This window comes from Prevotella sp. CAG:255 (genome assembly GCF_000431195.1).
GTDB lineage: Bacteria > Bacteroidota > Bacteroidia > Bacteroidales > Bacteroidaceae > Prevotella > Prevotella rara.
Genome location: NZ_HF986797.1, coordinates 1 through 51,675 on the forward strand (window position 1 = coordinate 1; position 51,675 = coordinate 51,675).

Below are 51,675 nucleotides of genomic sequence, written 5' to 3' on the forward strand. Positions count from 1 at the left end.
GATTATGATTCCCGATGTACCCAAGAAGTCAGACAGCCGTTATCAGAAACGGAAAAAACATAAACTATTCTGCAAGCGTGCAGGTATAGAACCGACAATAGGTCACTTAAAGTCAGATTACCGATTAGGCCGCAACTTTTATAAGGGTGTGACGGGAGATACTGTGAACGTTCTTCTGGCGGCTGCGGTCTATAACTTCAAAAGAGCCATGAAAGCTCTTTGTTGCATGTTTCAAAAAATTTGCGAGATACTGTGTCAAAACAACATCTCGCAAAAATGGGCTTTTTAAGGGACGCCTATTTAATCTAATATCATTTATAAAAATTGCCAACATTATGAAATGTCTAATACAACTTAAAACATCTAATATTTAGAGAATCGGTATTTCTGCGTCTTACGCACGCAGACAATCAGCATAGCAAGCATCTCTAACGATTGAAAATATCATCACAAAGACGTCTTGCACTACATTGTAAAAAAGCCACAACAGATATCCGTGGCAATTTACACAATTTACCAATACGTAATCACCCTCAGGCATTACGCCACAGTAACAGCTGGCGTTGCAGAGATTAAAATACAGGAGTCTGCCCTATCCGGGACGGCTTTCACATTAATAATAAGGGTGCTAAAATATGGCGTTTGTCAACGGCACACATTCTATTAACTAACAGCATCCGGTGAAACATCATGATGTGCTGAACGCCATTATACAAAATATTGATAAAGATTATTAATTAAAAACTCCAATAAAACGGCGGAGGATGTGCTCTACACTCATCTCCCGCCGTTATTGTGTTCCATACGGGCCGACACATCAAACGCAGCATTCCACATTAGTTGCAGCCAGACAGGACCTTGCTATAGCAATGAAACATTGGCATAAATAATAATGTTACAGAATGCAGGTAGCATATACACGGCAAGTTGTATTCACTGCAAAAGGTGCCAAAACGCCATGCGAAAGGGCATGTTTTACAACATGAAATGCGGCAAATTGGAATGTAAAAGGTATGCTTTTACAACAAAGAACATAAACAGGAAAGTAAAGCGAAAAAGTTTTTTGTATAAACTCATCACTCGTCACAAAGCCTCATAACTCACTGCATGCCAGCATATTAGACTGTGATGAGTTGCCGTACCGACTCATCACACGACAAAGTGGAAAGCCTGGCGTGATGAGTTGAGAAAGAAACTCATCACACCATAACGCATTACAGTTCAACACTTTACGCATGAATGTGATGAGTGATGAGTTTATACAAAAAACTTTTTCTGTTTATTTCCGTCAGTTATCCGGCATGCTGTCGTCATGGCAACAAGGCATTAAAATAACACTATCACGCCTGCCGTGAGACATGAGCCGCAAGCCTGAAACATAAAAGGACTACTTACAGAAGCCTGCCGGCTTCATAGCTTACAACTCCTCCGGCCGGATTGCAGTCTGGCAAAAAGCGGGAAACAGTACCGGACACAGCATAACCGGCACAGCCAATAATCAAAGGACTTATCTGCCAAGATACGTCAATACTCTATCTTATCGTCTTTCTGCGCCCACATCTCAAAAGCCTTGATGGCCTCGTTGCGCATCATCTCCTCTGACGACAGCTTGCGGCCTTCACGCGGCAGAGCCAGCTCGTCGTAGATAAACGAGTCGTCAAATCCGATGTTCTTGGCATCGGTCTTGTTGTTGGCAAAATAAACCTTCTTCAGTCTTGCCCAATATATTGCGCCAAGGCACATGGGGCACGGCTCACACGACGTAAAAATCTCGCAGTCGCTGAGGTCAAACGTACCCAAGGCGGCAGCTGCCGCCCTTATGGCGCTCACCTCTGCATGGGCTGTAGGGTCGTTGTTGGCCGTCACGCGGTTGACTCCCGTTGCAACAATCTCGCCGTCGCGGGCTATCACTGCTCCAAAAGGTCCTCCGCCATTGTTGACATTATCTATCGAAAGCTCTATGGCCTTACGCATAAGTTCGTCTTTTGTCATAATGATTTCTTTTATTAACGTTTGAAACAATCATACACCCGGCAGCTGCCGCAGCACGGCCTTGATGCAAGGGCGCACCTGAAGTATGGCATCTGCCGGCATACCGCAACAAATATACTAATTTATAAATTATAAAAAGAAAATAGACAAATTAAATAATAATTATTTCAACTATTTATAAAAAAATGTGGACAATGCTTCCGGCTGTCATCTGCCGGTTTTCCACAACCGCTCACTATACTTATGCCGGCTCTTTGTCTCACATTAAGCATAACGGCAAATAACAAACAAGCGCTCAGCCAAAATCAGGCGTCAAGCTCTGCCTACGGGCTTGTCAGGCGTAGTAATCCGGACAGGAAAACAACAAAAAAAGCGTGTCAGAATGCATACAAAAGCACATTCTGACACGCCTTCTTGATTAGTATATGAGAATATTAGCTTTAGAATTCAGCATTTTTCGGAGTACGCGGGAACGGTATCACGTCGCGTATGTTCTGCATACCTGTAACGAACAGGATAAGGCGCTCGAATCCGAGACCGAATCCTCCGTGAGGGCATGATCCGTATTTACGTGTGTCGAGATACCACCACATATCCTTCATCGGGATGTTGCGCTCGTTGATTTCACCTATCAGCTTGTCGTAGTTCTCCTCACGCACGCTTCCGCCGATAATCTCGCCAATCTGCGGGAACAGAACGTCGGTGCCCTGAACAGTCTTGCCGTCCTCATTAATCTTCATGTAGAACGCCTTTATGGCCTTAGGATATCCGGTCATGATGACAGGCTTCTTGAAGTGCTCTTCAACGAGATAACGCTCGTGCTCGCTGGCAAGGTCCATGCCCCAGCTTACGGGGAACTCGAACTTATGACCGTTCTTAACGGCCTCTTCAAGAATATTGATACCCTCTGTGTACTCAAGACGGACAAAAGAACCGCTGACAACCGAATTGAGTCGCTCTATCAGCGTCTTGTCTATCATCTTGTTGAGGAACTCAAGGTCGTCCTTGCAGTTGTCCAAAGCCCACTGAACGCAGTATTTGATGAAGTCTTCCTCGAGGTCCATCAGGTCGTTGAGATCGATGAATGCAACCTCAGGCTCTATCATCCAGAACTCGGCCAGGTGGCGCGGAGTGTTTGAGTTTTCGGCACGGAAAGTTGGTCCGAAAGTATAGATGGCACCCAGAGCCGTTGCTCCGAGCTCGCCCTCGAGCTGTCCGCTCACGGTGAGTGATGTCTGCTTGCCGAAGAAGTCGTCGTCGTAGGTTATCTTGCCTTCGTCGTTCTTCTTAAGGTCGTAGAGGTTCTTCGTTGTAACCTGGAACATCTGTCCTGCACCCTCACAGTCGCTGGCAGTGATGAGCGGTGTGTGGAAATAGAAGAATCCGTGATCGTGGAAATACTTGTGGATGGCTATGGCCATATTGTGGCGTATGCGCATCACAGCTCCGAAGGTGTTGGTACGAAGGCGCAGATGTGCATACTGGCGCATGTACTCGAAGCTCTGTCCCTTTTTCTGCATCGGATAGTCGCTGGCGCAGAGACCGTAAATCTCAATCTCACGGCACTGCAGCTCTACCGTCTGTCCTGCTCCCTGGCTCTCAACCAGCTCGCCGTTGACATTGATGCATGAGCCTGTGGTTATCTGCTTGAGCATGCTCTCGTCGAACTTTGACGGATCGACAACTACCTGTACGTTCTTTATTGTTGAACCGTCGTTAAGCGCGATAAAGTCTACTGACTTGCTGCTACGGTGGGTACGCACCCATCCTTTTACGTTGACGACAGCGCCGAAATCTGTGCGCTGAAGCACGTCTACGACTTTTGTTCTCTTGATTTTTTCCATTTTGTTATATGTTTTGACAGTAATCCGGCGCATGCCTCAGCCATGCTGTCGGCCATGTGGCACAAACAGAGCCGCAGGCCTGCACCAAAATACGTTTCGTCTAAAAAGCTTCAGCCTTTAATTCTGATTGTTGTACTATTATTCAAAAGCTCCCATGCGCAGCATGTCAACTTCCTTCTCTGTGAGGAAGCGCCAGTCGCCGCGGCGGAGATTCTTCTTAGTCAGACCTGCAAAGAGCACACGGTCGAGCTTGACAACTCTGTATCCGAGGCTTTCGAAGATACGGCGGACGATACGGTTCTTGCCGCTGTGTATCTCGATGCCCACCTGGCTCTTGTCTGTTGCGCTGGCATACTCGATGGCGTCGGCATGCACCTCGCCGTCTTCAAGAGTTATGCCTGTGGCTATCTGCTGCATGTCGTGAGCAGTAACCTTCTTGTCGAGGAAGACGTGATAAATCTTCTTCTTCAGGAATTTAGGATGAGTGAGCTTGCTGGCCAGATCGCCGTCGTTGGTGAGCAGGAGCACTCCTGTGGTGTTTCGGTCAAGGCGTCCTACGGGATAGATACGCTCCGGACATGCGTTCTTTACGAGATCCATCACAGTCTTGCGCTGCTGCGGGTCGTCGCTTGTTGTAACACAGTCCTTTGGCTTGTTGAGAAGCACGTATACCTTCTTCTCCATTGACACCTTCTGATCGTGGAATCTGATGTCGTCAGTGCGCAGAACCTTTGTTCCGAGCTCTGTAACAACCTGACCGTTAACGCTGACCACGCCTGCCTGTATGAACTCGTCGGCCTCACGGCGGCTGCAGATACCTGCATTGGCCAGATACTTGTTAAGTCTTACGGGCACTGTCGGGTCGATGTTGGCCTCTTTATATTCTATACGCTTCTTCTGGCTGTACTTTGCGTTAGGATCATAATCAGGGGTACGCTGACGGTAACCGCCGCGCTGCTGATATTCCGGCTTGGTAACCGCCGCGCTGCTGATATGCCGGCTGACGCTGCGGACCATATCCGCCACGCTGATAGCCACCGCGCTGATAAGAGTTCTGACGTGGCTGATAGCCGCCCTCGCCTCCTCCGTTGTTGTAACGCGGACGATAGCCTGCCGACTGGCGGGGCTGATAGCCGCCGTCCATGCCCTGATTGTAGTTCTGGCGGTAGGGCGAGCCCTGACGCTGGCCATACTGGTTCTGGCGGGGCTGATAGTTGCCGTCGGCATCGCTGTTATAACGCGGACGATATCCGCCGCGCTGCTGCGGCTGATAGCCCTGACGCTGCTGATAGCCGCCCTGCTGTCCGCTGTTGTAGCGCGGACGGTAAGAACGCTGCTGACCTCCGTCTGACTGGAGCGCTGCGCCGAATCCCTCAGGACGGAAGCCTGCTGAATCGTTATTATAGTTTCTGCTAGATGAATATGCACGCTGTACCTTGATGCGCGGACGCATAGGTCTTTCTCCGTTACGGTAGTTTGTGTTTTCAGCCGGTTTGTAGCCCTCACGGCTTACCTCGTTTTGTCCGGCATACATACCTTCTTTCTTGTTTTCTAAATCTTCTGTCATATTATTTCAGATTAATGCCTCACGGCGGTTTGTAATTATGTTATTTTTATATTTTGTTCTGCTACATTTACTAAGACATTCAAACAAACAGGCATCCACACGGCCGGTAGTCAATACTGAAGCCGCGGGCGATGCCTTGCTTATTATATTCCGGTGTAATTGTGAGGCGTTATGGCCATAAGCTCAGCCTTAACCTCATCGCTTACATTCAGTTCTTTGATAAATTGATGTATTGTTTCTTCTGTCATTTTATGGTTAGTACGTGTAAGTGCCTTGAGAGCCTCATACGGATGTGGATAGGCCTCACGGCGCAATATGGTCTGAATGGCCTCAGCCACAACGGCCCATGTATTGTCGAGGTCGGCACTTATCTTCTCTTCGTTGAGTATGAGCTTGCGCAGTCCTTTCAGTGTGCTCTGTATTGCGATGACAGTGTGTCCGAGAGGCACACCGATGTTGCGAAGCACTGTAGAGTCGGTAAGGTCGCGCTGCAGACGGCTTACGGGCAGCTTCTGTGCCAAGAACTGCAGCACAGCGTTTGCTACGCCGAGGTTGCCTTCACTGTTCTCGAAGTCAATAGGATTGACCTTATGAGGCATTGCGCTCGAGCCAACCTCACCGGCCTTGATCTTCTGCTTGAAGTATTCCATTGAGATATACATCCAGAAGTCGCGGTCAAGGTCTATTATTATCGTGTTTATGCGGCGCACGGCATCAAGCACTGCACCCAGACAGTCATAGTTGCTTATCTGCGTGGTCCACTGCTCGCGCACGAGTCCGAGTTTCTCGCTGACAAACTTATTGCCGAAAGCCTTCCAGTCGTACTCGGGATATGCCACATGATGGGCATTGTAGTTACCCGTAGCACCGCCGAACTTGGCAGTAAGCTCACACTGACGTAAAGAGTCGAGTTGCTTCTGCAGACGGTATGCGAACACCATAACCTCCTTACCGAGACGTGTGGGCGATGCAGGCTGTCCGTGAGTCTTGGCCAGCATGGGCACCTCTTTCCACTCTTCGGCATAGTCGGTGAGCTGCTTTATGAGCTCTTCCACCTGCGGAACCACAACATCGCAAAGCGCATCCTTAAGCGAGAGCGGCACTGAGGTGTTGTTGATGTCCTGCGACGTCAGTCCGAAATGAATAAACTCCTTGAACGGCTCGAGACCGCCGATGGCGTCGAACTGTTCTTTTATATAATACTCCACGGCCTTAACGTCGTGGTTTGTGATGCCTTCAATTTCCTTGACACGTGCCGCACCGGCTTCGTCAAACGTAAGATAGATGTCACGCAGACGTCCAAACAGCGAATGGTCGAAATCCTTGAGCTGAGGGAGCGGAAGCTCGCACAGCGCAATAAAATATTCGATCTCCACACGTATACGGTAACGTATGAGAGCATACTCAGAAAAATAGTCTGCAAGCCGTTCGGTCTTGCCTCTGTATCGGCCGTCTATCGGAGAGATGGCAGTAAGTAAGTCAAGATTCATAACTAATACGTATTAACGGTTGCAAAATTAATAATTTAAATCGATTTAATGGCACTTACAGACAATAAAAGTTTGTTATAAATTGCATTTTTATAAATACCGGACAGGCAACACACGCAAGCGGCAAAATCATGACAAGAGTGTGCATAAAGAAAAACCGACAGCACCTTGGTGTTGTCGGTTTTGTGTGGGCGTTGACGGATTCGAACCGCCGACCCTCTGCTTGTAAGGCAGATGCTCTAAACCAGCTGAGCTAAACGCCCTTGTTCTTGTAAGCGAGTGCAAAGATACGGCGTTTTTTTCTTTCCGCCAAATTTTTCGCAAACTTTTTTTCATTTTTTTCTTAAATTTCGTTCCTAAACAGGCATTTTTTACCCAGAATGCACCAATAATCCAGTTCTATGCAAGACTCACCGCACATAACGCTCAGCGCTCCTCACAGAAAGCAGCAATGGACGCTGACATACAGAACAGACATTAATATTCCGGACAAAGACATAAAATCAGCAAAACGAACAAGGACTCATGCGCAAAGAAAAAGCAACAGCCGCCACACGACAAAAACAACCTAACACCACGACAAATAAAAGGATACCGGCTGCATACCTTGCATAAGGTAAAGGACACAAAAACGGCCTGCAAAATGCCGACGCCAACAGGCATTCGCACTCACAACACAACCTTCTGACAATCAACGCATTACAAAAGGGCACATTTTAGGCGGCAAAAGGTGTCCTTTTAGCCTGCAATTTGTATCCTTTCGCAACATAAAAGGACGCAAATCAGAAATAAGACAGCGCACAAAGAGCCAACCGAGTGCAGCGAGCGCCAACCGGGCATACAATAATACATGCATCAAGCCGAGACATTGTGCATCTCAACCGTATACAGCCATTCTTTCTGCATCAACCGCAAGAACTCCTCACCTACACTACCCGACAATGTATTTCTACAAAAAGATTAAACCAGCAAAGACAAAAGGATACATACAAAACCGCCGACAACAAAGCTGATCCGAAATTCAAACACACATCTATAGAGCCGCCACTGCATTAACCTCCAACCAGTCATTATACCGCACATAGCGTGGCTCACCCGATAAATAGTGGGGAAAGAAAGAAAAAAATCTTATCCCAAAAAGGAGCTCAATATAAAGCAATAATACAGACCGAATCATAATAACAGATTGGGGTTAAAGCAAGACACAAAAACTATCAGGAAAACATGCCATACAGGCCACGACTGCAGCGAAACGAAGAAAAGACAGACAAGCGGCAACAATGACAATAAACGAAAAATGCCGGACAAATTGTCCGGCATTCTGTTTTGATGTGGGCGTTGACGGATTCGAACCGCCGACCCTCTGCTTGTAAGGCAGATGCTCTAAACCAGCTGAGCTAAACGCCCTTGTTCTTGTAAGCGAGTGCAAAGATACGGTGTTTTTTTCTTTTCACCAAATTTTTCGCAAACTTTTTTCAAAAAAAGATGCCCCGACATGTCGGGGCACCATTTAAACTTTAACTGATATGGAATTTTACTTTGCAATCTCAACAGTAGCGCGACGGTTGTATGAAGGAGGAACGAGTGTGTCTACACCGCCCTTAGCCTCAATCTGGATGTTTTCTCTCTTAACACCCATCTTAACCAATTCGTCAGCAACTCTCTCAGCACGTTTCTGTGACAGAGCACGGTTGTATGCAGCAGGACCTGTTGCATTGTCAGCATATCCAGTAACAATCAACTTAGCGTTGTTGTCCTTAGAATAGTCTGCAAGATTCTTAACGTTAACAAGGTCTTTTCTTGAAGCGATTGTAGACTTGTTGATGTTGAAGAATACAGAAACAGGATTTGTTATATACTCTTTCTCAACCTTTGTTGTTGCATTAGCTGTTCTGTTTGCAAGCTCGTTCTTCAGACGGCTGTTCTCTGCCTTCTCGTCTGCCAGCTGAGCATTGAGAGCGTCGAGCTGTGACTGTGAAAGAGCCTTGATGGCGTCTACATCAGGAACTTTGTTCCATGTGCCCTTACCTACGTTGTAAGTGATACCAACCTCTGCATAAACGTTGTTAGGATGGCTCATCAGGAAGCCTTCGCCCATATCGGCCGGCATGCCGCAGATGTCGCTCTCCATGCGGTTCCAACCAAGTTCGAAGTTGATGGCAACCTTTCTGCTTACCCAGAACTCGTTCAAGATACCTACTGACCAGCCCATTGCATATCTGTTATATGTGCAAGAACGGCCGACACCGGCACCAGCGAAAGGTATGAAGTTCCATACACGGTCAGGATTGTAGCCACAGAACATATTGCTGAGGTTGAACATTACCTGCTCATTCAAGATCCAATACTTGTTGCCGTTGCCTTTGTTCTGATCGCTGTAAACAGCCTTACCCCAGATTCCCTGCAGCTTTGTACGGAGACCTATTCCAGGTGTGAACCATTTACCGATGGCGATAGAAGCTCCAGGGTTAGAACGGAATTTCTTGAAGGGGCTCTTTGACCAGCCTCTGCCATCTTCATAATTACCATACCAAGCGTTCCATTCAGCACCGGCCTGAATAAACCAGTTGCTCCAGAACGAATTTGTAGCAACGCTGTACTTTTCAGTAGCGTCGTTCTCCTGCGCCATTGAGGCAACAGAAGCACCTGCTAAAAGTAATACAATTAATAACTTTTTCATAACTCTTAATATTAAACAATCAATAAAAATATGTCAAATGCCTTTATATACAAAGCGTATCTTCAAGTGCAAAGATAGCAATATTTTTCAATTAAACACGTTTTTTGTAATTTTATTTTCACATTTTCAGCAAAGAATGTAAACCATTATTAAAACGCATCAGCAAAACAAGTTATCAATGTCATGTTGCTTAAGCATGCCTATCACAGGCTTGCCGTCAGGAGTGTAGTTTACGTTTGAGCACGTAAACAGTTCGTTAACAATACTTTCCATCTCCGCATTGTCGAGCACTTGTCCGTAAGGGATGGCTGCACTTTTTGCCAATTGCAGTGCCAGTGCGCTGTTTATACCTTCCGTCGGCCCTATTCCGGTTTCAATAAAATCATCCACTATATTCTTCAACAGCTTTACATAGTCAACGTCTTCAAGTCCGGCGGGAATTCCGTTTATCGAGTAGCTGCCGCCTCCAAGAGAAGCGAGGTCGAACCCTATATTGGCTATTTCGTTGCTTATCTTATCTATAATCACGGTTTCGGAAGGAGAAAACTGTATCATCTCCGGGAACAATATCTGCTGCGAGCTGCATCCCTTTCCGTTAATCTGCGAGAGATAGCGTTCATAAAGTATGCGCACATGGGCACGATACTGGTCGATAACCATCAAACCAGACTTAACGGCAGTCATGATATACTTTCCCTTATATTGATAATGTGCAGGTGACTTCTCGTCTATAACGCTGCCTCCGCCCGAGATTATCGTTCCTTCCGGTTCAGGCTGGGCCACATCAGGCATAAAGAGGCTTTGCTCTTCGCCGCCGCTCACTCCTTCATAGAGCGTCTCCCATGAGTCTGGAACCGTTCTACGGTTTGATGGCACACTGCCTGCTGACGTCTCCTTGAAAGGATTATACTCCGGATTAAAGTCAAGTTTGGGAGCTGAAGTGCCGCCCACAGAGGGGTCGAACACCGGTATATCCGGCCTTCCTTCGGTGTCGAAGTCTATCGAAGGAACATCATTAAAACGGCCGAGAGAGTCTTTAACGGCAGCCATAAGTATCTGCCATATAGTCTGCTCATTCTCAAACTTTATCTCGGTTTTTGTAGGATGGATGTTCACATCGATGTCTTCGGGATTGACATCGAAGTAAATGAAATAAGGCACCTGCTCGCCCATTGGTATAAGGCGGTCGAAAGCCGTAAGCACGGCCTTATGAAAATACGGATGCTTCATATATCTCCCGTTGACAAAGAAATACTGATGAGAGCATTTCTTACGGGCGGCTTCGGGCTTGCCGACAAATCCCGAGATATTGCATACCGTTGTCTCAACGTTAACGGGCAGTATGTCGTGATTGAGTTTCTTGCCGAACACATCTACTATACGCTGTCTCAGGCTGCCTTTACGCAGGTTGAACATCTCCACGCCGTTGCTATGGAACGTAAAGTTTATCTGCGGATAAACAAGCACTATACGCTCAAAAGCAGCAAGGATGTTATTAAGTTCCGTAGAGTTAGACTTCAAGAACTTACGTCTTGCAGGGACGTTGAAGAATATATTGTTTACAGAAAAGTTGCTTCCTATAGGACATGAAACAGGCTCCTGGGCCATAACCTTAGAGCCGGAAATAGTGATATGCGTTCCGAGTTCGTCATCTGCAGTGCGTGTTTTCAGTTCAACCTGGGCCACGGCAGCGATAGATGCAAGCGCCTCACCACGGAATCCCATTGTATGAAGAGCAAACAGGTCGCTTGCCTGGCGTATCTTTGATGTTGCATGACGTTCAAACGAAAGGCGCGCATCGGTTTCCGACATGCCCTTGCCGTTGTCTATCACCTGTATCGAAGTGCGCCCTGCATCGGTAACCAGTACCTTAATTGTATCTGCTCCAGCATCAACAGAATTTTCAACAAGTTCCTTGATTACAGATGCCGGACGCTGTATAACCTCACCCGCAGCAATCTGATTTGCCACAGAATCAGGCAGAAGCTGTATAATGTCACTCATGATTTTTCAACTAATTAAAATAAAGCAAAAACTTCCAAACTACAACAAGCAGGACAATCAGCAGCAGGATGACACCCGTACTAAGGATGAATCCGCCGGACAAACGCCGTTCGCTGCGGCGCCTTGCATATTTCGTAGCGTTAAGGAAAGCGCCTCTTATGCGGTCTTCATGGCTTGACTTGCCTTTGTCGTCTGTCACACCAAGCTCCCGTTTCGCACGTTCCTCCACATCCTTCAATACATCCTTACGTTCATCAGCATACAGGTATTGATGCTGAAACCCACGCGGTCTGCGCTGCTTGAACAGTCCCATAAGCTTATTTGTTGTCTTTTAGCTCAACATCGGTCTTGGCCTCTGTTTTTGTTTCTCCACCCGGCGCAGTCTGAACGTCAGAATCCTTTACGCTGTCGGATGCAGGAACTGGAGCAGATTCCGGCTTACTTTCAGGTGAACCTGCAGTTTTCTGTTTTTCTGACACGCCATCTGCAGACGATGTTTGCTTTGCGTCCGCTCCATCAGCCGGCTTAGACTGTTCTGCGCCTGCAACAGGCTTAACTTCACTTTCAACAGAAACAACAGAGCCGGAACTTATATGCTGCAACGGTGCCGAACGGCGCGGAATGTTCTTTAGCTCTGTGCCGCTCTTCTTGCCGCGCCATACGAATATGTCATTCTTGTCAAGCGGCCTGACATAGTCAAACCATGCAAACGACGGCAACTTAGACTTTGCCACGGGCGTCTGTGTGATAGGATACATAACATTCTGACTCTTGCATGTCCAAAGAGTTTCCAGCTGTCGGTTTCTCATGAACATACGCATCGTGTCAGTCTCAATATATGCCATGTTGGTGAGCGAGCTGTCCTTGTCTTCTTCAAGGTAATACACGGCAAGCACGTTGCCTATCGCCTCGGTCTTGCGTATTTCTCCATTTTCAAAATATCCGAACATCTCTCTCGAAGATATCTGATTAAAATGGATGCTGTCGGGCAACTGCTCTATCGAAAGAGCCTGATTTATAACATGTGCGCGGTCAATGGTCGAGTCTTTCATGAACACCTCGATTACCTCACCTAACAACTGGCGGTTAGCATTCCATGTTATCGGGTCTTTATACATTATGAGACACGAGTCTTTCGTGTTGTAAATCAGAGAATCGCAAACGGCCTGAACATCCGGTCTGAACGCTCTTACCTTATTATAACAATGGGCCACACGATAAACAGAGTCGGTGTTTATGTTAAAGGTGTAAACCTTCATCGTGTCAGAATGCAGATAAAGCGTGTCACGCTGAGAGAAATCCATCATCACGGCGCTGTCTGTTGCGAAGGCAAAACCTGTCTTTTCATTATACCAGAAGTAGTTGCTGTTCAACTGATTCTTGTTAAGCGAATCCTTGTACACAACATTATGAAAGCCCTGACTTATACCTGTCTTTTCGTTATAGAACAGACTGTCGCCCGTAAGTTCCTTACCGTTGTTGGTAAGACGCGACCGTCCGTAAAGGCGGGCTTTCTCCTTATTGGTGTCATAATATCCCTGAGATGTGTATATCGTGCTCTTTCCCGAAGTGATTTTCGACGGTCCAACGATATGCGCCATTGAAGTACGTGTGTCATAATGGAGCGTATCTGTGGTAAGAACAAACTTAGGATTCTTCAGATTTACATTATAATTGAACACGGCGTTGCGTGTTTCCGTGTCATATTCGCCCCAGTCAGAAACCAATACGTTCTTCTTGTCGACCATCTTTCCGCCTTCAAAGAAATATCCGATGCCGTAAAGACGGTCGTAGTTAAGACTGTCGGTATAAAGCGTGGTACCCCTATGCTTCAGCACAACGTTGTAGCGTGCCTCGGCCATCTGGTCGTTGCCGTCATAATAGGCATAGTCGCTGAACAGCGAGAGGGTGTCTCCCTGATACATCTTCACATGTCCGAAAGCCTTAAACGAGTTTGACTCCTGATAAAGATACGCACTGTCACAGAACAAGCGCGCACCATTATGCCTGAATGCCACACGCCCCTTAAGCACCTGGGCCGTAGGGTTGTCGCCGAACATGTCATAATTGGTAACATCGGCATGAACAAGATAGACGCGCTCGTTTGTACTCTTGCGCGGTTTCTTCTTATTCGGCTGGCGTGATTGGACCACACTAAGTCCAAACAGGCACAGGAGTACCACAATCAGTATCCTATGCCCGCTGAATAAGACTTTTATTCTATTGTTTGTTGTCATTTAACCCAACCTTGATATTCAAAGTTACAATTCTTATAACGATCGTTTATTCGTATATACGTATTCTTTATCTTATCCTTTATCCAGTCTTTTATGAACTCTTCCTTGCGCTTGGCAAGCACGATGTTCTTCATCGTCTGAAAATCTTCGGTTATCGTAGCCCTGTGCATCTCCACGCGGCTCTTCAGCTTTGCGACGACACAAACTAGCTTACCGTTTTTCTCATTAATCATCTGGAAAGGAGCCGACACCTCACCAACCTTCAGCGTGTCTACCACACGTGCTATCTCTGAAGGCAGATTGCGGAGCTGGAACTTACTTGTACGTCCTGACTCGGTGGTGTTGGCCATCAGACCGTTGTTGTTGCGGGTATCCTTATCGTCAGACAGGAAAGACGCAGCCTGCTCGAAGGTGAATTTGCCCGCACGTATCTCGTCTGCTATAGAGTCAAGCTGCATTGAAGCTGTCTCGATAGCCTCATTAGAAACGTTAGGTTTAAGAAGGATGTGTCTTACCTTAATCTTGTCGCCTCGCTTGTCTATAAGCTGGATGATATGATATCCGAAGTCGGTCTCTACGATTTTAGATATCTTCTTCGGGTCTGTAAGGTTGAAAGCCACGTTAGCGAAAGCCGGATCGAGCATGCCACGGCCTACATAATCAGGAAATTCGCCACCCATACGGGCTGTACCCGGATCTTCCGAATAAAGCTTTGCCAATGCCGTGAAAGAAGTCTGGCCGCTGGTGACCATCTCGGTGTAATTGCGAAGTTCGTTCTTTATACGGTCTATTTCGGCCTGCTCCACTTTCGGAGTACGTGTTATAATCTGTACTTCAACCTCTGTCGGAACCATAGGGATACTGTCTTCGGGCAATTCGCTGAAATATCGACGCACATCAGCAGGCGAAACTGTGATGTCCTCAACGAGCTTCTCGCGTTCTCTTTCAATGAGAAGACGGTCTTTGAAGTCATCGTGAAGTGATATTCGCAGCTCAGCAAGACTCTTTCTCTTATACTCCTCCAGACGTTCCTTGTTGCCGTCGACCATCTGAAGCCATGCGCTTATCTGATGCTCAACACTCTGAGCCACCTCAGACTCGCTGACCTCGATACTGTCTATCGCAGCCTGATGCAAGAACAGCTTCTGCACAGCCAACTGCTCAGGAATGGTGCAGTCGGGATCACCTTCCCACTTGACGCCTTCCATCTCGGCCTGCATACGGGCCATTTCGACGTCAGACAAGAGTATTGGCTCGTCACCGACAACCCATATAACCTCGTCGACCACGCTTGCCGGATCGGCAGAATCAACGGTGTCAACCTTTGCAACCGAGTCGTTTTTTGCAACGTCTTTATCGTCGCCACCCTGTAAAGGCCGCGCGCTTACAGTGGCAAAGAACACCATCGATACTACGGCCCATAAGGCTGTTTTGCTTCTAGATCTCATTATTTAGAATGATTATTTACTGTTTTCAACACATCATAATATACTTCCACGGGATATTTCTTTCTGAGGTCGGCCACCCACTGCTTCTCCAGCTGGTCCTGATAGTCGGCCGTAACCAGTCCGCGAACATCCTCGTAGCTTTCGGGCTTACGCTTAAGTATCTTTCCGTAAACAGCATCGATAGGGAAGTTCTTGACCGGAGTAACCACAGTGTCTTTCTTAAACACCATCTTGTCGATAAATGCGTTGTCGCCGGCCTTGAATATACCTTTCTCGACGCGTATCCTCAACACAGAGTCGTTGTTGAACGTAACGCGCAGTTTCTCAGCCCATTCGTCAAACGGAACATCCTTCACGCAGTTCTTAACAGCCTCTACGTCTTCATTCTGCTTGACGTGGTATACCATACCCTTGTATCTGGGTTCGTCCCAATAATATCTTTTCTTGTTCTTCTTGAAATATGCGGCAAGTCCGGCATCGTCTTTTGCGGCCTTGTCCCACACCATGCGGTTGCTTATCTCATAAAGCAAGAGTCCGTCGTGATATTCCTTGATAAGATTCTTCAGGTCAGAGTCCTTGCTTGCCATCTCTTCGGCCCTTGCCTCAAGGATGTTCTCTTTGGTAAGTTTTCCGTCAGACTCTTTTACAAGTTCTTCAAGCTTTTTGTCAACAATTCTCTCACGTGCGCCGCGTGCCTCGATAAAGCGTATGATGTCTGTCTTCAGCGTGTCGAACGGCTCAAATGCCTTGCGGTCCTTCATGAGAATGATGTGATAGCCCACAGGTGAAAGCACCGGTTTGCTCATTTCGCCGGTTTTCAGAGCATAAGCTGCATCTTCAAACTCCTTGAGCGTCTGTCCGGGCTGAAGCCAGGGCAGTTCTCCTCCGTTCTTAGCCGAACCCGGATCCTGCGAATATTTCTTGGCAAGCTCGGCAAAGTCGGCTCCGCCTTTCAGCACGTTGTAAAGCGAGTCGGCGCGCAGGCGTGCCTTCTCAAGCTTCTCTGCAGGGGCTTTCTGCTCAACATATATAAGTATGTGTGCAGGCTTTATCAGTCCGCGCTCGCCGATACGCTCCTTTGTCTTGTCGTAAACCAGGCGTGCCTCGGCCACGATGTCAGAGTCGTTGACAAACGACGGACGTACCTGCTGGTCGCGATACATGGCAAACTCTTTCTTAAACGAGCTGAGCGTGTCGAGCTTGGCGTCATAGGCTGCTGCGACCTTAAGTTTGTAATTGACAAACAAGTCGACGTATTCGTCAACAGTCTTCTTGTCGATTACGTCGTCAGAATTGTTCTTATTATATGAATACTCAAACTCAGAGCGTGTCACTGGCACCCCGTTGATTTTCATTACAACGGGATCGTCGTGCTGAGCAAGAGCCATGCTCCCACAGAGGAGCATGGCTACAAAAAGCTTAAAAGATTTCATTTCTTAATATTGCGGTATTTAAATAATACTCATCTCGGCTCACATGCGAGCCTCTATACATGCCGGTTATTCAGGGCGTGAGTAGTTGGGAGCCTCACTTGTGATAGAGATGTCGTGAGGATGGCTCTCGAGCACGCCTGCATTTGTTATGCGCACGAATTTGGCATTATGAAGTGCCTGTATGTCGTTGGCTCCACAGTAGCCCATACCTGAGCGCAGACCGCCCACGAGCTGATAGATAACCTCCTGCAGAGTGCCTTTATAAGGAACGCGGCCGGCAATGCCTTCGGGCACAAGTTTCTTAACATCCTTAGTCTCCGACTGGAAGTAGCGGTCCTTAGATCCGTTCTCCATGGCCTCGAGACTGCCCATTCCGCGATAGCTCTTGAACTTACGTCCGTTGAAGATTATTGTGTCGCCGGGGCTCTCTTCTGTTCCGGCTACCAGCGAACCGATCATGACGCAATATCCGCCGGCTGCAAGAGCCTTGACAACATCGCCTGAATAGCGCAGACCACCGTCGGCAATGAGAGGAACGCCTGTACCCTCGAGGGCGCAAGCCACGTCATAAACAGCGCTGAGCTGAGGAACGCCCACACCGGCAACGACACGTGTAGTACAGATACTGCCCGGACCGATACCTACCTTTACGGCGTCGGCACCGTTATCAACGAGCATCTTGGCAGCAGCGCCTGTAGCCACGTTACCCACAACGATGTCTACACCGGGGAATGAATGCTTAGCCTCAACAAGCTTCTCGATTACATATTTAGAATGTCCGTGAGCTGTGTCTATCACGATAGCATCGGCATTGGCGTCAACAAGAGCCTGCATACGGTCGAGCGTATCAGCTGTAACGCCTACTCCGGCAGCAACGCGCAGACGTCCCTTGGCGTCCTTGCATGCCATAGGCTTGTCCTTAGCCTTGGTGATGTCCTTATATGTGATAAGTCCTACCAGTTTGTTGTCGTTGTCAACAACGGGCAGCTTCTCTATCTTGTTTTCCTGCAGAATGGCAGCCGCAGCTGTAAGGTCTGTCTGGATGTTAGTCGTTACAAGATTCTCACTTGTCATTACCTCGTCGATCTTACGGTCGAGAGTGCGCTCGAATCTCAGGTCGCGGTTAGTAACGATACCTACCAGATGGTTTTCGTCATCAACGACAGGAATACCACCGATATGATATTCTGCCATCATGGCCAGAGCCTCTCTTACGGTAGAACCGCGGCGGATTGTAACAGGGTCGTAAATCATACCGTTCTCCGCACGCTTAACAATGGCAACCTGGCGTGCCTGCTCCTCTATCGACATGTTTTTGTGTATAACGCCGATACCGCCTTCGCGGGCTATGGCTATAGCCATGGCCGACTCTGTCACGGTGTCCATTGCGGCCGTAACAAAAGGAACGTTCAGGCTGATGTTGCGCGAGAACTTGGTTTTCAACTCTACCGTCTTTGGCAGTACTTCCGAATAAGCTGGGATTAAGAGGACGTCGTCAAAAGTCAGACCGTCCATCACAATTTTATCTGCAACAAATGATGACATATATTTATTTAGAAATTTATTGCGTGCAAATTTAGCAAAAAAAATCCATATCAGACGCCACAAACGTCATTTTCTTTTCTAATTAATGCTATTTAACGCAGCCCGCGGCAACGGCCGGCGACATGCCGAAAACATTAAAAAGCAGCCTTTTGAGCATACTGTTTGGCGGTTTTTATGTTTTAGTCGACAAAATCGGCCAACAGACCGCATATAGTTTAAACATACAAGCACATTACCTCCTTCATCCGTCTTTGTTTTTTCTGCTACAATCTTGCCGTCATCCTTCTATTGACACTGCACGCTGTTCAGCGAAAAAACTTACGACACTGCGCTCAATACGCCACGAAAATACAGCCATACACCAACAACCGGCCTGGACAAAAACAGCGACCGACGGCTAGCCACGGAACGTCCTGATATACAGCACATTGCAATACATGGTCTTTTGTCTGCCAATATGCCGCATATTACACGATAAAAGGTGGCCTTTCGCAATGCAAAAAGCCACCTTTTATCAACTATGTTATTATCTGTACCTAAGCCGCAGAATGTCAGCCGCCATTGTTCCGGCTTGTCCCGGCCTAGGATTAGTTGCCCATGTCTGATATAAACTTTATTCTAACCAGACGAATCTCGTCTTCACTATAATCATCGCCAAGCTCTTCCATGGCAGTCTCAAGGTCGTCGGTCTCGCTTTCCTTGAAGTAGTCGTAGATGTCGTCCACATGGTCATCGTCCATCACTTCCTCGAGGAAGTAGTCAATGTTTATTTTTGTTCCGCTGTAGACGATGGCCTCAACCTCATCGAGCAAGTCTTCAAAGTCGATGCCCTGTGCATCGGCAATGTCGTCGAGGGCTATCTGCCGGTCGATGCTCTGTATGATTTTCACCTTCAGCACCGACTTCTTTGCCACTGTACGCACACGCAGGTCTTCGGGGCGCTCTATGTCGTTCTCCTCACAGTGTTTCTTTATCAGTTCGACAAACTCCTTGCCGTAGCGGCGTGCCTTGCCTGCTCCCACTCCCTGAATGTTCTGAAGTTCTTCGAGAGTTATAGGATAAACGGTGGCCATCTGCTCCAACGACACATCCTGGAAGATGACATAAGGCGGCAGCTGATGCTTGCTGCTGACCTTCTTGCGCAAGTCTTTCAGCATGGAATACAGCATCGGATCGAGTGCTGCACCTGCTCCGTCGCTTACTTCCTCTTCGTCCTCTTCGTTGAAGTCGTTGTCCTTCACGATCATGAACGACTCAGGATTCTTAATGAATCTCTTGCCGGCAGCAGTAAGTTTAAGTATGCCGTAGTTCTCCACATCCTTCTTGATGTATCCTGCAATGAGTGCCTGACGTATCACCGGATTCCAGAGTTTTTCGTCCATATCCTCACCCGAGCCGAACTCGTCAAGCTTGTCATGCTTGTGAGCCACTATGTCGTTGTTGTCCTTTCCTTCAACAAAGTCTATGACATAGTCAGTCCTGAAGTCTTCCTTTATTGCCGCGATAGCCTGCAACACAACGAGCAGCGCATCCTTGGCCTCAATCTTCGTCTTCGGATGCAGGCAGTTGTCACAGTTGCCGCAGTTGTCCTTGTCGTACACCTCGCCGAAATAATGCAGAAGCATCTTTCTGCGGCACACGGAAGACTCGGCGTATGCGGCTGTCTCCTGCAGCAGCTGGCGACCGATGTCCTGTTCAGCAACAGGCTTTCCCTCCATAAACTTCTCAAGTTTTCTGAGGTCTTTATATGAGTAGAATGCGATACACTTGCCTTCCCCACCGTCTCTACCGGCACGGCCGGTCTCCTGATAGTAGCCTTCAAGACTTTTGGGTATGTCGTAATGAATCACAAAGCGCACGTCGGGCTTGTCTATTCCCATACCGAAAGCAATAGTGGCAACGATTACATCGAGGCGTTCCATCAGGAAGTCGTCCTGTGTTGCCGAGCGTGTAGACGAGTCGAGACCGGCATGATATGCCGCAGCCTTGATATCGTTGGCACGCAGCACCGCGGCCAGTTCTTCGACCTTCTTGCGCGACAGACAATAAATGATGCCGCTCTTGCCGGGGTTCTGCCTTATGAACTTAACTATCTGCTTGTCTATATCCTTCGTCTTATGCCTTACCTCATAATAAAGGTTCGGACGGTTGAACGAACTCTTGAACTCTGTTGCGTCGAGTATTCCGAGGCTCTTCTTTATATCCGTTCTCACCTTGTCGGTGGCCGTAGCCGTAAGCGCTATCACCGGGGCATTGCCGATCTCGTTGATAATCGGGCGTATACGGCGGTATTCAGGACGGAAGTCGTGTCCCCATTCAGATATACAGTGTGCCTCGTCTATGGCATAGAAAGAAATCTTAACAGTCTTGAGGAAGTCGACATTATCCTCCTTTGTGAGCGACTCAGGCGCAACATACAGCAGCTTGGTCTTGCCGGCCATGATGTCGCTCTTAACATGGTCGATGGCCGACTTGTTAAGAGAGGAGTTAAGATAATGAGCCACCCCGTCGCTCTCGCTCATGCCGTTGATCACGTCAACCTGATTCTTCATCAGTGCAATGAGCGGCGATATCACTATTGCCGTGCCGTCCATGATGAGCGACGGCAACTGATAACACAACGACTTTCCGCCTCCGGTAGGCATAAGCACAAACGTGTTCTTGCCATCGAGCAGATTGCGTATAATGGCTTCCTGGTCACCTTTAAACTTATCAAAGCCGAAATATTGCTTCAGTTTTTCTGTAAGATTAACTTCCTTGTTCATATAGTTAGTAAGCAGAGTTTCCCGGTTTTATGTTACTTTATATTTAAGAGCCTTGCCGGCTTAAGCACTCTCCAGCTTTTCGAAGTGAGCCTTCTCGAGCTGCTGGCGTGCATAGTCGAGAGTTACTTCAAATGTCTTGACGCGCTTTGACGGAACTTCAAACATTGCATCCATCATAACGCTCTCCACGATAGAGCGCAGTCCGCGTGCTCCGAGCTTGTATTCCATGGCCTTGTCGACAATGAAGTCGAGCGAGTCCTCTGTGAACGACAGCTCAATGCCGTCCATCTCGAACAGTTTGATATACTGCTTTATTATGGAGTTCTTTGGTTCTACGAGTATCGACCTTAGAGCCTGACGGTCTAACGGATTAAGATATGTCAACACCGGCAGACGGCCGATAATCTCAGGTATCAGTCCGAACGACTTGAGGTCTTGCGGCAGGATGTATTTCATGAGATCGTTCTTGTCGATGTTGCGCACGTTCTGCACCGAGTTATAGCCCACCACATGAGTGTTGAGCCTCTGTGCTATCTTGCGCTCGATGCCGTCGAAGGCTCCGCCGCAGATAAACAGGATGTTCTTGGTGTCTACATGAATATACTCCTGGTCGGGGTGCTTGCGCCCGCCCTGTGGCGGGACATTCACCATCGAGCCTTCAAGCAGCTTGAGCAGTCCCTGCTGAACCTTCAAGCGGCTTGAGCAGTCCCTGCTGACCGCCCTCGCCGCTCACGTCGCGTGTTATGGAAGGATTGTCGCTCTTGCGCGCAATCTTGTCTATCTCGTCGATGAACACGATGCCGCGCTGCGCAGCCTCAACATCATAGTCGGCCACCTGAAGCAGTCGGCTCAGTATGCTCTCAACATCCTCGCCCACATATCCGGCCTCGGTGAACACCGTGGCATCTACAATGGTGAAGGGGACATCGAGCAGCTTGGCTATGGTGCGCGCCATGAGGGTCTTGCCCGTACCGGTGCTTCCCACCATAATTATATTGCTTTTCTCTATCTCTACGCCGTTGTCATCTTCCGGTTGCTGAAGTCTCTTGTAGTGGTTATACACCGACACGGCCAGACAGCGCTTTGCGTCGTCCTGACCGATGACATACTGGTCGAGATATTTCTTTATCTCGCGCGGCTTCGGCACCTTCTTAAGTTTAAACTTAGTATTTTGCTTTTGCTTGTCTTCGTCGAGCAGTCCTGTCGACTTAACTATCTCGTAAGCCTGCACGGCACAGCTCTCGCATATATATCCGTCAACGCCCGTTATGAGCAGCTTGACGTCTTTTTCGCTACGTCCGCAAAAGCTACAAACTTTATTCATCCGATTGTCGTATATTTATATTTGTATTGATTAAGCTCCGTGTGCTTGGAGCTTCACTCTTCATGCATTATTTTTCCTGTCCCTCGTTCTGTACAGGAGCTGCGGCCTTTCCGCCTTTTCTGATAAGCACATTGTCTATCATGCCATACTCCTTAGCCTCTTCGGCCGTCATCCAGTAGTTGCGGTCTGAGTCTTTCCACACCTTGTCGTAAGGAGTGTGAGAGTGGTCAGATATTATGGTGTAGAGCTCTTTCTTGAATTTCATTATCTCCTTGGCCTCAATCTCGATGTCTGAAGCCTGTCCCTGCACTCCGCCGAGCGGCTGGTGTATCATCACGCGGCTATGAGTAAGAGCCGAGCGCTTGCCTTCTGTTCCGGCAACGAGCAGCACGGCAGCCATAGACGCAGCCATGCCCGTGCATATAGTGGCCACGTCGCTCGATATGAACTGCATGGTGTCATATATGCCAAGTCCGGCCGTAACGCTTCCGCCGGGGCTGTTTATATATATAGATATGTCTTTGCCGGGATCGGTCGAGTCGAGATACAGCAGCTGAGCCTGCAGCGTGTTGGCTGTATAGTCGTCAATCTGTGTGCCCAGAAATATGATGCGGTCCATCATAAGACGTGAGAACACATCCATCTGGGTTACGTTGAGCTGGCGCTCCTCCAGGATGTAGGGGTTCAGATACTGAGCCTGAGCTTTCATTACGTCATCGAAGACCATACCGCTCATGCCAAGATGTCCGGTAGCGTATTTTCTAAAATCGTTCATAATTATTATAGTTCATTTTTCGTAGAAAGAAAGGAGGTTACCGACCCTTTCTATCTGTTCTTAGGAACAAAGATAATAAAAAAAGTCGATAACCTCCTAACATGCGGAAGTTTTTTATAAAAAAATATTTTTTATTCTGCCTGCATCATTTTGTTGAATTCCTCGAGTGTTGCAGTCTTGTTCTCGAGCTTAACAACGTTCTTGAGGATTTCTGTCAGCTTGCGGTCAATGCTGCGGTCAACGAAAGAGTCGATATACTCTCTCTTTTTCAGCATATCCTTGGCATAGTTCTCGATATATTCCTCAGGAATGTTGTTCATGCCATACTGAGCAAACTGTGCCTTGGCAGCCTCTTTGGCTGTCTCCTCGATGTCAGCGTCCTCAATCTTAATGCCGTTTGCCTTAACGAGCTGCTCCTTGATGAGGTGCCATGTAAGCTCCTTGATGCTCTGCTCGTAGTTCTTCTCAACAAACTCCTCGCCCTTGTCCTTGTTGTTGTTCAGCATGATGCGCTTCAGCAGGGCATCGGGATATGTAAGAGCGCCTACCTTGTCAACAAGATACTTGCGTACATCCTGGATGAACTTGAAGTCAGAGTCAACGGCAAACTGAGCCTTGAGTCCCTCTGCAATCTTCTCGCGGAAGTCTTTCTCGTCCTTGATTACGTCCTTGCCGTAAACCTGGTCGAAGAGTTCCTGATTTACCTCAGCCTTAACATAGCGAGATATCTCAGTGATCTGATAGCTGAAGTCGGCAGTCAGGTCGGCAACTTCTTCCTTCTTCATCTTGAGCAGTGAAGAAACCTCGATGTCGCTTTCAGGATAAGCCTTCTTCGGGTTGAATGTGATGATGTCGCCCAGCTTGGCTCCGTCGAAGAGTTTCTTCTGGTCTTCCACCTTAATATATTCAGGCATGAGCACTGCACCCTCAACTGTGATGCCGCCCTCCTTAGTGTTGCCGTTCTCGTCGAGCTCGCGGATGTCGCCCTTCAGCATGTCGTTTGCCTGATAGTCCTCTACCTTGTCGTAGTGGCCAGCACGAGATGCGAACACGTCTATCTGCTGGTCGATGATCTTGTCGTCAACAGTTATTGTGTAATAGTCTATTGTGTCGTCGCCTGTCAGTTCAGCCTTGAACTCAGGAGCAACAGCTATATCGAACATAAATGTGTAGGGAGCTTCCTTCTCCATGTCTACCGGCTCCTGCTTGTCTGAAGGCAGCGGCTCGCCCAGCATCTGGATGTTGTTGTCTTTTACATATTTGTAAATCTGCTCGCCCAGCAGCTTATTGATTTCGTCAACCTTGGCAGTTGTTCCAAACTGTCTCTTTATCATGCCCATGGGCACCATGCCGGGACGGAATCCGGGCACGTTAGCCTTCTTGCGGTAGTTCTTCAGTGTCTTCTCGACATTCTCTTTGTAGTCAGCCTCTTCGACTGTCAAAGTCAGCAGTCCGTTGACTTTGTCGGGATTTTCAAATGAAATTTTCATCGTTTAATGTTTATATTGTTTTTAAATTATTAATCAAATTGAGGTGCAAAATTAGTCAATATTGACGTAATTACCTAATATAATAGGAAAAAACCTGCAAAATTTATCATTTTAAACATCTCGGCTGAATATTTCAGCATATTTTTTTGACAATTTTATACCAACGGTATCATGCTCTTACAGTAGTGCACAGCACCGCTCAAAGATATGTCTGCCATGCAGCCTATCCATGCAAATATAATGTTTTTAGAGCATAAAGGTGCGTTTTCATATAAAAATCAGCCCTAAAAAACTGCGTTTTCCTATAAAACAAGGCCCCAAAAAGGTGCGTTTTCCTATAATTTCAACAGCAAAAAAGGTGCGTTTTCCGAAAAACCTTTGCCTGAACAAGGCATACACAAAAAGGTTTGATAAAAACTCGTCACTCGTCACAACGGGGTATAAAACACTGGGACACAACTCGTTACAGTGTGACGAGTTGTATTTTCAACTCATCACGCCAAAGTCTCCAAGCCAAGGATGTGACGAGTTTACCCAGCAACTCATCACATCATAACAGACTGACTGACAAGATGTTACACTACATTGTGACGAGTGACGAGTTTTTATCAAAACTTTTTATGCTTTCTGCCGTTGACTTTTTCTGATTTTGGTTGACTCCATGCGGCTCTGGTCCTGAAACAAGTTGACTTTAACACTAATCTGTCATCAGGCCGCACATAACATTGTCTATTTTGTGCATTCAGCTTTCAGCCCGTCTTTTTGTCGGATTATTCTTGACATAGCCCGCTATGGCTCTCCAAAAGGCATCCTTTTACAGTATAAAAGAGCACATTTTATACTGCAAAAGCATACCTTTTAGAAGGTCATTTGCCGTGTTTTGCAAGACATACGACGGGCGCATAATTCAGATGATTAGCCGGCAAAAAGTTTAAACAGATTTTTATCACGCCTAATCGGCACACTCATAAACGTTTATGAAATAAGACACCCATGCCGGTACGGCAAATATTATAAAAACAAGCCAGACAACCACAGAAATGACATACACAGCTTTTATTCTGCACACAATACATATGTACGTCAGCACCGCAGCAAGCAGCCAGCCCAACGACTGCATCAGCGAAATGAGTGAGTCGTAGAAAGTAACGGCATAAAACGGTATCATAAAAGCAAGAATACCTGCCAACATCGCCATAAAATGCCTGTTTGTGTTTTCTCTCTTTCGCTGTATGGCAGACAAACGCCAACATACAACAGCCGACAAAAACAGCCCTCCTGCAAATGAGGATATGAAGAGAGACTCGAAACAATTAAATATACATGCCGCCATTGTTGACAGCAGCATCACGAAGAACGAACATAAATAATCCTTGCAATTCATAGGCAAACATCAATATAAGGCATTGCCGGAGGCATGACTAATTAATCGTTTTCATATTTTATCACCATTTCTTCGCCTGACGCGGCTATCGAATACCCCATCTGCCGGCTCCACCTGAACAGCCGTTCTGCCCTCTGCATCCACCCTGCCATAAACGCATTTACTTCGGTTTCCTGTTCAGGAGTAATCTGTTTACCTGTAAACAAACCTTGATGGCTGTCTATAAAGTCATAAAGCTTCATCACATGGCTCTTTTCCTTTTCCGACAACTTATCGTCAGCTGCGATGTCCGTCAGCTTATCTTTCCAGAACTGCACGCGCTGTTCGGGAGTAAACCTTGTGTATGCAGCACGCCTAATCCCGTCTGTCGGAAGTTTGAGCCATTCGCTGCGCGTCATCTTCTCTATTCTGTCTTTGTTGGCTTCAGCCCAAGCCTCCGACACGGAGTCGCCGCAGCATACGCTGTCCGTCTGCGCATAAACCATATACGGTGCCAGCAACAGGAAAAACATTAATACACACTTCTGCATGATAAATCAGATTTAAGTTAAACATTAATCACCAAGCGACGGACTTACATTCTGAATGTCTGCCTCACACAGCTTGTTTTTATCTGCAATAACAACAGAGGTCATCACCTGCTGATTATTTCATCGCTTTAAAGTTTGTCAAATATACAAACATTGAAAAACTTTAGGTGAACAATCAGCTTAACAAAACTTCACCATATTGTTCCGTCCATGCAATAAAACTTTGGAAATCAACATATTATAAAACATCTAAAAATCACGGATAAAGGTATCAAAGTCTCTCGATGAACCTTTCTTGCCGAGCATTTTACCATACAGGCGAACCTTAGCCATGCCGATGGAACTGTACGAATAAGACGATATGTTGCATATCTCTTTCGAGGTCAGACCGGCCTTTACCATGCAGCATATCCACATCTCATTGCTACGTATGTCGGGATAAAACTCCTTTAGGCGCAAGGTGAAATCACCGTATGCCTTGTTCAGAGCCTCAACAAGCATGTGATAATCGGCAGATGTAGGTTTTGCAATCGGATCGTGATAAAGTTTATACACATCCGTATCGGCCAGATCTGCCACAAGCAGCTCGCCGTGCTTCTGCTCAAAGGCTGTCAAGGCGTCTTTATATTTCAGCATCTCGGCCTCATTGCGGATAAGTTCCTGCCGCAGTTCCGACAGCGTCTGGTTTGATGCCGTCAGTTCATTTTCAAGTAAGGCTATGCGCTCCTTGTTCTGCTGCGCGCGCTGTTTTTCCTTCATACTGCGCTCGAGGCGATAACGTCTCACTCGCTCCAGCTGCTCCCGTTGCTTTCTCTTGCGCTTGAGATACATCCCAAGCAAAGCCACCGAAGCAATAACCACCACAACAACCAGTATAGACATTACTGCCGCAAGGCGTAACTGCGAGGAGGCCAAAGCCGCATTTTTACGCTCCACATCTATACTCTTTTCCACCTGCGACAACATGTCCGATGTTTCCTTCAGCTCACTTGCTTCCACAGAGTCAGAATATACAGAATATTTCTCATAATATTCCATTGCCTCGTCACGCTTGCCCTGCTTATTTAAGATTCTTATTAAATCCTGACACGCATCTTTTTTTTCTGTATTATTACTGTAAATCATCCCTCTCTTATTATAAGCCACGGCAGAATCAAGTTGTCCCGTATGCTCAAAATAATATGCCCAAACATAATAATGAGATGATATGTCTTTGTCTGTCATTGCAAGAAAGGGCGTATTCAATGCCGCATAGGCTTCATCAAGCCGACCTTCTTCAATATATATACCGGCCAGTTCCTCCATAACCATATTATAAAGGTTCGCGTCATCAATAGCCTTTGCCTTTTTTGCAGCTTGCCGATAATAAGGTATAGCCGTGTTGTTCTGCTTGAGATAGCTGTACGACCGCCCAATGTCTCTCAACGAATAAATATCTGTAACCTGTGCGCCGGCCTTCTTGGCATATCCGTATGCCAACTTATTATATCGCAACGCATCTTTATGCAAGCCCTTCACCTCATAAACATATCCTGCCCATGTGGCGGCACGGGCTTTGTAGCGGTTGATGACAGAATCGTTCTCCGCGTCAACGGCAATGGCCTTGTTGAACGATGTAAGGGCGTGACCGTAGAGATGCATGTCGCAATAAACACGGCCGAGAAGATAATCAGCACGTACGCGCTGAAGGGCACTGCCGTAAGAATCATAACACCCTGCGGCTATACGTATGGCCGAGTCTGACACATGCAGGATATAGCATTTGTCGTCGGCTTCGGTGCGCGACAGAGCATACCACAGGCGAAAGTCTTTACCCGAACGGCATATTTCGAGTGAGTCGCGCTTCAATATCGCCAACGCGCTGTCGGGATATTCCTCCATAAGGCTGTCGGCTGTGCGCAATATGCCCTCCGCCCTGCCTCCGTCACGACAAGAAAAGAATGTTGCGCAGAGCAGCAAGAAGGGGAGTATTCTTGTAGTTAAAGAAGTTATAGTAGTTAAAGGAGTTAAAGTCATATGCCCTGTAGTATTTTATCTTGAGTGAAGTCATCCGAATTGTGTCTTACCGTGAGCATTGCCCGCAAAGTCTGTTTTAAACGTTTGACATCAGTTCTTTATAGTGTTTTTGCATTTTAGGCAGTGAACAGACAAGTTCTGCGCAGTGCAAATATAATAAATTCATTTTAATTGGCTTACTACTTACATTTAAATTCTTCACTCCCGGCTTTCACAACTCCGCATTTAGATTGTTCACTTTTAACTTTCGCAAGACGGGAGTTAAAGGAGTTAAAGTAGTTATCGCCAACAAGTTGGCTAGAAGTTAAAGTCAAATGCATTGTTGCTATAAAGTAGTTCTGCAATTGGATTTTTCACTTTTCTCTTTTCGTTTTTCACTTAAACCTGGCGAAGCAGCCCGGAGGGCTACACTTTCGTAACCGGGTGTGGCGAAGCTCCGCGGAGCCACGCCCGGATATTCTATAATGAGGAACGTGCACCCGAAGTGGTGCTACTTTTGAGCCTCTCTTAATCTTTGGATCCCGCATTGAGTGCGGGATGACCTCAATAGCCTTGTTGCTTCTTATCACCACTCTATATTTTAATTTTTCATTGCGCTTTGCGCCTTCGCGCAGCGCCTGCTCTTCACTTAATCTTCAATCGGATTGTTCGCTTTTCACTTAAATAATTTGCCCGTGTCAGACAAAGTTTGTATTTTTGTAAGTTAACTTTCAGTTATCAAAGAACTTAAAGCATTATGAGAAAGTATTTTGGAGCAAAGCCGCTGACATATCCGCAGCCGGTGTTCATCATAGCAACATACGGCGAAGACGGCACACCCGACGCCATGAACGCAGCGTGGGGCGGCATAAGCGAGATAAAAGAGATAAGCATGTGTCTCAGCGCAGGACACAAGACAGTGAAGAACATACTGAAACGCAAAGCATTCACGGTGAGCATGGCCGACGCCGCACATATCGTGGCATGCGACTATGTAGGACTTGTGTCGGGAAACAATGTGCCCGACAAGTTTGAGCGTGCAGGATTTCATGCCACCAAGTCGGAGTTTGTCGATGCTCCGCTGATTGACGAACTTGCCGTGGCCGTTGAGTGCCGTCTGATAGACTATAATCCTGACACGTGCATACTGCGCGGCGAGATTGTGAACGTAAGTGTTGACGAGAGCGTCATCGGCGAAGACGGAAAGGTTGACGTAGAGAAGGCAGCCCCAGTGATATTCGACCCGTTCAACAACGAATACCGCAAGATCGGCGCCAAGGCAGGCAATGCTTTCTCTGACGGCAAGGAGCTGAAATGACACGCCGCAACGGCAACAACTGAACATAGAAAAACCTTAATATCAAAACATAACATGGAAAGAACACTAATACTGCTGAAGCCCTGCACAGTGCAGAGAAGGCTTATCGGAGAAATAATAAACCGCATTGAGCGCAAAGGTCTGCGCATTGTGGGCATGAAGATGATGCAGCTGACAGACGAACTGCTCAACGAACACTACGCCCACCTGGCCGAAAGACCATTCTTTAAATTCGTGAAAGCCTCAATGATGGCTGCCCCGGTGGTTGCTCTGTGTGTTGAGGGATGCGAGGCAGTTGAAGTGGTGCGCACCATAACGGGAGCCACCAACGGACGCAAGGCTGCGCCGGGAACAATAAGGGGCGACTACTCTATGAGCGGACAGGAGAACATAATACATGCTTCTGACAGCACGGAGAACGCCGCAATAGAGATTAAGCGATTCTTCAAGCCTGAAGAGCTGTTTGACTATGCCGACCCGCTGGCGCAGTATCTCTACAGTCCCGACGGAGTATGATTGAAATCAACTAATTTACAAATCTATAAACATCAAGAAAAGTGAGTAAAGTAATTATCAACAGTTATGAAGAGTTTGCCGCTCTGCTCGGCAAGAACATCGGAGTGTCTGACTATGTAGAGCTGACACAGGAACGCATAAACATGTTTGCCGACGCCACACTGGACCATCAGTGGATACACGTAGACCAGGAGCGCGCAAAGACAGAGAGCCCGTTCAAGACAACTATAGCCCACGGCTATCTCACACTGTCGATGCTGCCCTATCTGTGGAACCAGATCATTGAGGTAAACAACCTGAAGATGATGGTGAACTACGGCATGGACAAGATGAAGTTCGGACAGGCCGTAAAGTCAGGCGAATCAATACGCCTCGTGGCCGACCTGCACAGCATAGAGAACCTGCGCGGAACGGTAAAAGCCGAAATAAAGTTCAGTATTGAGATAAAGGATTCGCCCAAGAAAGCCCTGACCGGCATTGCGACATTCCTGTATTATTTCAATAAATAAATCTTTTTAATTCATAATTCACAATTCATAATTCATAATTGATTGGCGGATACGTCGTTTCGTTTATTGTGAAAATAATCAACCCTATTATGAATTATGAATTGTGAATTATGAATTAATTAACCGTTTTCCTCTGCCTCGCGTGCTTTTTTCTCCTCGTCGATAAGCTGGAAGTCTTTCTTTCGGAGAACGAAGCTGTTACTGAGGTATTTCTCCCTTACAATCTTATTCTCGGCAAGCTGCTCAGGCGTACCGCGGAACAATATGCGGCCCTCGAACAGCAGATATGCACGGTCGGTGATGCTAAGGGTCTCCTGCACGTTGTGGTCGGTTATAAGGATGCCGATGTTGCGGTATTTAAGCTGCCACACAATGTGCTGAATGTCCTCAACGGCAATAGGGTCTACGCCGGCAAAGGGCTCGTCGAGCATGATAAACTTAGGGTCGATGGCCAGACAGCGCGCAATCTCAGTACGGCGGCGCTCACCTCCCGAAAGTTGGTCACCCTTGTTCTTGCGCACCTTGTTCAGGCGGAACTCGCGTATGAGGCTCTCCAGCTTTTCCTCGCGCTCGGCACGCTTCAGCCCTGTCATCTCGAGCACAGCCATGATGTTGTCTTCAACGCTCAGCTTGCGGAACACGCTTGCCTCCTGCGGCAGATAGCCTATGCCCGCCCTTGCGCGCTTGTATACAGGAAAGTCGGTTATCTCCTTGTCTCCCAGATATATATGGCCCGCGTTGGGCACGATAAGACCTGTGGTCATATAGAACGACGTTGTCTTGCCGGCACCGTTAGGTCCGAGCAGTCCGACAATCTCGCCCTGCTTCACGTTGATCGAAACGTCGTTTACAACGGTGCGCTTTCCGTAGCGCTTCACCAGTCCCTCGGCACGCAGCACCATGCCTTCGCCCTGCTGCATGCCCGCATTCAAATCTTTTTCTCCGTTCATTTAAGACTGTAACAATGTTTATTTATGCAAAAGTAGTAAAATTGTATCTAATAATATCTACAGAATCGAAAAACTCTTGAACTTGTTGCAGTTTTTTATCAATTTTTGGTTACTTTTGTAGCGGTTTCACGCCAAGAGAAATTATATAACAGACTTTTTAAGACAATGCTGATAGACAAATATCTAACAAGTTTCGGTAAATACCTGATACTTATGGGCCGTGCCTTCTCGCGGCCTGAACGCATGCGCATGTTCATGAAGCAGTATCTGAAGGAGATGTCATCGCTGGGCGTAAACTCGATAGGCATTGTGCTGCTGATATCGTTTTTTATCGGCGCAGTAATCTGCATACAGATAAAGCTGAACATACAGAGCCCGTGGATGCCGCGCTTCGTTACGGGATACGTAACGCGCGAAATCATGCTGCTCGAGTTTTCATCGTCAATAATGTGTCTTATCCTTGCCGGAAAGGTGGGCTCTAACATTGCCTCGGAGATAGGCACGATGAGAGTGACTCAGCAGATAGACGCGCTTGACATCATGGGCGTCAACTCGGCCAACTTCCTCATCCTGCCGAAAATCATGGGCATGATAACCATCATGCCGTTCCTGGTTATATTCAGCACGGCATCAGGCATCATCGGCGCCTACGCCACCTCGTATCTGGGACACGTGATAAGCGCGGAAGACCTTACGATAGGCTTGCAGCACGACTTCAACCCGTGGTTTATGTATATGAGCATCATCAAGAGCCTCTTCTTCGCGTTCATCATCACGAGCGTGTCGTCTTATTACGGCTACACCGTTGAGGGAGGCTCGGTCGAGGTGGGCAAGTCGAGCACCAACGCCGTGGTTACTAGCAGCGTGCTTGTGCTGTTCTCCGACGTATTTTTAACTCAAATACTTTCATAGGCCATGATTGAAGTTAAGAACCTCTGCAAATCCTTCGGTGAAAAAGAAGTGCTGAAAGACATCAGCACCGTTTTTGACAGCGGAAAGACGAACCTGATAATCGGACAAAGCGGCTCGGGAAAGACCGTGCTCGTGAAGAACCTCGTGGGACTGCTCGAGCCTACAAGCGGCGACGTGCTCTACGACGGACGCAACTTCATGGCCATGGACAAGAAGGAGAAGATAATGCTGCGCAGGGAGATGGGCATGATTTTCCAGAGCGCGGCGCTGTTCGACTCGATGACGGTGCTCGAGAACGTGATGTTCCCGCTCGACATGTTCTCTAACATGAACCTCCGCGAACGCATACAGCGCGCCAAGACATGTCTCGACCGCGTAAATCTGAAGGACGCCGGATCAAAGTTTCCGGGCGAACTCTCGGGCGGTATGCAGAAGCGTGTGGCAATAGCCAGAGCCATAGCGCTTAATCCTAAATATCTGTTCTGCGACGAGCCAAACTCAGGACTCGACCCTAAGACGTCGCTCGTGATTGACGAACTGCTGCACAGCATCACGCACGAGTTTAACATCACCACGATTATAAACACTCACGACATGAACTCGGTGATGGGCATAGGCGAGAACATCATCTTCATATACGAAGGACACAAGGAATGGCAGGGCGTGAGCGCCGACATTATGGGCTCGAGCAACCAGAAGCTGACCGACTTCATATTTGCGAGCGACCTGCTCAAAAAGATGCGCAACGCCGTGATTAACAAGGAAATGTAAACAACAGAAATATCAACAGAGACGGCATCCGCATTGTGCGGATGCCGTTTTTTATTGTACCGTCTGACGACATAAGATAAAAACATCTGTGACAGCACACCTTAATAAGATGAACAAACTTGACCTTAATCATTAAATTTACAAATAAACGGACTTATGCATTGCGGTGTCAAAACTATTCTGTATCTTTGGATAATGGCAGACAAGAGCCCCCTACGGCGAAAACAAAGAAAGGCCGGCATAAGAAAAAGGGGCCGGGCAGCTGCCTGAAAGAAACAATAATCAACAAAAAAACAAAGAGATTATGAGAATGAAACTATTAGCCGTAATGGCCGCAGCGGCCCTGATGGCAACAAGCACACAGCAGGCAGAAGCCTGCACAGGCATAACACTGAAGACTGCCGACGGAACAAGCATCCCGGCAAGAACTATCGAATGGGGCGGAAGCGACCTTAACAGCAAGTATGTAATCGTGCCGAGAGGATATACGCAGCAGTCGTATATACCGGGCGGACAGAAGAACGGACTGCAGTTTACAGCCAAATACGGATATGTAGGTCTGGCCGTTGAGCAGGAGGAATTTGTGGCTGAAGGCCTTAACGAGAAAGGACTGTCGGCCGGTCTGTTCTACTTTCCGAGATACGGACAGTATGAGGCTTACAGCGAAGCCAACCGCCAGTCGAGCATAGCCGACCTGCAGCTGGTATCATGGATTCTGGGCAACTTCAGCACCGTAGACGAGGTAATTGAAGGAATGAAAGACGTTCATGTGGTGGCAATAGACCCGAGAGCCTCAACAGTTCACTGGCGCATAACCGAGCCGTCGGGCCGTCAGATAGTGATAGAGATAACCGAAGGCAAGGTGAACGTGTTTGAAAACAAACTGGGCGTGCTGACCAACTCGCCTGGCTTTGAATGGCAGATGACCAATCTGAACAACTACGTAAACCTCTATCCCGGCACGGCACAGGCAAAGACATTAGACGGCACAGCCCTCACGTCGTTTGGCGCCGGCAGCGGATTCTTAGGCATACCGGGCGACGTAACTCCGCCTTCACGCTTTGTGCGCGCGGCGTTCTATCAGGCAACGGCTCCGAAAAAACAGACTGCCGAAGAAACCGTGCTGCAGTGTTTCCAGATACTCAACAACTTCGACATACCCGTAGGCATTGAGTTTGCCGACGGCGAGACTCCAGCCGACATTCCAAGCGCAACGCAATGGACATCGGCCACAGACATGAAGAACTTGGCGATATACTACCGCACGATGCACAACAGCGCCATAAGGAAGTTTGACCTGAAGACAATAAAATTCGACAAGGTGAAATATCAGGCCGTACTGCTCGACGCTACAAAGAATCAGCCCATAACGACGGTTAAGGTGAAGTAAGAATATTGAGGAGCAGGAAGTTTTCCACATACATTCGATTTACATCTGCAACATGCAATAACCTGACAAGCGGGCAAAGGTAATAATGTTTTGCCTTTGTCCGCTTATTTTATTCGGCAGGAAGCATGATTCATGCTATAACAAGCATACAGACGAAGCCGGCACTCAACGACTGACTGGCGCAAAGGCTACACACAGCAGCCATGCATATAGAGATGTTCAGCCGTGCCCTCGCCCATCTGAAAATGAAACCTTGCAATACAAACAAAATTACTCTATGGTTTACGGATAAAAAGTGGGCCGTTTACGAGTCGTAAACAGGCCACTAACAGTTTAAAATCAAAACAGCGTGATTATCTTAATAAACAGACGTTAAAACACAGTGCAAATTACCATCTAAAACATAAAACCGATTAAAAGTTACGATTTTCGGGTACTTTTTAACTTACTGTAAATATAATTCCACAAAATCTGATTAAAGTCCGCAAATACTTACATGCTTTTTTACCGGGTATTTATAAAAATCATACTTTTTCATCATATAATTCAAAGAATATAGGACGCGGCTCGGAATTGTCAAAACAAAAAACATCGGTTTTATTTTGACTTTTCACTCGCCTTCCACTATCTTTACATAAGATAGGAGGCGGCTCGGAATTGTCAAAACAAAAAACATCGGTTTTATTTTGACTTTTCACTCGCCTTTCACTATCTTTGCATAAGGCATGAAGGCTACACACTACAGACGGATGCCGCATGACGTAACAAAAATGAAGAGAGAAATGGAAAGACTTTATCCGATAGGCATACAAAACTTTGAAGACCTGAGACGCAACGGGTATATATATGTAGATAAGACGGCACTGATACACCGCCTTGTACGCACAGGCAAATATTATTTTCTCGGCCGCCCGCGACGCTTCGGAAAAAGTCTGATGATTTCTACTCTGGAGGCTTATTTCCAGGGAAAACGCGAACTGTTCAAGGGACTCGACATTGAGAAACTGGAAAAAGAATGGACAGTGAGACCTGTGCTGCACCTAGATCTGAACAGCCGTAACTATAATGGGATAGAATCTCTAAAAGCAATATTAAACCAGCATCTTGAAAAATGGGAAAAGATGTATGGATGTGAGAAACAAAACAGAGCACCTGAAGAGCGTTTTGCATATATAATTGAGCATGCGGCAAAACAGACCGGACAGAACGTGGCAATACTCATAGACGAATATGACAAGCCACTAATACAGGCCATCGGAAACGAAAAACTGCAAAATGAATACCGCAACACGCTTAAAGCATTCTACGGCAACCTGAAATCGTGCGACGGATATATCAAGTTTGCCATTCTTACAGGTGTAACCAGATTCAGCAGGGTAAGCATATTCAGCGACCTGAACAACCTGAACGACATAACAATGGACGACAATTATTCTGCCTTATGCGGAATAACCGAAAAGGAACTGAAGGGCAACTTTGAACCTGACATCAGGCAGCTGGCCGAAAAGATGAACATATCGTTCGACGAAACTTGCAACCGGCTGAAAAAACTTTATGACGGATATCATTTCACCGAAAACGGCGAAGGCATGTACAATCCGTTCAGCCTGCTGAACACATTCTACAGGATGGAACTCGACAACTACTGGTTTGCCACAGGAACCCCTACCCTGCTCGTAAAGATGCTGAAGCAGAACGACTATCGTCTGAGCAATCTTACAGAAGGCGTGCAGGCTTCGTCTTATGAGCTCAACGGAATGGAGAACACTGAAAACAATCCAGTGCCTATGTTCTTCCAGACCGGATATCTGACAATAAAAGACTACGACAAGGAGTTTAAGACATATACACTGGGATTTCCAAACGAGGAAGTTGAACACGGGTTTATCAACTTTCTCATGCCGAGCTATGTCAACATAAACGAACATGAGTCGGCTTTTCAGATAATGAACTTTGTAAAGGAGGTTAGAGCCGGAAAGATTGACGACTTCATGGCGCGCCTGCAAAGCTTCATGGCCGGCACGCCCTACGAACTGGCACGTCAGCAGGAACTTCACTATCAGAACGTGCTCTACATAATGTTCAGCCTGCTGGGCTTTTATACCGAAGCCGAATACCACACGTCGCAGGGAAGAATAGACATGGTGGTAAAAACAAAGGAATATATCTACGTCATGGAGTTTAAGCTTGAAGGCACTGCGGAAGAGGCCATAAAGCAAATCAACGAGAAACAATATGCAGCCCCGTTTGCATCAGACCCGAGAAAGCTGTACAAGATTGGCGTAAACTTCAGCCGCGAGACTAGGAATATAGAAAGGTGGATAGTGGAATAGCACTATCCTCAACAAGCAGGACATACAGCCAATATTGCTGAATGCGCAAACAGTAATATTGCTGTATGTAAACATTTCTTATTATCTTTGATAATTGATTTCCGGCGGTCCGAAAGGTATCGGTCCGGGCATCGGCGTAAACTCAGGCATAATCATCGGACCTTGCTTCTTGTTGTTCTTAAACACAGCCTCATCAAGCACTTCTTTTACCAGCCAACCCACAGGCAGTTCAAGCGTAAACTTTTCGCTGAATTTTATCTTAGGCGTTATTATCGGCGACGTAACCCATCGTCCGGCAAACGAGTCATAATATCGCTCAACACCCACATCCATGCCGAACGTTTCGCCCATTAAGCTCAAGAAACCTCCGTAACCGCTCGAACCCATATAAGGCATGGCTCCCATCGTGTAGTATGACTGCCCGGTATAATAACGGCCAAATATGGTGGCCGAGACGTTTTCGTTGAAGTTATAGGTAACAGAGCCCCTGAAGCCAAACATGGTGTTCATGTTGCGCCACATAGAATAGCGGTCGGCCGAAACGCCTCCGGCAAAGGTGAAGTTGCCGACATTCTGCACCGCGCTGAACGACACGTTCTGGTTAGACATCAGGGCTGGCATGGTGGTGCGCGAACCGGAACCAATAAGATAGCCGTTCTTCCATGAAGTGACGACACCGCTGCGGCTGAAGTCGTAAGCGTAAGGCGATGCAGTAAACTTCGGTTCGGGCATGCCGTAAAGCATTATGCGCTCTATACTGTCAACATGAAACTTTGGTTTGGGAGGCAGAACCGACGACATCATCCTGCTGAATGTGCTATTCGTAAAACGGCTTTCGGGCAAAGGCGCCGAAAACTCAGGCGAATAGGCATCATGCATAAGCTTATCCTGAAATGCTGACGGCACGGAATCAGTAATGTCATTGCCGCCGTCGTTGATTTTAGAACTGCCGAAAGGCTCTTGGGCAAAGACCGGAAAGACGAAGGACAACAGGCATACAAGGGCCATTGTTCTTCTGCGGACAAACTGACTGATATTAAATTCCATACCGCAAAATAATTTAATTACCATGACGGTTGTTCAACTTTTGACAAGCTGCTGCATCCGCAACCGACAGCACAACGTACAGCCCGCAGACAGGGCCAAGGACTTAGCCGAAACAACGTCTAAAATGCCCTATCGCATAAGCCAACGATTCTTATGGAAAACCATTGGTACGACAACTTCCTCGTTAAGGCTGTCGCCGAAACAGAACACAAGGAAGGCTTCGGCTGCATGGACAGACTTTTCTGTCTTTTCAATATGGATTGTGTCGTTGACACAGTTCATTATCCTGACTTCGCGTATGCCGTGATGCTCCTCTTTGACACGTTCAACAAACATCTTAGCATTAGCCTCGAGCTCTTCGCGATAGCCGTCGGGGATGGTGTCGGCAAGATACATGCCGCGAACAAAATATGCATAATTTCCAGCCAGCAACGAGTCGTAATACTCCTTTGCGGCCTTGGCTGCAGCGATATCGTTTTTATGTTCTTCGCTGCACGCAAAGAACATAAAAACGCAAAAAGTGAATATGACGAAAAATATTTTTCTCATTTAATTATATTAGCATCTATAAAACATGGCCAACGCGCCACAAGTTATTTTTGCCTGATAAAGATGTTTATAGGCGAGCCTGTGAGAGTCCAGTTCTCGCGAATCTTGTTCTCGAGGAAACGTCTGTAAGGCTCCTTGATGTATTGCGGCAGATTGGCGTAGAACACGAACGAAGGTATCTGCGTGTTGGGCAACTGCGAGCAATACTTTATCTTGATATACTTGCCCTTTATCGATGGTGGCGGATAAGCCTCAATCAGCGGCAGCATAACCTCGTTGAGCTTGGTGGTTCCGATCTTGGCCTTGCGGTTGAGATAAACCTGCTTGGCTGTTTCGAGCACCTTGAATATGCGCTGCTTTGTAAGTGCCGAGGCAAAGATTATGGGGAAGTCGGTGAACGGAGCCATGCGGTTGCGTATGGCAGTAACGAAGGTGTCGATGACCTTCTGGTCCTTGTTCTCTACCAAATCCCACTTATTCACCACAACCACGAGCGACTTGTTGTTCTTCTGTATAAGCTGGAAGATGTTCATGTCCTGTGCCTCGATGCCTCGTGTAGCGTCGATCATAAGTATGCAGACGTCCGAGTTTTCGATGGCGCGGATAGAACGCATCACGCTGTAGAACTCAAGATCTTCAGTAACCTTGTTCTTACGGCGTATTCCGGCTGTGTCGACCAGGTAGAAATCGAAGCCGAACTTGTCGTAGCGCGTATAGATACTGTCGCGCGTAGTGCCGGCTATCTCGGTTACGATGTTGCGGTCTTCGCCGATAAAGGCGTTGATGATGCTGCTCTTGCCGGCGTTAGGACGGCCGACAACGGCAAAGCGAGGAATGCCGTCTTCGAGCAGTTCGCCGCTGTCGCTCTTGAACTTTGTAAGCATGAGGTCGAGCAGATCGCCCGTGCCGCTGCCCGTGGCGCTGCTTATGCACTGCGGATCGCCAAGTCCGAGCTTATAGAACTCAGCAGCACTATACTGCAGGTCGTTGTTGTCAACCTTATTGACCACCACGATAACCGGCAGCTTTGTACGACGCAGGATGGCAGCCACGTCCTCGTCCCAGTCGGTCAGACCGGTTGTAACGTCAACCAGGAAGAGCACCAGGTCGGCCTCTTCGGTGGCTATAATCACCTGCTTGCGTATTTCTTCTTCAAAGATGTCATCCGACTTTACCACCCATCCTCCGGTGTCGACAACGGAAAACTCCTTTCCGTTCCACTCGCACTTGCCGTACTGACGGTCGCGTGTGGTGCCGGCGGTGTCGCTGACGATAGCACGACGCGACTTTGTGAGTCGGTTAAAAAGCGTAGACTTACCTACATTAGGGCGTCCTACTATTGCTACTAAATTTGCCATTTGTCATTTGTTTTAGAGAGATCAAGCCTGCCGGGATTCATCCTTGATACGCATACCGGACGCTGAGTCCTGCCGCACGACGGCCGAAACGGAGGCCAACACATCTCCCTCTGGTTTATATTTATTATAGCTTCACTCTTTATCTGTTTATTCAAAGCATGCAGAATGCCTTATGTGTGCATGCCGCAAAAGCCCGAAACAGGCATCAGGAATTACTCCGGATTGTAGCCAAAGTTGTCAAGCTCTTTCTTAGAGCTGCGCCAGTCTTTGTCAACCTTGACGAACATCTCGAGGTAGATGCTCTTGCCGAAGAACTTCTCGAGAGTTTTGCGTGCCTCGGTGCTCATCTTCTTCAGAGCCACGCCCTGATGTCCGATGATGATGCCTTTCTGCGAATCGCGCTCAACATATATTACCGCACGTATGTGTATGTGGCGCTCGTCTTCCTTGAACGACTGCACGCTGACCTCAACAGAGTAAGGTATCTCCTTGTCGTAATAGAGCAGAATCTTCTCGCGTATTATCTCGCTCACAAAGAAACGGGCCGGCTTGTCGGTGAGCTGGTCTTTGTCGAAATAAGGCGGCGAGTCGGGCAGCAGCTCCTTAATGCGCTTCAACAGCATGTCGATGCCAAACTTATTCTTGGCCGATATGGGCAGAATCTCAGCCTCGGGCAGCAGCTTATGCCACAGCTCAACCAGGTCGCCGAGCTTCTGCTGGTCGCTCTCGTCAATCTTGTTGATAAGCAGGAGCACCGGAATAGTCATCTTGCGCACCTTCTCGAGGAAGTCCATGTTCTTTTCGGGGTTCTCCACCACGTCGGTTACATAGAGCAGCACGTCGGCATCTTTAAGTGCCGACTCAGAGAAAGCCAGCATCGACTCCTGCAGCTTATAGTTTGGCTTGAGCACTCCCGGGGTGTCGGAGAACACAATCTGCATGTCGTCCGTGTTGACGATGCCCATTATACGGTGGCGCGTGGTCTGCGCCTTGAATGTGGCAATGCTTATGCGCTCGCCTACAAGCTGATTCATCAGCGTCGACTTGCCCACGTTAGGATTACCTACAATGTTTACAAATCCTGCCTTGTGCATCTGTATTTTTATTTTGCTTGAATAAAAGATTATAATCTAAGTCTGCAAATATACGAAAAATTTTCAGCACAACCAACTAAGCAGGTTGCATGTGGCAAGAAATCAAGATAAAAGATGTTAAACTGACACTTGGAACACGCCGCCATACACCAACCGGAGAATGCGTCCGAAGCCTGCATTAATCGCCACATTATCAGGACGTTAAGCAATCCGCATGTCAATATATTCGATAACACAATAAAGTCACGGAAGGCACGTTATAACAACAGTAAATTAAACTAAAAAATATTATTATGGTCAAGAATTTTTTCATCTTTCTTACTGCGGCCATCGGCCTTTGTTCATGCGATTCGCCTGACGCGCATCTTATTGTAACCGAAGCCGACAAAGCAACCAAAGAGCTTAACGAAAAGTATTTCGACATCACTTGTGGCGAATGGTATAACGAGAAGTCTGACAGTTTGATGAAAATTTATGAATACATTAAGCTTGGAAAAGACAGAAAGAACGTACACATAACAAAAATCGTAACAAGAAAGATTGAAGAAATAAACGGCATTAAAACATACAGCAACTGGGAGATTTTCCAGAATGACACAACAACAGGAAATTGGGAACTTTGCTGCACCGACAGAGACAGCGAACTTACACAATGGATTGCTATTGAAATTGCCTATGAAAACGGAGCAATCAGAAGATTCGGCCATTTCTATTATGCCGATGCTAACGAGCTTCACACGGATATCTTCTATTTCGACAAAATGAAGCGAGGAAAAGCAGAGCCGAGCTTCTGACGAAATAAAAAAGACTTCGCAGGCAGATGTCCGGCGAAGTCTTTTGTTTATTTAAACCAACTCAATTTTTTAAGCTACAAGAACCTAAATTAAAATCACATTTCTCATACGATTTCACTGTTTAAGCCATACGGCGAAATTACATTCACGGCATGCACAACGCATCTGACTGCAACACCCTAATGACTTAAACACCGGCACATCACCTGCACTAATCCTTCAGCAAACAACACAATAAAGTAACGGAAGGCACGTTATAACAACAGTAAATTAAACTAAAAAATATTATTATGGTCAAGAATTTTTTCATCTTTCTTATTGTGGCCATCGGCCTTTGTTCATGCGATGGAGCAGAACCACACCTCATCATAACCGAAGCGAACAAAGCAACAAAAGAGCTTAACGAAAAGTATTTCGACATTACTTGTGGCGAATGGTATAACGAGGTGTCTGACAGTACAGGAAAAATTTACGAATATATCTATCTCGGAAAAGACAGAAAGAACGTACATATAACAAAGATTGTGACAAGAGAAATTGTAAAAATCAACGGAAAAGACACCTACACTGATTGGCGAATACTAAAAAACGATACGACCAAAGGAGACTGGAAATTGTACTGCACAGAAGAAAACGGAAATCTGACACCATATATCGAAATAGAAATATACTATGGCAACAACTGCGCAAACGGAAGGATCGGCCACTTTTACCATGCCGACGCAAACGAACTTCATGCAGACGTGTTCTATTTCGACAAAATGAAACGCGGAAAAGCAGAGCCGAGCTTCTGACGAAATAAAAAAGACTTCGCAGGCAGATGTCCGGCGAAGTCTTTTGTTTATTTAAACCAACTCAATTTTTTAAGCTACAAGAACCTAAATTAAAATCACATTTCTCATACGATTTCACTGTTTAAGCCATACGGCGAAATTACATCCACGGCATGCACAACGCATCTGACTGCAACGCCCTAATGACTTAAACACCGGCGCATCGCCCCGCGCTAATCCTTCAGCGAATACGTAACCGTGGTAACCACACGCACCTTCTTTATATAAGGCGTGTTGCTGTCGCGGTCGTCTATAGAGAACTGTCCCTGGTCGGCGGTCATAATCTTGTCGAGTTTGCTGTTGCTGTTTTCGGCAAACTGTGCCGCCGTCTGCTCTGCATTCTTTATAGCCTCCTGCATCATCTTAGGCTTCATCTGCTGGAACGAAACATACTCATAAGACACTCCGCTGCCATATCCGCCGTCGACAACGGCCACGCCCTGCTTAAGCAGTTCGCCCTGACGTGCAATGATGCTTCTTACGAGCTTCACGTTGCGCGACGTAACGGTAACCGTTGACGTTATGTTGTAACGGTAGTTGCGCTTTGCCATGCTGTACTGGTCGGCATTAAGGTCGATCACCACGGGGGCGTTGACGCTGATTTCGCTCTCCTTGATGCCGTTCTGCGTCAGAAAGCTCTTCACCTTGGCCGTGGTAGCGTTTATGCGCGTGTATAGCTCCGGCAGGTTGTCGCCCAGCTCCTTTGTAAGTATCGGCCATGTAACCTTGTCGGCCGCCACCTCCTTCTCGGCAAGTCCCTTCACTGTAACCTTGCGGTCTTTGTTGGTAAAATTGTCGAAACCCGACTTGATGCAGAGGCCCAATATAACGATGCCTGCCGCAATGATTGCTGATTCCCATATTCTGTTCATAGCCTATAAATGTTAAGATTTACGCCATAAATGTACGAAGTTTTTCGACATGTTGCTCTCCTTGGGCCACTTTTTACCTTATGTTAACCTTTCGGACCATACCGGCAACAATATTTACGAAACTTCGGAGTAAAAACATTCAATATGAAAGAATACTGACGGCACGCACGACATCCATGCCCAAGGACAAGCCATGCCCGTGCGCACGCCACTGAATGACGCCGCGCACGGGCATGGCACAAAAAAAGAAACGCACCTGCCATATAAGGGCAGATGCGTCGTCTTTTTATCTGATATTATCTTTCTGTCTATTTTCCGACAAAGTCTGATCCGTCGTAAGCCCACTTGTAGTAAGAAGCTCCGTGAACGAATCCGGCGCCGAATGCCGTCATGATGAGGTTGTCGCCCTTCTTGAGCAGATGCTCGTTCTCCCAGATTGCGAGCGGAATAGTAGCCGCACTGGTGTTACCGAAGTGCTCAATGTTGACCATAACCTGCTCCATGGGCAGCTCAAGACGCTTGGCCACAGCCTCGATGATGCGGATGTTGGCCTGATGAGGAACCACAAAGCGGATGTTGTCCTTGTTGAGGTTGTTGCGCTCTGCTATAAGTGCGCAGTCGTCGCTCATGCTTGTAACGGCATAGCGGAACACTGTGCGTCCCTCCTGATAGAGGTAATGCAGACGGTGGTCGACCGTGAAGTGTGACGGAGGACATACCGAACCGCCGGCCTTAAGATGGAGGAAGGGAAGTCCCTTTCCGTCGGCACGGAAGTAAGAGTCCATCGCACCGATGTTCTGCTCAGTTGTGCCTTCTACGAGAACCGCTGCCGCACCGTCGCCGAAGAGAGGGCATGTGCTGCGGTCTTTATAGTCGACAACTGACGACATCTTGTCGGCTCCGATTACTATTATCCTCTTGTAGCGTCCGCTCTGTATCATCGACGTTGCCACGTCGAACGAATAGAGGAAGCCGCAACAAGCAGCCCAAAAGTCGAAAGCAAACGCGTTTTTCAGTCCCAGCTTGCCTATAACGATAGATGCTGTTGACGGAAAAGCATAATCGGCTGTCGAGGTGGAAACGATGACAGCATCGATGGTATCGGGGTCGACGCCCGTTTTCTTAAGGAGCTGCTTTGCAGCCTTGCGCGCCATGTATGACGTGCCGAGGCCTTCCTCGGTGAGGATGCGGCGCTCCTTGATGCCGACACGCGTCATAATCCACTCATCGTTGGTGTCTACCATTCTTGACAGTTCCTCATTGTTGAGGACATAGTCAGGAACGTAACCGCCGATTCCTGTGATTATTGCGTTTATTTTCTCCATTATTCAGCTGTTTCCTTTACAATAGCGATCTTACCTCTGTAGTAACCGCATGTCGGGCAAACTGTGTGATAAATATGATAAGCGCCGCAGTTAGGGCATACTGCCAGTGTAGGAGCTACAGCCTTGTCATGAGTTCTTCTTTTAAGTGTACGTGTCTTTGACTGTCTTCTTTTAGGATGTGCCATTTTCTTTAATCTTTAATTATTGTTTTTAATTTTTCTAATTCACTCCAACGCGGGTCCACGGGCTTCTCCTCATCGCCATCACTGCTTCGGGCAGCTGAATGCTCTTCGAGAGCTTTTATCATCGCAGGGTTGCATTTTCCAGGTGCATGCACATGCTTAATGGGTATGCTGAGGGCTATGAACTCGTATATAAACCATGAAACGTCGAGCCGGCCTTCGTCGCGCTCTACCGTTATGAGGTCGTCGTCTTCTGAATATTCTTCTCCAAACTTAACCGTCAGCCTGTTGTCAGAGCTTACGGGCTGCTCCATGTCGTCGAGACAGATGTCGCACGGAACATTGACTGTGCCTTCTGAGTGGAAGTTGAGCTCGAAATACTCTGACGTGCGCTGAACTCTCAGCTCCACCTCTACCGCTCCGCTCCTTACCTCAGGACCGTCTACAGCCTCAAAATAAGCATTGTCGAGGTCGTACTTAAAGATGGTTTCGCCCTCCTTAAGACCTTTCAAATCAATTTTAAAAGACTCTAAACTGCACATTTTTTGATGAATAAAATAAATGACTTCATGCGCACGGAATTACAGCAGCACCCCGGGTGCTTCTTCCACACGCATCGCCTTTGGGCTGCAAAGTTACAAATTATTTTTTATTCTTGTATTACAAATGCCGAAAATTTCATGTATTTATAGACTAAAGTGGCATTGTTTCACCATGTTGCAGCATTTATCTGCTGTTTAGGAGCATGTTAAAAGTATTGACAAATGGCACGTGCCGCATAATTATATGCCGCAAATGCCTACTGCCGGTGCGTGCATATGCCTTAAAATATGGCTGCGCAGGCACGGCAGACATATACCAAACGCCTAAACGGCACATAGGCTGCGCGGCACGGCTTACAGCTCACGGCGCACACGGAAGGCACTTAATACGGCTCCGGCATTCATAAATTTCACACCGGGCATGCGCCCGTTTACGGCGTCCCGGCTACCATTTGGCAGGCTGTTTCAGCCGTCCGTGTAACGCATTGTGTATCAATGCGTTGCAAAAGGCCGTCTTTTACGTTCTAAAACATGGTCTTTTACATGCTGAAAGGTGGCCTTTCGCAACGCAAAAGGCCACCTTTTGAAAACCAGCAGGCATCCATCGCCCTGTCTGTTGGCTCTGCACGCCGTTATGAGCCTGTGGCGTGAGGCAACAAAAGTATATCTTAGCGATGCCGGCCGGAACATGCCCGGGCGGCCGATGCATCTTCATCTTATTTCTTGGTGCTTACCACAATGGCGCCGTTCTTGGCCTGTTCGCCAAATTTTTCAACGGCAGACTCGCCTTTAAACACCTCTATGCTATTTATTTTATCTGCGCTTATCTTTTTCAGTTCGGCGGCACTGACGTGCACACCGTCTACGACATAATATACATCATCGCTAAAAGCAATATTGCTGCCGGCGGCTTTCTGGCTTTCGCTGTCAGGTCCGCCGTCCATGCGGAAGTTCACGGGCAAGGTGTAACGCACGTTTACTGCCTCGCCGCGCTGATAGCCCGGCACCCATTTTGGCATGGCGGCAACCACTCTGACAGCCTCGGCGTCGAGCTCCGGACTGATGTTTCTTATTGGCTTGACATCTCTAACGGTGCCGTCCTTGCCTACAACAAACTGCACTATCACCTTGCCTTGTATGCCGGCCTTGGCGGCTTCGGCAGGGTATTTTATGTTATCACGCAAGTATGCCATAAGGGCATTAGTTCCGCCGGGATAGCGCGGCTGCTCCTCGACAACGTCGAACACACGGCCGTCATCTTTTGAGTTGCCTGCAGAAACGCCGGCCACACGCCCCCTGAGGCTGTCGGCGGCAGCAGTCTCCGGCGCAGCGGCTTCAGCCGGCATGCCTGCGGCGCCGGCCTCGCCAGTGCTCATGACCAGATGCTCGGCCGTGCCCGGCATGCTTCTAACAACAGAATTTACGAGAGCATTGCTGTCGTGCTCTATCTCCTTACTCAAGCTTTCGGCCTTCGGCGTGGCAAAAGCCACTACGGCAACGGCCGCAACGGGAACGGTAAGCAATATCTTGGCGCGGTTCCACGGGTTAGACTTTTTAATCAGCATCATAGTTATTCGTTTTTTTAGTGAGTTATGATTTAGATTGTTTGCCATACTGAATAGCCGCTCGCCCACGGCCTTGCGTATCAGAAGGAGCTGATATTCGGATGCGTCGGCACCGCTCTGTATCACGGCCTCGTCGGCCTCATACTCATGTATGTTCTGCAGCTCGCGGCGCAGCAGCCATGCGGCGGGATTAAACCACTGGAATATCAGCAGCATGTTGCACAGCATTATGTCGAGCGAGTGGCGGTGCGCTATGTGTGCCTTTTCGTGTATTAGTATTTCGCTGCGGCCGCTTTCATAGTCGCTCCTGCTTATCACGATGTTGTTAAACCAGCTGAACGGCGCCACGTCATCATCAATCACTACTATCTTTATGCCGTCGGCGGTTGTAACAGAGTATTTTCCCGAGATAAGCCTATGCAGCCTTACGAGCGAGCATATCTCGCCTACAAGGAACAAGGCCACACCTATTATATATATGGCGAAGAGCACCTGTATGAGCGTCGGGCCCGAGGGCGCAGGGCCGTCGTCTACAACGCCCATGGCCAACAGCTGCTCTATCTGCACCATTCCGTCGTAAGCCACGGTTGGCTCGTCCACAGATATGTTCACAAACGGCAGCACGAGCGACAGCAGCATGAGCAGCAACAGCGTGGCGCGGTTGAACGCATGAAACGTGTCGCGGCTGAGCAGCAGTTTGTAAAACAGGTAGAAAGCCGCCAGGCATATCGCCACCTTTATCGAATATATGAAAAACATTCCCATGGCATTATCGTTTTTTATCCGTATTTTTATCCTCAAACCGGTCTCAGCGCACGGCCGAAACTTCCTTTATAGCCTCAAGCATGTCGTGGCGTTTCTGGCCGTTGGTTCCTATGACCAGCTTGCGCACCACTCCGTCCTTGTCTATCAGCACCGTCGTAGGCGTCTGCTGCACCATGAACATCTCCCAAAGTGTCCTGTCGCCGGCTACTTGCGTGAACCTGAAGTTCTGCCGTTCTACGATGTCTTTTATTTCTTCAAACGAATTATACGTAACGGCAAGGAAGTTTACATCAGGACATACGTCTTTCCATTTGCTTATCTCAGGCATCTCCCTTATGCACGGGCCGCAGCCTGTGTACCAGAAGTTGAGCACCAGCGCGCGGCCTCTGGTTGATGCGTTGTCCCACACACGACCGTCGACATCCTTCACGCTGAACTGCCCTATCGTGTCGCCTTCGGCAATTCTGGTCTTCTTCGGCACATTGTAAACCATCTTCATTGCCATAGATTCTCTTACCTGTGCCTGCTCAATCCAGTAGTCGGCGTTGGGCACATCTTCCTTCTTCACGGCATAGCGCTTAGATTCGTCACTTAGCTTGACGCCCTTTATCGCCATGATTTTGTTGCCGTCCTGGTCCGACAGGATTATTACACCAACCTGTTTTCCGTCAACATCCGACGGCATTTCGTTAAAGAAGCAGCCGTCTATGAGAAGTTTCGGCAGTTTTCCGTCGGCAAAAGAGGTTGCAGAAATACACAGGGCGAGCAACAATGTCAGCAGCAGTTTCTTCATTTTTTGTTCTCCTCAACCTTTTTTATGAGGTCTTTCAGCTCGTCGAGCGATATTTTCTCTTCGCTCACAAGTGTAGACACCACTCCAAGATACGACTTGCCGAAGAACTTGTTGACAACGTTATTAAGCGAACCGCGCTTGTAGCCTTCGCGCGATATCTTCGGGAAATAGGCGTATGTGCGTGTCTTCAGGTTGCGGTGCGACAGGAAGCCTTTGTCTTCCAGTATATGCACAAGTGTTGAAAGCGTGTTTACATGCGGCTTCGGATCGTCATACAAAGCCTGCAGCTCGCGTATCTGCATCTCGCCCTTGTCCCAATAGTGGTTCATTATCTCTTCTTCTTTGTTTGTCAATGATTTCATAGCTATTTGTTTTTTGTTTACCGCAAAGTAACTAAATAGATTAGTTATACGCAAAAATATGCGTGTTAATAAAATTAAAACGGACGCACTTTTAACTAAACAGCTTAGTTTATTAACAAAGTAAACGGTCTATTTAACTAAACAGAATAGTTTAAACATGCGTTCCGCCCAATCCTTTTTTTTCAGCTGAATCATGCTGCATGCTCAATGCCGATGCGCAGCCTGTGGCATCATTTTAATGCGCGCGCAAACAATATTATTATTTTTAAGGCGTTATAAAACTGTATGCAGTGGACAGACCGAATAAGACAGGTGAAGATAATACTCGTGCTGGCGGCCATAATTATTGCCGTTGCTTCTCTTATTGTGTCCAATAATCTTGTAAAGAAGCTTGCCGACGAAGAACACAACAAGATGGAGGTATGGGCTGAAGCCATGCGCTCGCTTAACAAGGCAGACGAAAACACTGATCTTAATCTTGTCCTTAAGGTCATAAACGAAAACAACACCATACCGGTAATTGTTACCGACTCGAAACGCAACGTGCAGATTTACCGCAACGTCAACCTTAAAGGCGTAAACTATGAGGACAGCCTGAAAAATGCCGGAAGCATAAGCGAAAAATTGCTTAACGAAGGAAAATTCATCAGGATTTATCTCGACGACAGCCTTAAGAATGATTATATCAACGTGTGCTACGACGATTCTGTCATCCTGAAACGCCTGTCTACGTATCCTTACATCCAGCTTGGAGTTGTCATGCTGTTTGTAGTTGTTGCGATATTCGCACTGCTTACATCCAAAAAGGCAGAGCAAAACAAGGTGTGGGTAGGTCTGTCCAAGGAAACAGCCCACCAGCTCGGCACGCCTATTTCGAGCCTTATGGCATGGACAGAGATATTAAAGGAGAATTATCCTGACGACGAGCTGATACCCGAAATGGATAAAGACGTCAAGAGACTTGAACTTATAGCCGAGCGTTTCTCAAAGATTGGTTCACTGCCTGAGCCTGTTCCTTCAAGCCTTATGGACGTCATGACTCATGTAATCGACTACATGGACCGGCGTACTTCGTCAAAGGTAACCTTCATAAAAGAGTTTCCCGAAAACGACATAACAGTAAGAATAAACAGTTCGCTCTTCGAATGGGTAATCGAAAATTTGTGTAAAAACGCTGTAGATGCAATGGAAGGATGCGGCACAATAACGCTTCATGTCGAGGAAACGGCATCGAGAGTAATCATTGAAGTTACTGACACAGGCAAAGGTATAAAGAAAAAGAACATAAGAAATGTTTTCAAACCTGGCTTTACAACTAAAAAACGCGGCTGGGGCCTGGGACTGTCGTTGGCAAAACGAATCGTTGAGGAATATCATAAAGGCCGCATATTCGTGAAAAACTCGGAAATAGGCAAAGGCACAACATTCAGAATTGAACTGACAAAGCGTGCATGAGAGCGTTTTTAGAGCAATTTCGGTAAGGAACAATAGTTCCGTTCCACATATCCCGTTTCGATGCACAATTAGCCGGCGAAAATAAAAGTCTATTCTCATTATGTTCAAGTTTGCCTTTCATCAGACAACTTCTGTCTTTTCAGGCGTTCATTCAACAGATGGCAAATATCATCTCAATTCATTCTAAGATTAGCCGGCGAAAATAAAAGTCTATTCTCATTATGTTCAAGTTTGCCTTTCATCAGACATCTTCTGTCCGTTCAGGCGTTCATTCTACAGGTGGCAAATACCATCTCTATTCATTCTAAGGTTAGAGACATAAATAGTTTCCATAGCTCCTGTTACATAGAAATTAAATGCCATCAACTTTTTGACTATACCTGAAGTGGTTCTAGATTTCATTTTCTTCAAAAAAATGGGTCCTTGTAGTCAATGGCTATTTGCATGGTACTATTTATTTTAATTAATCTGAAACATTTTACATCTGCAAAATATATTGTATTATATGCTGCCGTAAATTGCACGTATTGCTCCACACTGTCATCATAGATAATTAAATATGGTATGCGTTTTATGGTATTATAAAGAGTGGTGACACCCAAGAACAATCCACCACCTCCCCAAAATATCACACTAAGCCAGCACACTATAAATTTAATCACAAACCTGCAAGATTCATCCTCGTCAATTATCATATATACTCCACCTACAACAAAAAGCATGCAGCATAGAAACAACAACAGATTTTTCCTGCAACTTTGGTATATTTTAATTTCAGTTTCCATAATTTATCTGATATTTCATTCGAAATAACGGACTCCATTACTTATCATTCCCATCCGTCCCATAAGTCACATTAGCCTTATTAGTCTCATAAGTCCCATACGCCATGTGGCCAAACAAAAAAAGAGTCCCCGACATCATAACTGACGTCAGG

General features: G+C 47.2%; 39 protein-coding genes, 2 tRNA genes and 2 pseudogenes. 11 read left to right on the top strand and 32 right to left on the bottom strand.

Translation table 11 applies throughout. From position 1 onward, the window contains the following. Positions 1–289, top strand: a 289-nt coding sequence (locus QVO66_RS04445) for a transposase (RefSeq protein ID WP_288172595.1), incomplete at its 5' end; no start/stop codon positions are given. Between the two features lie 1,235 nt (positions 290–1,524). On the opposite strand, the gene QVO66_RS04450 is transcribed toward QVO66_RS04445, so the two are convergent. The 19 genes and pseudogenes from QVO66_RS04450 to QVO66_RS04540 form a co-directional block, all read right to left on the bottom strand. Next, entirely contained in the window at positions 1,525–1,992 is a 468-nt protein-coding gene (locus QVO66_RS04450) for a nucleoside deaminase (protein WP_021854210.1), read from the bottom strand. A 440-nt stretch (positions 1,993–2,432) separates the two neighbouring features. Beyond that, positions 2,433–3,836 (bottom strand): asparagine--tRNA ligase, encoded by a 1,404-nt coding sequence (gene asnS, locus QVO66_RS04455; RefSeq protein ID WP_021854211.1) that lies wholly within the window; start codon positions 3,834–3,836, stop codon positions 2,433–2,435. A 138-nt stretch (positions 3,837–3,974) separates the two neighbouring features. Then, a pseudogene (locus tag QVO66_RS04460) lies at positions 3,975–5,403 on the bottom strand (pseudouridine synthase). A gap of 143 nt (positions 5,404–5,546) precedes the next feature. Beyond that, positions 5,547–6,893 (bottom strand): adenylosuccinate lyase, encoded by a 1,347-nt coding sequence (purB, locus tag QVO66_RS04465; protein WP_021854214.1) that lies wholly within the window; start codon positions 6,891–6,893, stop codon positions 5,547–5,549. Between the two features lie 188 nt (positions 6,894–7,081). Beyond that, positions 7,082–7,156 (bottom strand) — tRNA-Val (locus QVO66_RS04470). Between the two features lie 1,069 nt (positions 7,157–8,225). After that, positions 8,226–8,300 (bottom strand) — tRNA-Val (locus QVO66_RS04475). A 127-nt stretch (positions 8,301–8,427) separates the two neighbouring features. Then, positions 8,428–9,573 (bottom strand): OmpA family protein, encoded by a 1,146-nt coding sequence (locus tag QVO66_RS04480; protein WP_021854215.1) that lies wholly within the window; start codon positions 9,571–9,573, stop codon positions 8,428–8,430. A gap of 159 nt (positions 9,574–9,732) precedes the next feature. Then, positions 9,733–11,577 carry a DNA mismatch repair endonuclease MutL gene (gene mutL / locus QVO66_RS04485; protein ID WP_021854216.1) on the bottom strand — a complete coding sequence of 615 codons (1,845 nt, stop codon included), beginning with the start codon at positions 11,575–11,577 and terminating at the stop codon, positions 9,733–9,735. Between the two features lie 10 nt (positions 11,578–11,587). Beyond that, positions 11,588–11,890 (bottom strand): hypothetical protein, encoded by a 303-nt coding sequence (locus tag QVO66_RS04490; protein WP_021854217.1) that lies wholly within the window; start codon positions 11,888–11,890, stop codon positions 11,588–11,590. 4 nt (positions 11,891–11,894) lie between these two features. Next, positions 11,895–13,814 (bottom strand): OstA-like protein, encoded by a 1,920-nt coding sequence (locus QVO66_RS04495; protein ID WP_021854218.1) that lies wholly within the window; start codon positions 13,812–13,814, stop codon positions 11,895–11,897. Next, a complete protein-coding gene (locus tag QVO66_RS04500; RefSeq protein WP_021854219.1) occupies positions 13,811–15,262 on the bottom strand; it encodes a peptidylprolyl isomerase in 1,452 nt (483 codons plus the stop codon). Before QVO66_RS04500 ends, QVO66_RS04495 begins: the two co-directional genes overlap by 4 nt. Next, on the bottom strand, positions 15,262–16,695 hold the full coding sequence (locus tag QVO66_RS04505) for a peptidylprolyl isomerase (RefSeq protein WP_021854220.1): 1,434 nt from the start codon (positions 16,693–16,695) through the stop codon (positions 15,262–15,264). Before QVO66_RS04505 ends, QVO66_RS04500 begins: the two co-directional genes overlap by 1 nt. 66 nt (positions 16,696–16,761) lie before the next feature. Then, a complete protein-coding gene (gene guaB, locus QVO66_RS04510; RefSeq protein ID WP_021854221.1) occupies positions 16,762–18,240 on the bottom strand; it encodes an IMP dehydrogenase in 1,479 nt (492 codons plus the stop codon). A gap of 587 nt (positions 18,241–18,827) precedes the next feature. Continuing rightward, entirely contained in the window at positions 18,828–21,005 is a 2,178-nt protein-coding gene (gene recQ / locus QVO66_RS04515) for a DNA helicase RecQ (protein WP_021854222.1), read from the bottom strand. 60 nt (positions 21,006–21,065) lie between these two features. Next, positions 21,066–22,329, bottom strand: a pseudogene (clpX, locus tag QVO66_RS04520) (ATP-dependent Clp protease ATP-binding subunit ClpX). Between the two features lie 67 nt (positions 22,330–22,396). Continuing rightward, positions 22,397–23,104 (bottom strand): ATP-dependent Clp endopeptidase proteolytic subunit ClpP, encoded by a 708-nt coding sequence (gene clpP, locus QVO66_RS04525; RefSeq protein WP_021854225.1) that lies wholly within the window; start codon positions 23,102–23,104, stop codon positions 22,397–22,399. 131 nt (positions 23,105–23,235) lie between these two features. Next, positions 23,236–24,594, bottom strand: a complete 1,359-nt coding sequence (tig, locus tag QVO66_RS04530) for a trigger factor (protein ID WP_021854226.1) — start codon at positions 24,592–24,594, stop codon at positions 23,236–23,238. Between the two features lie 1,425 nt (positions 24,595–26,019). Beyond that, positions 26,020–26,508 carry a bacteriocin fulvocin C-related protein gene (locus tag QVO66_RS04535; protein ID WP_021854228.1) on the bottom strand — a complete coding sequence of 163 codons (489 nt, stop codon included), beginning with the start codon at positions 26,506–26,508 and terminating at the stop codon, positions 26,020–26,022. 249 nt (positions 26,509–26,757) lie between these two features. After that, positions 26,758–28,524: a tetratricopeptide repeat protein gene (locus QVO66_RS04540; protein ID WP_021854229.1), complete on the bottom strand. Its 1,767-nt coding sequence runs from the start codon at positions 28,522–28,524 to the stop codon at positions 26,758–26,760. 736 nt (positions 28,525–29,260) lie between these two features. Between QVO66_RS04540 and QVO66_RS04545 the strand changes: the two genes are divergently transcribed. The 3 genes from QVO66_RS04545 to QVO66_RS04555 are packed head-to-tail and all read left to right on the top strand — an operon-like array spanning position 29,261 to position 30,846. Next, complete coding sequence (locus QVO66_RS04545; RefSeq protein WP_021854230.1) at positions 29,261–29,821, top strand: flavin reductase family protein; 561 nt, start codon at positions 29,261–29,263, stop codon at positions 29,819–29,821. Positions 29,822–29,875: 54 nt separating this feature from the next. Next, positions 29,876–30,337: a nucleoside-diphosphate kinase gene (gene ndk / locus QVO66_RS04550; RefSeq protein ID WP_021854231.1), complete on the top strand. Its 462-nt coding sequence runs from the start codon at positions 29,876–29,878 to the stop codon at positions 30,335–30,337. A gap of 41 nt (positions 30,338–30,378) precedes the next feature. Then, positions 30,379–30,846, top strand: coding sequence for a MaoC family dehydratase (locus QVO66_RS04555; RefSeq protein WP_021854232.1), 468 nt, complete (start codon positions 30,379–30,381; stop codon positions 30,844–30,846). 119 nt (positions 30,847–30,965) lie between these two features. Here the strand turns inward: QVO66_RS04555 and lptB are convergent, their stop codons facing one another. After that, complete coding sequence (lptB, locus tag QVO66_RS04560; RefSeq protein ID WP_021854233.1) at positions 30,966–31,796, bottom strand: LPS export ABC transporter ATP-binding protein; 831 nt, start codon at positions 31,794–31,796, stop codon at positions 30,966–30,968. 165 nt (positions 31,797–31,961) lie between these two features. Between lptB and QVO66_RS04565 the strand changes: the two genes are divergently transcribed. The 4 genes from QVO66_RS04565 (at position 31,962) to QVO66_RS04580 (ending at position 37,202) form a co-directional block, all read left to right on the top strand. Beyond that, complete coding sequence (locus QVO66_RS04565) at positions 31,962–32,708, top strand: MlaE family ABC transporter permease (RefSeq protein ID WP_021854234.1); 747 nt, start codon at positions 31,962–31,964, stop codon at positions 32,706–32,708. A 3-nt stretch (positions 32,709–32,711) separates the two neighbouring features. After that, the gene (locus tag QVO66_RS04570) at positions 32,712–33,479 is read left to right on the top strand and encodes an ABC transporter ATP-binding protein (RefSeq protein WP_021854235.1); all 768 of its coding nucleotides are present in this window, start codon (positions 32,712–32,714) and stop codon (positions 33,477–33,479) included. Between the two features lie 310 nt (positions 33,480–33,789). After that, complete coding sequence (locus QVO66_RS04575; RefSeq protein ID WP_288172599.1) at positions 33,790–34,869, top strand: choloylglycine hydrolase family protein; 1,080 nt, start codon at positions 33,790–33,792, stop codon at positions 34,867–34,869. 782 nt (positions 34,870–35,651) lie between these two features. Further along, positions 35,652–37,202, top strand: a complete 1,551-nt coding sequence (locus tag QVO66_RS04580; protein ID WP_021854237.1) for an ATP-binding protein — start codon at positions 35,652–35,654, stop codon at positions 37,200–37,202. Positions 37,203–37,283: 81 nt separating this feature from the next. On the opposite strand, the gene QVO66_RS04585 is transcribed toward QVO66_RS04580, so the two are convergent. The 4 genes from QVO66_RS04585 to era all read right to left on the bottom strand — a co-directional run bounded on the left by QVO66_RS04585 (position 37,284) and on the right by era (position 41,250). Beyond that, on the bottom strand, positions 37,284–38,249 hold the full coding sequence (locus QVO66_RS04585) for a hypothetical protein (protein ID WP_021854238.1): 966 nt from the start codon (positions 38,247–38,249) through the stop codon (positions 37,284–37,286). Between the two features lie 129 nt (positions 38,250–38,378). Further along, on the bottom strand, positions 38,379–38,798 hold the full coding sequence (locus QVO66_RS04590) for a hypothetical protein (protein ID WP_021854239.1): 420 nt from the start codon (positions 38,796–38,798) through the stop codon (positions 38,379–38,381). Between the two features lie 44 nt (positions 38,799–38,842). Beyond that, entirely contained in the window at positions 38,843–40,156 is a 1,314-nt protein-coding gene (gene der / locus QVO66_RS04595) for a ribosome biogenesis GTPase Der (RefSeq protein WP_021854240.1), read from the bottom strand. Between the two features lie 212 nt (positions 40,157–40,368). Then, positions 40,369–41,250, bottom strand: coding sequence for a GTPase Era (gene era, locus QVO66_RS04600; RefSeq protein ID WP_021854241.1), 882 nt, complete (start codon positions 41,248–41,250; stop codon positions 40,369–40,371). A gap of 293 nt (positions 41,251–41,543) precedes the next feature. Here era and QVO66_RS04605 point away from each other — a divergent pair, with 293 nt between their 5' ends. Both QVO66_RS04605 and QVO66_RS04610 read left to right on the top strand, forming a co-directional pair. Then, on the top strand, positions 41,544–42,044 hold the full coding sequence (locus tag QVO66_RS04605) for a hypothetical protein (RefSeq protein ID WP_021854242.1): 501 nt from the start codon (positions 41,544–41,546) through the stop codon (positions 42,042–42,044). A gap of 290 nt (positions 42,045–42,334) precedes the next feature. After that, a complete protein-coding gene (locus QVO66_RS04610) occupies positions 42,335–42,838 on the top strand; it encodes a hypothetical protein (protein WP_021854243.1) in 504 nt (167 codons plus the stop codon). Positions 42,839–43,050: 212 nt separating this feature from the next. Here QVO66_RS04610 and QVO66_RS04615 read toward each other — a convergent pair whose 3' ends face one another. The 7 genes from QVO66_RS04615 to QVO66_RS04645 form a co-directional block, all read right to left on the bottom strand. Beyond that, positions 43,051–43,749 carry an SIMPL domain-containing protein gene (locus QVO66_RS04615; protein WP_021854244.1) on the bottom strand — a complete coding sequence of 233 codons (699 nt, stop codon included), beginning with the start codon at positions 43,747–43,749 and terminating at the stop codon, positions 43,051–43,053. Between the two features lie 308 nt (positions 43,750–44,057). Then, the gene (locus QVO66_RS04620) at positions 44,058–45,074 is read right to left on the bottom strand and encodes a beta-ketoacyl-ACP synthase III (RefSeq protein ID WP_021854245.1); all 1,017 of its coding nucleotides are present in this window, start codon (positions 45,072–45,074) and stop codon (positions 44,058–44,060) included. Beyond that, a complete protein-coding gene (gene rpmF / locus QVO66_RS04625; protein WP_021854246.1) occupies positions 45,074–45,259 on the bottom strand; it encodes a 50S ribosomal protein L32 in 186 nt (61 codons plus the stop codon). Before rpmF ends, QVO66_RS04620 begins: the two co-directional genes overlap by 1 nt. Positions 45,260–45,264: 5 nt before the next feature. Beyond that, entirely contained in the window at positions 45,265–45,798 is a 534-nt protein-coding gene (locus tag QVO66_RS04630) for a YceD family protein (RefSeq protein WP_053399179.1), read from the bottom strand. A 716-nt stretch (positions 45,799–46,514) separates the two neighbouring features. After that, positions 46,515–48,128 (bottom strand): M56 family metallopeptidase, encoded by a 1,614-nt coding sequence (locus QVO66_RS04635; protein ID WP_021854249.1) that lies wholly within the window; start codon positions 48,126–48,128, stop codon positions 46,515–46,517. 43 nt (positions 48,129–48,171) lie between these two features. Further along, entirely contained in the window at positions 48,172–48,921 is a 750-nt protein-coding gene (locus QVO66_RS04640; RefSeq protein WP_021854250.1) for a TlpA family protein disulfide reductase, read from the bottom strand. Then, positions 48,918–49,283, bottom strand: coding sequence for a BlaI/MecI/CopY family transcriptional regulator (locus tag QVO66_RS04645; protein WP_021854251.1), 366 nt, complete (start codon positions 49,281–49,283; stop codon positions 48,918–48,920). Before QVO66_RS04645 ends, QVO66_RS04640 begins: the two co-directional genes overlap by 4 nt. A gap of 285 nt (positions 49,284–49,568) precedes the next feature. Here QVO66_RS04645 and QVO66_RS04650 point away from each other — a divergent pair, with 285 nt between their 5' ends. Continuing rightward, positions 49,569–50,738 (top strand): sensor histidine kinase, encoded by a 1,170-nt coding sequence (locus QVO66_RS04650; RefSeq protein ID WP_021854252.1) that lies wholly within the window; start codon positions 49,569–49,571, stop codon positions 50,736–50,738. Positions 50,739–51,145: 407 nt separating this feature from the next. Here the strand turns inward: QVO66_RS04650 and QVO66_RS04655 are convergent, their stop codons facing one another. Then, positions 51,146–51,523, bottom strand: coding sequence for an STM3941 family protein (locus QVO66_RS04655; protein WP_021854253.1), 378 nt, complete (start codon positions 51,521–51,523; stop codon positions 51,146–51,148). Positions 51,524–51,675: the final 152 nt, after the last annotated feature.

Bases quoted from the DNA above. Each gene is read 5' to 3' on its own strand.
- QVO66_RS04450 (WP_021854210.1), bottom strand. From the start codon at position 1,992: ATGACAAAAGACGAACTTATGCGTAAGGCCATAGAGCTTTCGATAGAT.
- asnS (WP_021854211.1), bottom strand. From the start codon at position 3,836: ATGGAAAAAATCAAGAGAACAAAAGTCGTAGACGTGCTTCAGCGCACA.
- purB (WP_021854214.1), bottom strand. From the start codon at position 6,893: ATGAATCTTGACTTACTTACTGCCATCTCTCCGATAGACGGCCGATAC.
- QVO66_RS04480 (WP_021854215.1), bottom strand. From the start codon at position 9,573: ATGAAAAAGTTATTAATTGTATTACTTTTAGCAGGTGCTTCTGTTGCC.
- mutL (WP_021854216.1), bottom strand. From the start codon at position 11,577: ATGAGTGACATTATACAGCTTCTGCCTGATTCTGTGGCAAATCAGATT.
- QVO66_RS04490 (WP_021854217.1), bottom strand. From the start codon at position 11,890: ATGGGACTGTTCAAGCAGCGCAGACCGCGTGGGTTTCAGCATCAATAC.
- QVO66_RS04495 (WP_021854218.1), bottom strand. From the start codon at position 13,814: ATGACAACAAACAATAGAATAAAAGTCTTATTCAGCGGGCATAGGATA.
- QVO66_RS04500 (WP_021854219.1), bottom strand. From the start codon at position 15,262: ATGAGATCTAGAAGCAAAACAGCCTTATGGGCCGTAGTATCGATGGTG.
- QVO66_RS04505 (WP_021854220.1), bottom strand. From the start codon at position 16,695: ATGAAATCTTTTAAGCTTTTTGTAGCCATGCTCCTCTGTGGGAGCATG.
- guaB (WP_021854221.1), bottom strand. From the start codon at position 18,240: ATGTCATCATTTGTTGCAGATAAAATTGTGATGGACGGTCTGACTTTT.
- recQ (WP_021854222.1), bottom strand. From the start codon at position 21,005: ATGAACAAGGAAGTTAATCTTACAGAAAAACTGAAGCAATATTTCGGC.
- clpP (WP_021854225.1), bottom strand. From the start codon at position 23,104: ATGAACGATTTTAGAAAATACGCTACCGGACATCTTGGCATGAGCGGT.
- tig (WP_021854226.1), bottom strand. From the start codon at position 24,594: ATGAAAATTTCATTTGAAAATCCCGACAAAGTCAACGGACTGCTGACT.
- QVO66_RS04535 (WP_021854228.1), bottom strand. From the start codon at position 26,508: ATGCAGAAGTGTGTATTAATGTTTTTCCTGTTGCTGGCACCGTATATG.
- QVO66_RS04540 (WP_021854229.1), bottom strand. From the start codon at position 28,524: ATGACTTTAACTCCTTTAACTACTATAACTTCTTTAACTACAAGAATA.
- QVO66_RS04545 (WP_021854230.1), top strand. From the start codon at position 29,261: ATGAGAAAGTATTTTGGAGCAAAGCCGCTGACATATCCGCAGCCGGTG.
- ndk (WP_021854231.1), top strand. From the start codon at position 29,876: ATGGAAAGAACACTAATACTGCTGAAGCCCTGCACAGTGCAGAGAAGG.
- lptB (WP_021854233.1), bottom strand. From the start codon at position 31,796: ATGAACGGAGAAAAAGATTTGAATGCGGGCATGCAGCAGGGCGAAGGC.
- QVO66_RS04565 (WP_021854234.1), top strand. From the start codon at position 31,962: ATGCTGATAGACAAATATCTAACAAGTTTCGGTAAATACCTGATACTT.
- QVO66_RS04570 (WP_021854235.1), top strand. From the start codon at position 32,712: ATGATTGAAGTTAAGAACCTCTGCAAATCCTTCGGTGAAAAAGAAGTG.
- QVO66_RS04575 (WP_288172599.1), top strand. From the start codon at position 33,790: ATGAAACTATTAGCCGTAATGGCCGCAGCGGCCCTGATGGCAACAAGC.
- QVO66_RS04580 (WP_021854237.1), top strand. From the start codon at position 35,652: ATGGAAAGACTTTATCCGATAGGCATACAAAACTTTGAAGACCTGAGA.
- QVO66_RS04585 (WP_021854238.1), bottom strand. From the start codon at position 38,249: ATGGAATTTAATATCAGTCAGTTTGTCCGCAGAAGAACAATGGCCCTT.
- QVO66_RS04590 (WP_021854239.1), bottom strand. From the start codon at position 38,798: ATGAGAAAAATATTTTTCGTCATATTCACTTTTTGCGTTTTTATGTTC.
- der (WP_021854240.1), bottom strand. From the start codon at position 40,156: ATGGCAAATTTAGTAGCAATAGTAGGACGCCCTAATGTAGGTAAGTCT.
- era (WP_021854241.1), bottom strand. From the start codon at position 41,250: ATGCACAAGGCAGGATTTGTAAACATTGTAGGTAATCCTAACGTGGGC.
- QVO66_RS04605 (WP_021854242.1), top strand. From the start codon at position 41,544: ATGGTCAAGAATTTTTTCATCTTTCTTACTGCGGCCATCGGCCTTTGT.
- QVO66_RS04610 (WP_021854243.1), top strand. From the start codon at position 42,335: ATGGTCAAGAATTTTTTCATCTTTCTTATTGTGGCCATCGGCCTTTGT.
- QVO66_RS04615 (WP_021854244.1), bottom strand. From the start codon at position 43,749: ATGAACAGAATATGGGAATCAGCAATCATTGCGGCAGGCATCGTTATA.
- QVO66_RS04620 (WP_021854245.1), bottom strand. From the start codon at position 45,074: ATGGAGAAAATAAACGCAATAATCACAGGAATCGGCGGTTACGTTCCT.
- rpmF (WP_021854246.1), bottom strand. From the start codon at position 45,259: ATGGCACATCCTAAAAGAAGACAGTCAAAGACACGTACACTTAAAAGA.
- QVO66_RS04630 (WP_053399179.1), bottom strand. From the start codon at position 45,798: ATGTGCAGTTTAGAGTCTTTTAAAATTGATTTGAAAGGTCTTAAGGAG.
- QVO66_RS04635 (WP_021854249.1), bottom strand. From the start codon at position 48,128: ATGGGAATGTTTTTCATATATTCGATAAAGGTGGCGATATGCCTGGCG.
- QVO66_RS04640 (WP_021854250.1), bottom strand. From the start codon at position 48,921: ATGAAGAAACTGCTGCTGACATTGTTGCTCGCCCTGTGTATTTCTGCA.
- QVO66_RS04645 (WP_021854251.1), bottom strand. From the start codon at position 49,283: ATGAAATCATTGACAAACAAAGAAGAAGAGATAATGAACCACTATTGG.
- QVO66_RS04650 (WP_021854252.1), top strand. From the start codon at position 49,569: ATGCAGTGGACAGACCGAATAAGACAGGTGAAGATAATACTCGTGCTG.
- QVO66_RS04655 (WP_021854253.1), bottom strand. From the start codon at position 51,523: ATGGAAACTGAAATTAAAATATACCAAAGTTGCAGGAAAAATCTGTTG.